This is a genomic window from Paenarthrobacter sp. PH39-S1, from assembly GCF_030063245.1.
Taxonomy (GTDB): domain Bacteria; phylum Actinomycetota; class Actinomycetes; order Actinomycetales; family Micrococcaceae; genus Arthrobacter_M.
Genome location: NZ_JASISR010000028.1, coordinates 1 through 56475 on the forward strand (window position 1 = coordinate 1; position 56475 = coordinate 56475).

General features: G+C 64.7%; 54 protein-coding genes and 1 pseudogene (1 of these 55 only partly in view). 26 read left to right on the forward strand and 29 right to left on the reverse strand.

Annotated elements, in window-relative coordinates:
- Window positions 1-104: 104 nt before the first annotated feature.
- The gene (locus QMG52_RS16280; protein ID WP_283561467.1) at window positions 105-944 is read right to left on the reverse strand and encodes an amino acid permease; all 840 of its coding nucleotides are present in this window, start codon (window positions 942-944) and stop codon (window positions 105-107) included.
- 490 nt (window positions 945-1434) lie between these two features.
- Between QMG52_RS16280 and QMG52_RS16285 the strand changes: the two genes are divergently transcribed.
- Window positions 1435-2379 (forward strand): phosphodiesterase, encoded by a 945-nt coding sequence (locus QMG52_RS16285; protein WP_283561468.1) that lies wholly within the window; start codon window positions 1435-1437, stop codon window positions 2377-2379.
- Window positions 2380-2480: 101 nt separating this feature from the next.
- On the opposite strand, the gene QMG52_RS16290 is transcribed toward QMG52_RS16285, so the two are convergent.
- Window positions 2481-3896: a stealth family protein gene (locus QMG52_RS16290; RefSeq protein ID WP_434621032.1), complete on the reverse strand. Its 1416-nt coding sequence runs from the start codon at window positions 3894-3896 to the stop codon at window positions 2481-2483.
- Window positions 3897-4207: 311 nt separating this feature from the next.
- Between QMG52_RS16290 and QMG52_RS16295 the strand changes: the two genes are divergently transcribed.
- Window positions 4208-4726 (forward strand): mycothiol transferase, encoded by a 519-nt coding sequence (locus QMG52_RS16295; protein WP_349361745.1) that lies wholly within the window; start codon window positions 4208-4210, stop codon window positions 4724-4726.
- 5 nt (window positions 4727-4731) lie between these two features.
- On the opposite strand, the gene QMG52_RS16300 is transcribed toward QMG52_RS16295, so the two are convergent.
- Both QMG52_RS16300 and QMG52_RS16305 read right to left on the reverse strand, forming a co-directional pair.
- Entirely contained in the window at window positions 4732-5172 is a 441-nt protein-coding gene (locus QMG52_RS16300) for a hypothetical protein (RefSeq protein WP_283561470.1), read from the reverse strand.
- Entirely contained in the window at window positions 5162-5938 is a 777-nt protein-coding gene (locus QMG52_RS16305) for a TetR/AcrR family transcriptional regulator (RefSeq protein ID WP_283561473.1), read from the reverse strand. The genes QMG52_RS16300 and QMG52_RS16305 overlap by 11 nt, the downstream gene beginning before the upstream one ends.
- 218 nt (window positions 5939-6156) lie before the next feature.
- Here QMG52_RS16305 and QMG52_RS16310 point away from each other — a divergent pair, with 218 nt between their 5' ends.
- The 5 genes from QMG52_RS16310 to QMG52_RS16330 are packed head-to-tail and all read left to right on the forward strand — an operon-like array spanning window position 6157 to window position 14844.
- On the forward strand, window positions 6157-7632 hold the full coding sequence (locus tag QMG52_RS16310) for a flavin monoamine oxidase family protein (RefSeq protein WP_283561527.1): 1476 nt from the start codon (window positions 6157-6159) through the stop codon (window positions 7630-7632).
- Window positions 7632-8531: a universal stress protein gene (locus QMG52_RS16315; RefSeq protein ID WP_283561475.1), complete on the forward strand. Its 900-nt coding sequence runs from the start codon at window positions 7632-7634 to the stop codon at window positions 8529-8531. Before QMG52_RS16310 ends, QMG52_RS16315 begins: the two co-directional genes overlap by 1 nt.
- Window positions 8528-10108: an APC family permease gene (locus QMG52_RS16320; protein ID WP_283561476.1), complete on the forward strand. Its 1581-nt coding sequence runs from the start codon at window positions 8528-8530 to the stop codon at window positions 10106-10108. Before QMG52_RS16315 ends, QMG52_RS16320 begins: the two co-directional genes overlap by 4 nt.
- 56 nt (window positions 10109-10164) lie before the next feature.
- Entirely contained in the window at window positions 10165-12855 is a 2691-nt protein-coding gene (locus tag QMG52_RS16325; RefSeq protein ID WP_283561477.1) for a helix-turn-helix transcriptional regulator, read from the forward strand.
- Window positions 12856-12879: 24 nt separating this feature from the next.
- Entirely contained in the window at window positions 12880-14844 is a 1965-nt protein-coding gene (locus tag QMG52_RS16330) for a matrixin family metalloprotease (RefSeq protein WP_283561478.1), read from the forward strand.
- Between the two features lie 71 nt (window positions 14845-14915).
- On the opposite strand, the gene QMG52_RS16335 is transcribed toward QMG52_RS16330, so the two are convergent.
- The 12 genes from QMG52_RS16335 to QMG52_RS16390 form a co-directional block, all read right to left on the reverse strand.
- Window positions 14916-15743: an HAD family hydrolase gene (locus QMG52_RS16335; RefSeq protein ID WP_283561479.1), complete on the reverse strand. Its 828-nt coding sequence runs from the start codon at window positions 15741-15743 to the stop codon at window positions 14916-14918.
- A gap of 26 nt (window positions 15744-15769) precedes the next feature.
- The gene (locus QMG52_RS16340; protein ID WP_283561480.1) at window positions 15770-16972 is read right to left on the reverse strand and encodes a cysteine protease StiP family protein; all 1203 of its coding nucleotides are present in this window, start codon (window positions 16970-16972) and stop codon (window positions 15770-15772) included.
- On the reverse strand, window positions 16956-18545 hold the full coding sequence (locus QMG52_RS16345) for a phosphoribosyltransferase domain-containing protein (protein ID WP_283561481.1): 1590 nt from the start codon (window positions 18543-18545) through the stop codon (window positions 16956-16958). The genes QMG52_RS16340 and QMG52_RS16345 overlap by 17 nt, the downstream gene beginning before the upstream one ends.
- Window positions 18546-18568: 23 nt before the next feature.
- Complete coding sequence (locus tag QMG52_RS16350) at window positions 18569-19813, reverse strand: HpcH/HpaI aldolase/citrate lyase family protein (RefSeq protein WP_283561482.1); 1245 nt, start codon at window positions 19811-19813, stop codon at window positions 18569-18571.
- A 6-nt stretch (window positions 19814-19819) separates the two neighbouring features.
- Window positions 19820-20572: a hypothetical protein gene (locus QMG52_RS16355; RefSeq protein ID WP_283561483.1), complete on the reverse strand. Its 753-nt coding sequence runs from the start codon at window positions 20570-20572 to the stop codon at window positions 19820-19822.
- A gap of 3 nt (window positions 20573-20575) precedes the next feature.
- Window positions 20576-21127, reverse strand: coding sequence for a TerD family protein (locus tag QMG52_RS16360; RefSeq protein WP_283561484.1), 552 nt, complete (start codon window positions 21125-21127; stop codon window positions 20576-20578).
- Window positions 21127-21654 carry a hypothetical protein gene (locus QMG52_RS16365; RefSeq protein WP_283561486.1) on the reverse strand — a complete coding sequence of 176 codons (528 nt, stop codon included), beginning with the start codon at window positions 21652-21654 and terminating at the stop codon, window positions 21127-21129. Before QMG52_RS16365 ends, QMG52_RS16360 begins: the two co-directional genes overlap by 1 nt.
- Window positions 21655-21663: 9 nt before the next feature.
- A complete protein-coding gene (locus QMG52_RS16370) occupies window positions 21664-22857 on the reverse strand; it encodes a toxic anion resistance protein (protein WP_283561487.1) in 1194 nt (397 codons plus the stop codon).
- Window positions 22858-22957: 100 nt separating this feature from the next.
- Window positions 22958-23539, reverse strand: a complete 582-nt coding sequence (locus tag QMG52_RS16375) for a TerD family protein (protein WP_283561488.1) — start codon at window positions 23537-23539, stop codon at window positions 22958-22960.
- Between the two features lie 95 nt (window positions 23540-23634).
- Window positions 23635-24216, reverse strand: a complete 582-nt coding sequence (locus QMG52_RS16380; protein ID WP_283561489.1) for a TerD family protein — start codon at window positions 24214-24216, stop codon at window positions 23635-23637.
- Between the two features lie 27 nt (window positions 24217-24243).
- The gene (locus QMG52_RS16385) at window positions 24244-24834 is read right to left on the reverse strand and encodes a TerD family protein (RefSeq protein ID WP_283561490.1); all 591 of its coding nucleotides are present in this window, start codon (window positions 24832-24834) and stop codon (window positions 24244-24246) included.
- A 15-nt stretch (window positions 24835-24849) separates the two neighbouring features.
- Window positions 24850-25971: a DUF475 domain-containing protein gene (locus QMG52_RS16390; protein ID WP_283561491.1), complete on the reverse strand. Its 1122-nt coding sequence runs from the start codon at window positions 25969-25971 to the stop codon at window positions 24850-24852.
- 387 nt (window positions 25972-26358) lie between these two features.
- Here QMG52_RS16390 and QMG52_RS16395 point away from each other — a divergent pair, with 387 nt between their 5' ends.
- On the forward strand, window positions 26359-27000 hold the full coding sequence (locus tag QMG52_RS16395; protein WP_283561492.1) for a hypothetical protein: 642 nt from the start codon (window positions 26359-26361) through the stop codon (window positions 26998-27000).
- A gap of 178 nt (window positions 27001-27178) precedes the next feature.
- Here QMG52_RS16395 and QMG52_RS16400 read toward each other — a convergent pair whose 3' ends face one another.
- Complete coding sequence (locus QMG52_RS16400; RefSeq protein ID WP_283561528.1) at window positions 27179-27541, reverse strand: DUF5997 family protein; 363 nt, start codon at window positions 27539-27541, stop codon at window positions 27179-27181.
- 191 nt (window positions 27542-27732) lie between these two features.
- The gene (locus tag QMG52_RS16405; protein ID WP_502920553.1) at window positions 27733-29526 is read right to left on the reverse strand and encodes an HNH endonuclease; all 1794 of its coding nucleotides are present in this window, start codon (window positions 29524-29526) and stop codon (window positions 27733-27735) included.
- Window positions 29527-29906: 380 nt separating this feature from the next.
- On the opposite strand from QMG52_RS16405, the gene QMG52_RS16410 reads away from it, so the two are divergent.
- A complete protein-coding gene (locus tag QMG52_RS16410) occupies window positions 29907-30734 on the forward strand; it encodes a substrate-binding domain-containing protein (protein WP_502920554.1) in 828 nt (275 codons plus the stop codon).
- A gap of 115 nt (window positions 30735-30849) precedes the next feature.
- Here QMG52_RS16410 and QMG52_RS16415 read toward each other — a convergent pair whose 3' ends face one another.
- Window positions 30850-31095 carry a winged helix DNA-binding protein gene (locus tag QMG52_RS16415; RefSeq protein WP_283561494.1) on the reverse strand — a complete coding sequence of 82 codons (246 nt, stop codon included), beginning with the start codon at window positions 31093-31095 and terminating at the stop codon, window positions 30850-30852.
- Between the two features lie 32 nt (window positions 31096-31127).
- Here QMG52_RS16415 and QMG52_RS16420 point away from each other — a divergent pair.
- A pseudogene (locus QMG52_RS16420) lies at window positions 31128-31907 on the forward strand (MMPL family transporter); the annotation flags it as partial.
- Between the two features lie 90 nt (window positions 31908-31997).
- Here the strand turns inward: QMG52_RS16420 and QMG52_RS16425 are convergent.
- Entirely contained in the window at window positions 31998-32552 is a 555-nt protein-coding gene (locus tag QMG52_RS16425; protein WP_283561495.1) for a hypothetical protein, read from the reverse strand.
- Between the two features lie 157 nt (window positions 32553-32709).
- Here QMG52_RS16425 and QMG52_RS16430 point away from each other — a divergent pair, with 157 nt between their 5' ends.
- From QMG52_RS16430 to QMG52_RS16440, 3 genes are all read left to right on the forward strand, one after another.
- Entirely contained in the window at window positions 32710-33435 is a 726-nt protein-coding gene (locus QMG52_RS16430) for a response regulator transcription factor (RefSeq protein WP_283561496.1), read from the forward strand.
- 58 nt (window positions 33436-33493) lie between these two features.
- Window positions 33494-34990 (forward strand): sensor histidine kinase, encoded by a 1497-nt coding sequence (locus tag QMG52_RS16435; RefSeq protein ID WP_283561497.1) that lies wholly within the window; start codon window positions 33494-33496, stop codon window positions 34988-34990.
- A 73-nt stretch (window positions 34991-35063) separates the two neighbouring features.
- The gene (locus QMG52_RS16440; protein WP_283561498.1) at window positions 35064-35399 is read left to right on the forward strand and encodes a hypothetical protein; all 336 of its coding nucleotides are present in this window, start codon (window positions 35064-35066) and stop codon (window positions 35397-35399) included.
- Here the strand turns inward: QMG52_RS16440 and QMG52_RS16445 are convergent.
- The 5 genes from QMG52_RS16445 to QMG52_RS16465 all read right to left on the reverse strand — a co-directional run bounded on the left by QMG52_RS16445 (window position 35396) and on the right by QMG52_RS16465 (window position 39603).
- Window positions 35396-36001, reverse strand: a complete 606-nt coding sequence (locus QMG52_RS16445) for a hypothetical protein (RefSeq protein WP_283561499.1) — start codon at window positions 35999-36001, stop codon at window positions 35396-35398. The genes QMG52_RS16440 and QMG52_RS16445 overlap by 4 nt on opposite strands.
- A 189-nt stretch (window positions 36002-36190) precedes the next feature.
- Window positions 36191-36904, reverse strand: a complete 714-nt coding sequence (locus tag QMG52_RS16450; protein WP_283561500.1) for a class F sortase — start codon at window positions 36902-36904, stop codon at window positions 36191-36193.
- Between the two features lie 16 nt (window positions 36905-36920).
- On the reverse strand, window positions 36921-37718 hold the full coding sequence (locus tag QMG52_RS16455) for a hypothetical protein (RefSeq protein ID WP_283561502.1): 798 nt from the start codon (window positions 37716-37718) through the stop codon (window positions 36921-36923).
- A 172-nt stretch (window positions 37719-37890) separates the two neighbouring features.
- Window positions 37891-38388 carry a Dps family protein gene (locus tag QMG52_RS16460; RefSeq protein ID WP_283561530.1) on the reverse strand — a complete coding sequence of 166 codons (498 nt, stop codon included), beginning with the start codon at window positions 38386-38388 and terminating at the stop codon, window positions 37891-37893.
- A gap of 81 nt (window positions 38389-38469) precedes the next feature.
- The gene (locus tag QMG52_RS16465) at window positions 38470-39603 is read right to left on the reverse strand and encodes a GTP pyrophosphokinase (RefSeq protein ID WP_283561503.1); all 1134 of its coding nucleotides are present in this window, start codon (window positions 39601-39603) and stop codon (window positions 38470-38472) included.
- A 146-nt stretch (window positions 39604-39749) separates the two neighbouring features.
- On the opposite strand from QMG52_RS16465, the gene QMG52_RS16470 reads away from it, so the two are divergent.
- The 9 genes from QMG52_RS16470 to QMG52_RS16510 all read left to right on the forward strand — a co-directional run bounded on the left by QMG52_RS16470 (window position 39750) and on the right by QMG52_RS16510 (window position 48492).
- Window positions 39750-40484, forward strand: a complete 735-nt coding sequence (locus tag QMG52_RS16470; RefSeq protein WP_283561531.1) for a glutamine amidotransferase — start codon at window positions 39750-39752, stop codon at window positions 40482-40484.
- Window positions 40485-40606: 122 nt separating this feature from the next.
- Window positions 40607-41398, forward strand: coding sequence for an alpha/beta hydrolase family protein (locus QMG52_RS16475; RefSeq protein WP_283561504.1), 792 nt, complete (start codon window positions 40607-40609; stop codon window positions 41396-41398).
- Between the two features lie 118 nt (window positions 41399-41516).
- Window positions 41517-42506 (forward strand): carbohydrate kinase family protein, encoded by a 990-nt coding sequence (locus tag QMG52_RS16480; protein ID WP_283561505.1) that lies wholly within the window; start codon window positions 41517-41519, stop codon window positions 42504-42506.
- A gap of 76 nt (window positions 42507-42582) precedes the next feature.
- Entirely contained in the window at window positions 42583-43107 is a 525-nt protein-coding gene (locus QMG52_RS16485) for a YbhB/YbcL family Raf kinase inhibitor-like protein (protein ID WP_283561506.1), read from the forward strand.
- Between the two features lie 142 nt (window positions 43108-43249).
- Complete coding sequence (locus tag QMG52_RS16490) at window positions 43250-44518, forward strand: acyl-CoA dehydrogenase family protein (RefSeq protein ID WP_283561507.1); 1269 nt, start codon at window positions 43250-43252, stop codon at window positions 44516-44518.
- Entirely contained in the window at window positions 44515-45618 is a 1104-nt protein-coding gene (locus QMG52_RS16495; RefSeq protein WP_283561508.1) for a phosphotransferase family protein, read from the forward strand. The genes QMG52_RS16490 and QMG52_RS16495 overlap by 4 nt, the downstream gene beginning before the upstream one ends.
- Window positions 45619-45626: 8 nt before the next feature.
- Window positions 45627-46454 (forward strand): HAD family hydrolase, encoded by an 828-nt coding sequence (locus tag QMG52_RS16500; RefSeq protein WP_283561509.1) that lies wholly within the window; start codon window positions 45627-45629, stop codon window positions 46452-46454.
- 70 nt (window positions 46455-46524) lie between these two features.
- Window positions 46525-47340 carry a glycerophosphodiester phosphodiesterase family protein gene (locus tag QMG52_RS16505; RefSeq protein ID WP_283561510.1) on the forward strand — a complete coding sequence of 272 codons (816 nt, stop codon included), beginning with the start codon at window positions 46525-46527 and terminating at the stop codon, window positions 47338-47340.
- Window positions 47341-47382: 42 nt separating this feature from the next.
- A complete protein-coding gene (locus QMG52_RS16510) occupies window positions 47383-48492 on the forward strand; it encodes a glycerate kinase (RefSeq protein ID WP_283561511.1) in 1110 nt (369 codons plus the stop codon).
- Window positions 48493-48580: 88 nt separating this feature from the next.
- Here the strand turns inward: QMG52_RS16510 and QMG52_RS16515 are convergent, their stop codons facing one another.
- On the reverse strand, window positions 48581-49915 hold the full coding sequence (locus QMG52_RS16515) for a uracil-xanthine permease family protein (protein WP_283561512.1): 1335 nt from the start codon (window positions 49913-49915) through the stop codon (window positions 48581-48583).
- Between the two features lie 122 nt (window positions 49916-50037).
- On the opposite strand from QMG52_RS16515, the gene QMG52_RS16520 reads away from it, so the two are divergent.
- The gene (locus QMG52_RS16520) at window positions 50038-50967 is read left to right on the forward strand and encodes a cation diffusion facilitator family transporter (protein WP_283561513.1); all 930 of its coding nucleotides are present in this window, start codon (window positions 50038-50040) and stop codon (window positions 50965-50967) included.
- Between the two features lie 44 nt (window positions 50968-51011).
- Here QMG52_RS16520 and pgm read toward each other — a convergent pair whose 3' ends face one another.
- Together pgm and QMG52_RS16530 are read right to left on the reverse strand one after the other, a co-directional pair.
- Entirely contained in the window at window positions 51012-52694 is a 1683-nt protein-coding gene (gene pgm, locus QMG52_RS16525; RefSeq protein ID WP_283561514.1) for a phosphoglucomutase (alpha-D-glucose-1,6-bisphosphate-dependent), read from the reverse strand.
- Between the two features lie 67 nt (window positions 52695-52761).
- Complete coding sequence (locus QMG52_RS16530; RefSeq protein WP_502920555.1) at window positions 52762-54240, reverse strand: peptide MFS transporter; 1479 nt, start codon at window positions 54238-54240, stop codon at window positions 52762-52764.
- 123 nt (window positions 54241-54363) lie between these two features.
- On the opposite strand from QMG52_RS16530, the gene QMG52_RS16535 reads away from it, so the two are divergent.
- Both QMG52_RS16535 and QMG52_RS16540 read left to right on the forward strand, forming a co-directional pair.
- Complete coding sequence (locus tag QMG52_RS16535) at window positions 54364-54690, forward strand: rhodanese-like domain-containing protein (protein ID WP_283561518.1); 327 nt, start codon at window positions 54364-54366, stop codon at window positions 54688-54690.
- Window positions 54691-54806: 116 nt separating this feature from the next.
- The gene (locus QMG52_RS16540; RefSeq protein ID WP_283561519.1) at window positions 54807-55019 is read left to right on the forward strand and encodes a hypothetical protein; all 213 of its coding nucleotides are present in this window, start codon (window positions 54807-54809) and stop codon (window positions 55017-55019) included.
- Here the strand turns inward: QMG52_RS16540 and QMG52_RS16545 are convergent.
- Window positions 55016-56077 carry a diacylglycerol/lipid kinase family protein gene (locus QMG52_RS16545; RefSeq protein WP_283561520.1) on the reverse strand — a complete coding sequence of 354 codons (1062 nt, stop codon included), beginning with the start codon at window positions 56075-56077 and terminating at the stop codon, window positions 55016-55018. The two genes, QMG52_RS16540 and QMG52_RS16545, sit on opposite strands and share 4 nt — an antisense overlap.
- A gap of 94 nt (window positions 56078-56171) precedes the next feature.
- Here QMG52_RS16545 and serS point away from each other — a divergent pair, with 94 nt between their 5' ends.
- Window positions 56172-56475, forward strand: partial view of a serine--tRNA ligase gene (gene serS / locus QMG52_RS16550; protein WP_283561521.1) — the 5' end (the start) only. 1010 nt of this gene lie beyond the right edge of the window; 304 of the gene's 1314 nt are visible here — the first part of the coding sequence; its start codon is at window positions 56172-56174; the stop codon falls past the right edge of the window.

Sequence of the window (56475 nt, forward strand, 5' to 3'; positions counted from 1 at the left end):
TGAACAGGTGTCCTTCTCTGTCTGGAAAATTTTGGCTTCGCAACTACTATTTTCCCAGCTCAAGGGGCACTTGTTCGGTTTAACACACCCCTGTCAAAAAGTTCTTACTCGCGGATCCGGGTCAGAACGATGAAGTTCATGATGGTGGCTACGGCCGGAATACCCATCACATCCAGCACCGCCGCGTACGGGCTGACACCAACGCTCTTCGCGTCCCAGGTCTGGATGGTCACGACCACGAAGATTGACCCAACATAGAACGTCACGACGCGGACGACGATCGAGCGCATGGCCTTTTTGACAGCCAGTTGCGGATCTTCCGATTCCGCGGCGGCAATGGTGATGATTTCCGCACCGGTATAGAAAGCCACGCAGGGGACCACGGCGGCCAGGACCGCCCCCCAGCCCAGCGGAGTGAACCCGCCGTGGTCGATAAGGTTGGCTAGTCCCGGAGTGGAATGGGGCCACAGTCCGGTGATCCACAGCACGCCGAGAGCCAGGAACGCAATGATGGCGACGACCTTGATGCCGGAGAACCAGTACTCGAACTCCCCGAAAGAGCGGGCCGAAATCATGTTAGTTGCGCTCAGCAGCAGCATCAGGCCCAGGCTGAGTATCCACAGCGGGATCATCGGGAACCACAGCTGGATGATCCGCCCGCCCGCAATAGCCTCGACGGCCACTACGATGACGAAGAAATACCAGTACATCCAGCCGGTGGTAAAGCCGGCCCGCTGGCCCAGCGCCTGCCGCGCATAGACGTAGAAGGACCCAACGACGGGGCGGGCTACGGCCATTTCGGCGAGCATCCGCATCAGGAGCAGGGTGATGAGGCCAGCGATGGAGAAGGAGATGATTGCTGCCGGACCGGTGTTGCTGATCACGACGCCACTACCGACGAACAGGCCAGCGCCAATGACCCCCCCTATGGCGATCAGGTTCATGTGTCGGCTTTTAAGCCCCTTGCTAAGGCCGGCATTCTCGGCCTGCCCAGGATCGGCGTTGTCCACGTTTCCTCCAAATGCTCAGACGGAACCCGTTGAAGTGCACTTCTGTGCCTGCGTCACGAGGCGACAGGCTAGGGTCCACCGGGAGGCATCGGTCCGCACAGCCTAACTGTGGGTGATCCAGATCACCTCGCCTGGTGTAGCCTCAAATTTACGTATCGGGGCCTAAGGTGCACAGAACCAGATCACTCGGAAAACAGGGAGCCAGTGCCCCAAGTCGTCCATTTACACCAGCTGTGCTGGCCGCGGTGTATGCCCAAGCAAATTCTGACACCAACGTCATGATTGGCTTACCGGCCCGGAATGCGAAACTGTGATGTTCATGACACGCTTCCCGCAGTTTCCCCAAAGTTGGCTTGGGTCTGGTTGGATGTTAAGTGAGAGGGAAGCTGGGGGAACATCCTCCACCCGACCAACAAAGGTAGTGATGGAACTCATCCAGGCCGAGCATTCCAGGCCGAGTCATTTCATACTTCATCTGAGCGACACCCATCTGGTGGGTGGTCCGGGCCGGCTGTATGGGGCGGTGGACAGCGAGGCCCGGCTGCGTCAGGTCTTCGCGGAGGTTCGGGCCTCCGGTGTCCGGCCCGAGGCGGTGGTATTTACCGGAGATCTTGCGGACAAGGGCGAGCCCGAGGCTTACGTCAAGCTGCGTGCAATTGTGGAACCGGCGGCCGAGGCAATGGGCGCGCTGGTGATCTGGGCGATGGGCAATCACGACGACCGCGCCCAATTCCGTTCCTCCCTGCTCGATCAGAGCCCCAACTCGGCGCCGGTGGACCGCAGCTACGACATCAACGGGCTTCGCATCATCACTTTGGACTCGACGGTTCCGGGCTTCCATCACGGCGAGATCAGCACTGCACAGCTGGAATGGCTGGCTGCCGAACTGGCCGAGCCCGCCCCGGACGGAACCATTCTGGCGCTGCACCACCCTCCGGTCCCGTGCATTCAGGATCTGTCCGTGCTGGTGGAACTGCGCCGCCAGCCCGAGCTGGCCAGCGTGCTGTGGGGATCCGACGTCCGCACCATCCTGGCCGGGCATCTGCATTATTCCTCCATGGCGATGTTTGCCGGTATCCCGGTCTCAGTGGCATCGGCGACCTGTTACACACAGGACCTGGCGGTGACTTCCGGTAGCCACCGCGGTCGGGACGCGGCGCAGGCCTTCAACCTCGTCCATGTTTATGAGCACACGGTGGTCCACTCGGTAGTGCCGCTGGGCGGCGGGGAAACGGTGGGGGAGTATGTCAGCGCCGAGGAAACGCAGCGCCGCCTTGCCGCCGCCGGAATCCGCATCCCAGAGCACGAGCCATCCCCTGGCGCGGGGACAAGGGTTGAAGCGCGGCGCGCGGCGCTGGTCCGGAGCTGAGAGCGCCACGCATTCGATTGCGCCCGGCCGTCGACTGGCGATGCCTGCCCCTTCCGCGGATGGCCTTAGGGCGGAAATACCCACTCCGCGGTCCGAGGATGCTATTTTTCCCAGGGCGCCCGAAGGGGGTAGTACTTTTCCAGGAAGTCCGTGACCAGTTCGGCGCGTTCCTCGGCGGCGACCTCGGGGAAACTTCCGTCATTGAGACAGAAGAAGTCTGCGTTCCGTTTGGCCAGCAGCCGCGGCAGATATGTCAGGCCCGAACGCATGGTCGTGTCAATGTAACGCACTCTGGCGTCGCGCTGGGTGACGGCCTGACCGGTGAGCAGCGCGTAGTAGTGGTACAGCGAGTTGGTCACGGAGATGTTGTCCGCCGCCCGGAATGTGCTGGCCGCGGTCGCCGCAAATTCCGTCGGGAATTCGCGTTCCATTTCCGCCATGACGCTGCGGCGCAAGGGAGCCGCCGCGTGCTCCAGATGCCGGGTGGTGATCCGGCCGAAGCGGTTCCAAAGAAGTTTCCGGTTCACCCGGGCAGCGTTTTCAAAGCCGCTGCGCTCGGCCGCGTTCTCGCCCAGGCCGATCCGGGTGTCCGCTTGGATGAATCTGGTGATGCCTCCCGGCGTGAAAAACATATCGGGACTGACGGGGCGGCCGAAGAACATGTCGTCATTGGAATACAGGAAGTGCTCGGCGAGGCCGTCAATGTGGTGCAGTTGGCATTCCACCGCCTGCGAGTTGTGCGTGGGCAAGACGGAAGGATCCGCAAAAAATTCCTCGCTGCGCACGATCGTTACGGTCGGGTGGTCGGCCAGCCACGCGGGAGCCGGCGAATCCGTGGCGATAAAAATCCGCCGCACCCAAGGCGCATACATATAGATGGAACGCAGGGCGTATTTGAGCTCATCGATCTGCCGGAAGCGGGCTTCGTTGTCGTCGCCCTCACCGAGGACGACGCCGACCTCTCGGGCGCGGCGCGCCGCCTGGTACTCCGGCGAGCTGCCGTCCACCCAGGAAAAGACCATATCGATGTCGAAACGGATGTCGGTGGCATGATCGGCGAACATGTTCTCGATCGTCGGCCAGACGTGACCGTAGCGTTCCACCGTGCCGCGGACGGCTTCGGCATTCGGCAGGATCCGCCGGGTCAGGGAATTCTCCATCGGCAGCACCAGGGTTTCCCCCTCGAAGCTCCACAGCTCGATCTGCACACCCATCGACGGCCCGTACACCAGTCCCCCCTCGGGCTCAACGCGTGGACGGTACAGCCGCAGGATCCGGGCCTTGCGGTTGCGGGCCAGCTCGCCGTCCGCCACCAACAGCGACGATTTCTTCTTTGCATCGACCGTGATGGCGTAGAACGGCTCGTTCAAGCAGGCCTTGGCCAGGGCCTTCCGCAGCTTCTTGCGGCCCTTCCAGTCCACCGAGATGACCGGCCGCTCATTGTTGCCGCGCACCAACAGATACGTCAGCCCGGCGTCCTCCAGCGCGGCCCGGATGAACAACAGATCCTCGACCATCGCCTGATAGGGCGTGCGGTCCACGTTGAGCAGGGCGTAGCGGCCCTGGTACTGGATGACGTCCGGCCGGTTCGTCAGACGGACGACGGCGGCGGGCGAGGTTTCCTCGACCAGGTCGCGTTCGTCGTCGGGCGCGGGACTGCCGATGTAGACATCATGCTGTGCGGACACGTCTGTAATGGCTATTCTCCAAACTGCGGTTGTAGGGCTTCAAGCGCTACTGGGGTTAGCTGGTAGGGGGTTAAATTTCAGGGGTTAACTAGCATGATATCGCGTGCTGCCTCTGGTGGTCCGTGGCCCGCCATGGAACCATGGCTGATATGGAACCCACAGACCTCCTGGCGGATGCTTTCGGCCGGATCCCCGCCCTGGTGGAGGGCGTGCTGAAGGGGCTGGGGGCGGCGGAACTGAACCGGCGTCCCGGCGGCGAGGGTAACTCGGTTGCCTGGCTGGTCTGGCACCTAAGCCGGGTCCAGGACGATCACCTTTCGGACGTGGCCGGGACAGACCAGCAGTGGATATCCGCCGGGTTCAAGGACCGCTTTGGCTTTGGGCTGCAGCCCGAGGACACCGGGTACGGGCACAGCCACGACCAGGTGTCCGCGGTGCAGGTCGAGTCGGGTTCGCTGCTGCAGGAGTACTATCAGGCGGTGCAGGCGAAGACCCTGGAATTCCTTAATGGACTCGATAAGGCGGCGCTGGACCGCATCGTCGACGATTCCTGGGACCCGTCGGTCAGCCTGGGTGTGCGGCTGGTCAGTGTGCTCCAGGACTGCCTGATGCACGTCGGGCAGGCCGCCTACGTCCGAGGCCTGCCGCCCGGGCGGTAAGCCGTCTACCCAGCCGCGCGCCTGGCGACCTTGACGACTTTGTGCTTGCGGTCCAAAAGCAGCGCTGCAGCGATGCCGAGCATCCAGGTGTCTTTGGCAAGCGCCGTACCCGCCGGGGTGGGGCGGAAGCCGTCGGGCTCCGTCATTCCCGGTGTCCTGAGATACATGGTGACCAGCGAGCCCGAGAAAACACCGAGTGCAAGGCCGGCCAGCCGGCTGGGGACAAACGGCGCCAGCAGGAGTGAGCCGACGGTGATTTCGCCGAAACTGAGCATTTTGCCGAACCTTTCCGGCGGCAGCTTCGTCAGCGCAGGAATGGCTTTTCCGGCCATCGACTGCAGGCCGGCAGCGTGTTCGTCATCCAGTTTCAGCTTTCCCACACCGGAGTTGAGGATGAAGGCCCCGGTGACAAGTCGAAGGGCGGCATGGCTGAGATTAATTCCCATGGTTCTCTCCTTTTCGGGCGGCCGCATCTGCAACCCCTCCCACCCTATTGGACCCTGCTCCATCCTGACCAGAGCCGGACACCATCGAAACGCCGATGCCGGCGATGAGCACCTCGAGACCCAGCTCAAAGGCGCTGTCACTCGAACTGCCACCTGAATTGTCGCGTGACTTGCGTGACGGCGTGCGAACGCGGGATCTCACCGCAGCGGTAAAGAGTGGTGCATCGGCGGCCAGGTCCCCGGAGTCGAAAATATCGGCCGGAGCCGTCACGTCGAATGCGGATCCGAAGATGAAGGATTCCAACGCCACAATCGCGTCTATGATCCGCTCCTCGGGCCAGCCGGCCTGCAGGAAACCAGCGGTGACCGCCTCGTACATTTTTACTGTCTGCGGCGCATTGGTCACGGGCAAAACGGCGATCACCGGGATGAGCGGTGTGTGCCGCGCAAAGACGTCCCGATAGGACCAGGCCCAGCGGCGTACGGCCTCATGCCATGGTTCGGCGCCGAAGCCGGAAATGTCGACCCCACCCATGAGATGGTCTTCGATCAGGAGCAGTACGCCCCGTTTGGAGCTCACGTGGTTATACAGCGCGGAAGGCGCCACGTTCAGCAGGTGCGCCAGCGCGGACATGGTCAGGCCCTTGTAACCGACCTTTGCAATGAGCCGCAGTGCCCCCTGAGTGATCCGGTCCGGGCCGAGAACGGCCTGCGGCGGCCGGCCGGCACGCCGCTTTGCCCCAGCCGCCGGTGTTGCGCTCTCCAATGCTGCCCCCTCTATGCCCTCCCGACCCAACTAGGTAGCAGCACGTGCACCCATTTCGTGTTTTGAGTGCGTTACCTGCTACCTAGTTGGAACTGTCCAGTTGGAATTATTCCATTGCTGCTCTTCCTAAAATGACGAGCACCGGTTAGAGTCTAATAAAAATGAACAACATTCATATAGTGCGGCCGGTCACGGATCGGCCCGATGGAGGGGAAGCGATGCGGAATCTGGAACGCGACGTCGTAATTATTGGAGCCGGACCTTCGGGTATGACGGCAGCCTATGAGCTGAAGAAGGCCGGTCTTAGCGTGGCGGTCCTGGAGGCACGGGACCGGGTGGGCGGCCGTACCTGGACGAACGTGATCGACGGCGCAACGCTGGAAATCGGCGGGCAATGGGTCTCTCCTGACCAGACGGCGTTGATAGGGCTGTTGAAGGAACTGGGACTGGAGACGTTTGACCGCTACCGCGACGGCGAGTCCGTTTACATCTCCCCGGACGGCATCCGCTCGCGCTACACCGGTGAGATGTTCCCGGTCGGTGAGCACACGGCGGCGGAGATGGCCAGGCTGATCGACCTGCTGGATTCCCTCGCCGTTGCAATCGGTGCCCACGAGCCGTGGGCCCATGCGAGGTCCCGCGAGCTGGACATCATTTCCTTCCATCATTGGCTCCGGCAGCAGTCCACCGATGAGGAGGCCTGCAACAACATCGGTCTCTTTATTGCCGGCGGCATGCTGACCAAGCCGGCCCATTCCTTTTCGGCGCTGCAGGCTGTGCTGATGGCCGCCTCCGCTGGCTCGTTCAGTAACCTCGTCGATGAGGATTACATCCTGGACAAACGTGTGATCGGCGGCATGCAGCAGGTCTCGGAACGGATGGCCGCGGAACTTGGCGCCGACGTCGTCCTTAATTCCCCGGTCCGGACCCTGCGCTGGGCGGCGGACGACGGCGGTGCAGACTGTGCCCGCGGCACGGAGGATGCTGTCGGCACCGGAAGGTTTACGGTCACGGCCCTCTCGGATGCGGCCACGGTCACTGCCCGCTATGCCATCATGGCCGTCCCGCCGAACCTGTATTCGCGCGTCTCCTTCGAACCTCCCCTGCCGCGCCGGCAGCACCAGATGCACCAGCACCAATCCCTCGGGCTCGTCATTAAGGTGCACGCGGTGTACGAAACCCCGTTTTGGCGCGAAGACGGGCTCTCCGGCACCGGCTTCAGCGCCTCGTCGCTGGTCCAGGAGGTTTACGACAATACCAACCACGAGGATCCGCGTGGCACCCTGGTTGGCTTCATCTCGGACGAAAAGGCCGACTATGCCTTCACTCTCGGCGCCGAAGAGCGCAAGCGGAAGATCACCGAGTCCCTGGCCGGCTTCCTCGGGGATAAGGCGCTGGAACCGGTGGTGTACTACGAATCCGACTGGGGCTCGGAGGAATGGACCCGCGGCGCCTATGCCACCAGCTATGACCTCGGCGGCCTGCACCGCTACGGCGCGGATCAGCTCAAGCCCGTCGGTCCGATCTACTGGTCGTCCTCCGACCTGGCGGCGGAGGGCTACCAACATGTGGACGGAGCAGTGCGGATGGGCCAGCACACCGCCGCCCGGATCCTCGCCGCGGAGGCGCAGGCACAGGCGCAGGCACAGGCACAAAATACGCCCGGGCCAGCCGCCGCAGTGAAGGTCAGCTAATGCGCTACGTCGTCGGATATTCGGCGAACGCCAGAGGGCGCGACGCGGTTAACCTGGCCATCGCCCTGGCCAGGCGCCAGAATGCCTCTCTGGAACTGGTCTTGGTGGTGCCGGATGATTCGCCGTATAACGTGGTGCATCCCCCGGCCGCCGGGTACCAGAGCATCCTCACCGATCAGGCGAAGCTTTGGCTTGCCGAAGCGCTGACCCTGATCCCTGTGGACGTTCCAGCGCAGACGCACGTCCGCAAGGGCGAATCCGAGGCCTCGGTGCTGATCGCCGCGGCGGAGGAATTTGGCGCCGGTCTGCTGGTGATCGGGGCCGGCAGCCGCGGTTTGTTCAAACGGTTCACCATTGGTCCCGTTGCCAGTGCGCTGCTGCACGCGGCTACGGTACCCGTCGCGCTGGCGCCGCAGGGGTATGGCCGAACGGATCCGATCACGCGGTTAACCTGTGGAATTGGGTTGCGTGAGGGGGCCCAGGACGTTCTCGACGTTGCGGCGGCTGCCGCCGGCCGTCGGAAGTTGCCGTTGCGCCTAGTGTCTTTGGTGGCGCTCGACGGCGGCGGGGCACCAGAGGCGGCGAAGGCCCCCCGGGAGCACGCGGACGAGCGGCTTGCCGCAGCCGTCAAGGACCGGGTCTTCCACGGCGTGCCCGTAGAGCTGGCCGTGGCCCAGGGCCGGTCCATCGAAGATGCGGTGGACCATTTGGCATGGGAGGACTCAGAAGTGCTGCTGATCGGTTCCAGCCGGCTGGCCCGGGACAACTCGCTGTTCCTTGGTTCCACCGCCAACCGGATCCTGCGAAGTCTTCCGGTGCCCATGATCGTGGTCCCGCGCAGCTACAAATCGGTGGCGCAACGCCACGGATCAATTCAGTCAGAAGAGGTGAACCAATGAGCGCCGAAGCACTGCGAAGTAAATCCAGCGAAAAACGGCCCGGCGAAAAAGGGCCCAGCGAAAAACGGTCCGGCGGCAAGGGGCTGAGTGAAAAGGGATTGAAGGCCGGTTCCGTCGGGTTGATCGGCGCCGTCGTCATCGGTGTTTCCTGCATCGCGCCCGCCTATACACTCACCGCTGCGCTGGGACCCACCGTTGCGGAGGTCGGCGTGCATCTGCCTGCGATCTTCCTGGTCGGGTTCATCCCCATGCTCCTGGTGGCGCTGGGCTACCGCGAGCTCAACAACGCGATGCCGGATGCCGGCACGTCCTTCACCTGGGCCAGCCGGGCCTTCGGTCCCTGGATCGGCTGGATGGGCGGCTGGGGCCTGATCTCCGCCACCATCATTGTGCTCTCCAATCTTGCCGCCGTCGCCGTCGATTTTTTCTACCTGATGCTCGCCCAGCTCACCGCAAACCCCGGCCTCGCTGACCTCTCGGCCAACCTTCCGCTGAATATTGCCACCACCTTGGTGTTCATCGCGCTCGCGTGCTGGATTTCGTACCGCGGTATGGAGACCACTAAGACGTTCCAGTACGTCCTGGTCGCCTTCCAGCTGCTGGTGCTGGGCTGGTTCGCCGTCGCAGCGTTCAGCCATGTGGCCAACGGCACAGCCTTTGATGCCACGGCCATCACGCCCGACTGGTTCAATCCCTTCGCCGTCGGCTCATTTACTGCCTTCGCGGCCGGAGTTTCGCTGTCCATCTTCATCTACTGGGGCTGGGACGTCACCCTGACGATGAATGAAGAGACCAAAAACCCGGAAAAGACGCCCGGACGGGCCGCTACCGTGACGGTAGTGGTGATCGTGGTCATCTACATGATTGTCGCGCTTGCCACACTGGCCTTTGCGGGTGTGGGGGACACCGGCCTCGGTGCCGGAAACCCGGACAACCAGGCCAGCATCTTTGCTGTGCTGGCGGGACCGGTCATGGGTCCATTCGCCATCCTGATGTCGCTGGCCATCCTGAGCAGTTCCGCTGCGTCGCTGCAGTCCACCTTCGTCTCCCCGGCCCGAACGCTGCTGTCCATGGGGCACTACCGGGCGCTGCCGAAGAAGTTCGGCCGGATCAGCCCGGCGCACAAGTCACCGAGCTACGCCACCATTGCCTCCGCGGTGGCCGCAGCCGCGTTTTACATCATCACGCGCACCGTGTCGGAGAATGCGCTCTGGGACACGATCACGGCGCTGGGCATGATGATTTGCTTTTACTATGGGATCACCGCGCTCGCCTGCGTCTGGTACTTCCGCGCCGAGGCTTTCCGCGGCATCAGAGCGTTCCTGTTCAAGTTCCTGGCACCGCTGGCGGGCGGTGTGATCCTGCTGGTCATGTTCGTTAAGACGGCCTATGACTCGATGGATCCGGCCTATGGCTCGGGGTCCAACGTCGGCGGGTTGGGACTGGTCTTCATCCTCGGAATGGGCGTGTTGCTGCTGGGGGTGGTCCTGATGTTCATCATGTACAAGGTGCAGCCGGCGTTCTTCAAGGGACAGGTGCTGGAGAAGTCCAGCCAGGTGTTTGACCCGGACGTATAGTGGGGGGAAATCCGGTGGCGTGACGACTGGGATCCTCCAGCGGGAGTGGCTAAGACATGGGCGACGACTTTGTAGGCCGGGAGACGGAACTGGCTGCAATCTGGCGTGCGATGGCTCCCGGTGGGGCTCGATCGGTTACTCTCATCGGAGCGGCGGGCGTTGGTAAGACCAGGATTGCCCGGGCCGTCCTGGACCAGGCAGCCGGCCTCGGACGGGCGGCGTTTTGGGTCGCTGCGACTGCCTCGGCGTCCACCATACCTTTCGGTGCCGTCTGCCACCTGGTGCCGGATGTTGCTGGGTTGGACCGCTTCCAGTTGCTGCGGCGGACCGCGGCATGGATGGCCACCCGGCCCGGAACGGTGCCGCCCGTCGTCGTCGTTGATGACGCTCAGCGGCTCGATGATGCTTCCGCGGCCTTGATCCACCATCTGGCGGTGACAGGGACGGCTTTCATCGTCAGCACTGTGCGGGCAGGAGACAAAGCGCCGGACGCGATCACTGCGATCTGGAAGGACGGACTCGGCGACCGGATGACTATTGGTCCGTTCACCCGCCTCCGCGCCGAGGAATTCGTCGGCTGCCTTCTTGGCGGTCCGCTGGATCCCGTTTCAGCGGCGGGGCTCTGGCATCTGAGTGAGGGAAACGCCCTCTATCTGCGCGAGTTGGTGCGTGGCGGGATAGAGTCCGGGGAACTTCGGCGAAGCCGTGGCACGTGGCGCTGGTCGGGCCTCGTGTCCGCAGAGCCACGGTTGATCGAATTTGTCGCTCAGCGGCTTGCCGGAGCGAGTCGCGACGTTCGCCGTCTGGTGGATCTGGTTGCCTTCGGTGAGCCGCTTGGCGTGGAAACCATAGCGCGGGCGGGCATCCGCTCACCGACCATCGGCGCCGCCGAAACGTCCGGGCTGGTGCGCTCGGAAGCAACGCCCGAGGGGATCGTGATCCGGCTGGGACACCCGTTGTACGGCGAGGTGGCCCGTGGGCTGTCCTCTTCGCTCCAGCGGGCCGCAGTCGCGCAGACCCTGCTGCGCTCCGCGGAGCCGGCCGTTCGAGGGGAACAGATCCTGCGTCGTGCCGTCTGGCACCTGATGACCGGTGTCCCTTCCGAGCCACACGTATTGGTCCAGGGTGCCATTCGGGCCCTCGCCGCCCTCGACCTGGAGATGGCCAACCGGCTGGCCGCTGCTGCAGTGAAAGCCAATGGCGGGGTGGCCGCCGAAACCGTCCTGGCCCGGACGCTGGTGCTGCGCGGCAGCGCTGCGGCGGCCGAGGCATTACTGGCCGCGATGGAGCAGCGGGAGCTGCCTGATGGGGACCGGGCCGAGCTGGCGGCCTCGCGGGCCTGGAACCTAGTCTTCGGATTGAAGCGTCCCGCCGACGCGGAATCGGTATTGGACAGTGCCGAGCGCCGGATTGTTCAAGACCGTGATCTTCTTGCCGTGCAGCGCGGGAACATCCGGACCTACGCAGGTCTCCCCGAGGAGGCCTTGGCCGCAGCCGCAGAGGTGACCGAGGAAGGAGCCGGCTCTACGGCGGCCACCGTGGTGCGGAAGTGGGTGGTTTACGCAGAAGCCAAGTCCGTGCAAGGCCGCATCAATGACGCGCTGAAGTACGGTCGGCAGGCCGTCGCTCTCAACCGGAGAACATCCCACGGCGACTGGTCGATGTCCGAGGACGAGGCGGAGTCGGCCCTCGCTGGCGCGTTGATTATGTCCGGTGGCCTGACCGAGGCCGGGGAAATAATCGAGACGGCGTATGCCAGGGCCGTAGAAGCCGGCTGGCGGATCGGAGCGGGGATGTGGAGCGTCTGGCGAGGCGAACTAAGCTTTGCCCGAGGCCGGCCGGCGACCGCCGCCGGGCACTATCAAACAGCGCTGGCGGTGGCCGGCGAGGATTTCCATCCGTATCGGGAATGGACCATGAGGTTTGCCTGGGACCATCTCGCCCGCGCCGCAGCCCAGCTCAATGATTCGTCCCTCGCTGATGCAGCGTTCGCGTCCGCTAACGGTTATGCGTGGTCGGGGCTTGGGGCCCTGGATGTGTGGGGCGGGTCAACGGCCGGCTGGGTTGCTGTAGCCAGCGGCGAGGTTGAACACGGCATATCCCTGGCCCTAGTGGCCGCGGAACGGGCACGACGGGACCGGCAGTTCGGCTGGGAACTTCTGGCGCTGCATCAGGCCGTACGGTTCGGTGCCCCGAGGAAGGCTAATGGCAGGCTCGCCGAGCTTGCTGCCGAGGTGGACGGGCCGTTGACCGGTCTCTATGTTCGCCATGCTGCTGCGCTCGCTGCCGGCGACGGCGCGGCGCTTGGTGCAGTCGCGGATCAATTCAGCAGCTGCGGCTACATGCTTCTGGCGGCTGAGGCAGCAGCGCAGTCATCCCGGGCACACGCTCACGATGGGCGCGCCGGCGCCGGCGCCGAGGCCTCTCGCCGCGCCCTTGGCTGGGCCGCACTCTGTGAGGGGGCCCGGACCCCGGCACTTGACGTGTTGCACGAACCGCCCTTGCTCACCCGCAGGGAAACGGAAATTGCGCGGCTCGTGGGCGCGGGACTGACCAACCGGCAGATCGCGGGAAAACTGGTTATCTCGATCAGAACCGTCGACAACACCGTCGCGCACATCTACGACAAGCTGGCCGTTTCCCGCCGGCGGGAGTTAGCGGGAATATTCTGCAGTGAAAATGAGCAACGTCCTGCTCATGACGGCAGCCTCCTTCATCCCTACGGTGGGAGCACCCGGGCTAACTAGGCCAAACACCATAAGGACGATGAGATGCCGAAGAATTCAGTGCAGCAGGGGACGGAATCCGAATCCTCAAGGTCATATCTGCCCCTGGGGCTGGTCCAGGCGGGGGACGCAGGGCCGGATGTCCAACGGACCTATAACTATCTTGAAAAGTTTGGTTACCTGCCGAATGCACAACTGGCGCAACGATATCCATCGTGGCAGCCGGGCGTGGCTCAGGCGCCAACGGACCCTACCCGCTTCGATTCCCGTCTGGAGGAAGCCATTCGGTTGTTTCAGCGCACCTACGGTCTTGCCGAAACCGGACAGGTGGACCAGCCAACACGGGAGCTGATGAAGCAACCGCGGTGCGGCGTGCCGGACAACGTCAGTGTACTGGGCCAATTCGTGGTGGGCGGCACCAGATGGCCGGGACTGAACGTCACCTACTCGCACACGAATTTTTCCCCCGATCTGCCGGTCGCCGACGTACGTTCAACAATCCGCGGAGCCTTTGACCGCTGGTCAGCGGCCGCGCCGTTGCACATCACCGAAAAGGCCGGCGGAAGCGGCGACGGAGACATCCGGGTCGGCTTTTACGCCGGCGACCACGGTGACGGGTACCCCTTCGACGGCTCGGGAACCGCCGCCGGCAATATTTTGGCTCACTGCTTCTATCCTCCGGGCCCCGGAGACAACGGGATCGGCGGCGACTGCCACTTCGACGAAGCGGAGACCTGGAGCACTAACCTGCCACCGGCGGGAACGGACTTGCCGACCGTTGCTCTGCATGAGTTGGGCCACGGGCTGGGACTGAACCATTCGGAGGTCAAGGATTCCGTCATGTATGCCTACTACGGCGGCGCTCGGCGGGAACTGACGGCCGATGACATTGCCGGCATCCGATCGATTTACGGTGGGTATGACTGGTCCGGGATCAATGACAACTGGGCATCCCTTGGCGGATTCTTCCCCGTCGGTGCGCCGGTGAGCGCCGTGTCCCGGCTTCCCGGACAGCTGGACCTCTTCGTCGTGGGCAATGACGGCCGGGTTTACACCTCATGGTGGACCAGCGGGCAAAATTGGTCCGGTGTGCAGGACAACTGGCGGCCGATTGGCGGGTTCTTCCCTCCGGGGGCTCCGGTTGCCGCCGTTTCCCGGACGCCGAATAACCTGGATCTGTTTGTCTGCGGCAATGACGGCCGGGTGTACACCTCGTGGTGGTATGCGGGGGTGGATTGGTCCGGTGTGAACGATAATTGGCGTTCGATTGGCGGGTTCTTCCCGAACGGCGCTCACCTCTCGGCGGTGGCCAGGACCGGCAACAACCTGGATGTTTTTGTCTGCGGGAATGACGGCAGGGTGTACACCTCGTGGTGGTATGCGGGGGTGGATTGGTCCGGCGTGAACGATAATTGGCGTTCGATTGGCGGGTTCTTCCCCAATGGTGCGCCGGTTGCGGCAGTGGCCCGCACGGGCAATAATCTGGATCTGTTTGTCTGCGGGAATGACGGCAGGGTGTACACCTCGTGGTGGTACGCGGGTGCGGATTGGTCCGGTGTGAACGATAATTGGCGCTCGATTGGCGGGTTCTTCCCGAATGGGGCTCACCTGTCGGCGGTGGCCAGGACCGGGAATAACCTGGATGTTTTTGTCTGCGGGAATGACGGCAGGGTGTACACCTCGTGGTGGTATGCGGGGGTGGATTGGTCCGGCGTGAACGATAACTGGCGCTCTATTGGCGGGTTCTTCCCCAATGGTGCGCCGGTTGCAGCGGTTTCCCGGACGCCGAATAACCTGGATCTGTTTGTCTGCGGCAATGACGGCAGGGTGTACACCTCGTGGTGGTATGCGGGGGTGGATTGGTCCGGCGTGAACGACAATTGGCGCTCTATCGGCGGATTCTTCCCCAACGGCGCTCCGCTGTCGGCGGTGGCCAGGACCGGCAACAACCTGGATGTGTTTGTCTGCGGGAATGACGGACGTGTCTATACCTCGTGGTGGAGCGGGTAATCCGGCGCGGCAGCCGCTTTCTACCACCGGTGCCCGGACGGCTTACCTGAGGCGGTTGGCGCCGGATACCGTCAGCCCTGCCGGACCAGCTGGCACTGCTCGACCAGGCGGCCCATCCGCAGCAGCAGCTCCTCGCCGGCCATGATGCCCCGCGCATTGGTAACCGTGAGGTTGGCACTGCGGTAGCCGCCGTCGTCCAGCTCGCCGTGGGCTGGCCGGAAGGCGATGCTGGCCTCCGCCAGCATCTGCCGGTCCAGCAACGAGTCACCGGCGGCTATCACGGTGCCGGCGCCGGTGCGCCGCTGCACCTCCGCCACGGCGCTGCTCTTCGTCACCGGCTGTGGCACGCAGTAGAGCTTGCGGCCCTGCAGCGACACCGTCCAGCCCAACGCTAGGCACTGCTGCTCCAGCCCGGCGACGAAGTCCTCGGGCATGGCCTCGCGGTCAACAATTGCGTAGATGAAAAGGTCCTCGGCATGGCGGAGTTTGAGGATCCAAGGGGAAAACGCGGGATCGGCCAGCAGAGCCTGAACCGTCTGCAGCGGCGCGCAATGGGCTGCGGTGCGGCGGGCGATCGAGGCGTGCCAGTGCGTATCCGGTTCGCCGTGGTGAAGCAAAACGCCGCCGTTGGTGGTCACGGCATACTCCGGCTCCGGCCCAGGCAACCGGACACGCCGGTACTGGGCAACGGTCCGCGTGGTCACCGGCACCACTGTCGCCGCCGCTTTGAGCGCCAGCAGCAGCGTTTCGGCGGTGCGGGTCATGAAGGAGATCGGGATGCCCTGGTACAGCTCGACGACGACGATCGGCGGGGCCTGCTCGTCCGGCACGTCCAGCCAAAAGGCCTTGGGCGAGTAAATCAGCGTGCGGTCAAGGTCGCAGGCCAGGAGCAGTGGCACGGGGTGGCCGTCCGCGGGTCCGCCGGTCACAGCGCGGCCGCGACTGCGCGGCCGTCGGCACCGGTGGCGCCCTTGGTGAACAGCGGGTGGATCAGTCCCACGCAGCTGTAGGCAAGGTCCGGGACTTCCACCACCTGCACGCCGCGCTGTTCGGCCAGCAGCAGCACGTGGGCCACCTCGGCTCTGGCCTCGGGGCGGATCAGTATTTTCCACGGCACCCGGCGCAGCAGCACGCGCGTGGTCTCGCCGACACCCGGCTTCACCAGGTTGACGTTATGGATGCCGTAGTCCCGGCTGATGCTCTCGACGGCTTTCCACCCGGCCCAGCTGGGCGCCCGATCCCGCGATGGTTGGGCAGCGGCGAGCTTCCTACCACGGTCCACGGCGGCCAGGACGTCGCCGAAGTGGCCGCACACGGTGTCCAGGAATTGCCCGGAGACGTCGCTGCCGCGCAGGCCGGTGTAGAACTTTGCGCCATGGAAATCTCCCGGTCCGATCAGCTGGCGGTTGAACACCGTGCGGGAGACGAGGCCGGAGACGGTTGAATTCAGGCAGGCCGAGGGAATGAGGTAGTCCTCGCGCGTGCCGTACAGGCCGACGCAGTGGCCCGGGTCCGCCAGCACGGCAAGGTCGTCCTTGAAGGTGACCCCGTCCGTCTGCTCAAAGCGCTGGAGCGCAGCGGAGAGCTCGCGGGCAATCGCGCCCTTCCCGGTCCAGCCATCCACGAAAATAATCCGGACCGGGTCGTAGTGCGCGGCCAGATAGCGCAGGGCGTTTTCGTCCGCGCCCACGCCGCGCACGATGCTCATCGTGTAGTGCGGCACGTCGATGCCGCGGATTTCCCGGGCCCAGCGCCGCATCAGGATTCCCACCGGTGTACCGGCGCGGGCCAGCGACACCAGGACCGGCTGCTGTTCCCGGGCGGCCAGCAGCAGGTCCGTCACTGTGCCCACTGCCTCCGCGATCCGCCGGCCCGAGCGCTGCAGGGCGTCGCGGTAGAGCTGCTGATATTCGGCGCTCGGGGTGTATTCAACCGGCAGGGATTCGGCATAATTGGCTGCCCCGCTCTGGATGGCCTGCTCCCGTTCGCCGGTGGGCGCTTCCAGCCTGGCGTCCCCCAGGTCCGTCAGCAGCCAGCGGACGTCCTCGGCCGGGTAGGAGCCAAAGTCCGGTCCGGAAAGCGGGACGGGCAGTTCCTGCTGGCCGGTCGGATCAGTTGTGCGGGGCATGGGGTCCTTGTCTGAAATTGCTGGCCGCGGTGGCGGGGGATGCTGCAGGAAGGAGTACGACGACGACGTCACGGCAAAGAGCGCTCAGCGCCTCGGTGATGCTTCCGGTTCCGGAAAGCACAGCCGGATCGGTCCCGGGCTCGGGCATCAGGATGATGGTACCGAAGCGGAGTCCATCCCGGGACAGGTTGTAGGCAAAACGGGGGCCGGGGCCATCTTCGGTCTGGTCATGGCTGCCGAAGCCAATGGAGCTGGCGATGGCGTAGTCCGGCCGGTCCAGCGCCACGATCGGGGAGCGGGTGGTGGTGGAAAACTTCACCGGGAAGTGCTCGTCAAGCGCGTCGGCCACCGCGAGGGGCAGCGAAATGAACTCCTCGGTGCCCAAGACCAAAATCCCCTCCTGCAGCCACGTCTGAAGATCCCGCTGCGCTGTGGTTTCCATCTGGGCCATTTTCGCTACGCCGGTGCGCTGCGCGACGTCGGCACGGATATGCGCCGTAATCGCCGCCACGGCCGGCAGGGCAATGCTGGCCGTGGCGGGCGGCTCATTGCCGAACCTGTCGCTGCGGATGGGAGCGATTTCGGTCGTGCCGATGCTTAAGAACGAGATGGAGCCCTGGCGTTCGGCCACTTCCTTCCCGGTAGTCATGGCAGCCACCGGGGCCGGCAGGGCGGCGATGAATTCCCGGGAGCGGGCCAGAATGTCCGCACTCAGGCTGATCCGCCCGCTGCTCAATGCGGCCACCCGAATCGTCGCACCAAGCGCAGCGGACAGCTCGTCGAAGCGCTCGCGGTCCCCGTCTGTGCGCAGATCCACCAGCGCTGCAACAATATATTCCCTTTGTGGCATAAGCCCGTGCAGTTCGCGGATGGTGTTGATGATCGTCGAGCCAGTGCTGAGCTCGTCGTCGACCAGGACAACGATGCCGCCAGGGCGCAGCCACCGGTCATCGGTGGGCAGCAGCCGGTGCGAGGTCGCGTGCGAATGGCCTTCCTCGAAGGCTGCAACCGAGTGGGATCCGGCGGCCAAGTGACGGGTGGAGTGGATATAGTAGGAACCGATGCCCTCCGCGACCAGCCGGCCCAGGCCGGTCGCCGTCTCGGCGTAACCAATCGTGACCACGTCCGGATGGTTCGCCGCCAGCGCGGCGAGGGATTCCCGCAGTTGCCGCAGCGCTGGCTTTTCCCGCGGCGCTGACTTTTCCCGCCACGGTGGCTTTTCCCGCGACGGACCGGCTGCGCCGTCGTCGGTTCTCCTGCCGGTCAAGGTGTCGCCTGTGGCAGGTATTTCGCCGTCAGCGGACCGCAGTGAGGCCGCTAAAGCTTCCGCCGCGCTGCGTAGCGCCGGGCCGTGCTCCGCAAGGCCCGCGAGCCGCTCCGCCACCATCGCCCCGAGCAGCATGCCGGCCGCGATGGCCAGGGAAGGAACGGTGGGCACATGCTTGGCCAGGACCCGGGACACCAGCAGATGGGCACGCTTCGGATTCCGGCGCAGGGCAAGCCCCACCAGATCCTTCACTTCCATCAGGCTCCCCCCGGCGGACTCAATCCGGACGCCAAGCTCCTGCTGCACGCAATCGCCCGTCCAAACCGGCGTCAATTCATCCCCGCTTCCAGGAAGTCGACAAAGGTGACGTCCGGTGCGGCGACGCCGAAGGCCGCTGCGCGGAGCAGGGTCCGCTGGGCCCAGGCCTGATGTGGCTTCATCTCATTCATCTTGTTTCCGTAGGGCGAGGCTGCCGCGCCACCGCCGCTGTTGCCCACGATCTCGCCGGCATCGAGAAACTCCTCATGACTAATCACGGAGAGCGCGTGCACCAGCGGCACGTGGCTTGGATGGATGACCGTTTTCCCGAGCAGACCGTTGGCCTGATCCAAGGCGATCTCGCGCATCAGCCCGTCCAGGTTTGCCAGCAGAATGCGCTGCCGCAGCTCCACATCGTCGGACTCCGCGAACGGCGTGGCCCGCAGCAGTGGCCGGAGCAGCCTTTCGGTGTTGGCATAGTGTTCCCAAACAGGGCCGGAGATGACAAAACCGTCCTCCCGACGGCCCAGCACATTGACAATATCGGCGATCATCGAGGCCACGACCTTGACATCGTAAATGGTCAGGTCTCTCGATCTGCGCAGTCCGAATGCGCTGGACATGTCTGTCGCGCCAAGCCGGACCGCCAGGATATCCTCGCGGTGCGCCTGCAGGACGGAGTGGATGTTCGCCAGCGCCGCGGAGCGGGTCTCGCGGTGGATCATCACAGGAGATTCCAATATGGGCATGATCCGCAGCCGCCGCGCCGTCCCCGGTGCCCCCGTGTGTGTCGCCGGCAGTACTATTGCCTGCGCTTGGGCATGGACGGCGTGAACCCGGTGCAGCGCGTCCAGGAAATGCTGTGCCCGGCCCGTCTCGTTTTCAAATTTCGGGATGACGAAGCCAGCCAAAACGTCCAGGGACGGGCCGCAGCGCTGCGCCAGCCGCACCATCTGCTCCGGCGTGCGCACCCTAATGAAGAGCATCGGCCGCTCCGCCCCGGGGCCCGAATGCTCCGGCGCACCAGCAGTGGAGTCCTGACGGAGGAGCTCCAGGGTGCGGACCACGTTGTCTTCGGCCGCGTCCACCACATTGTCCGCGATGGAGTCTTCGAGGCAAAAAACCATGCTTAGGCAGCCTCGGGCTGCCTGCTTCGCAACATCCTCGGCTAACTGCGGCCGGTCCGCCGGCGCGTAAAGGGTGGCGCCCAGCGCGACGGCCAGAAGGTTCGGGTCGGAATCCAGCGTCAGCGTCTGCGGTCGGGTAAAAAAGAGACGCGAAGCCTGACGTTCGCTGAGGAAATTAAAATGGTGCATGAAGGGTTATCTGCCCCTGTTCCCTTGAAGGGTGACTCGGCGGGTCATGCTGAAGCCGAATTCCTGCCAGATGTCCTGGTCAGTTATTCCGGCTGGTACCGGTTCGGCTCGCATTTCGAGCAGGTTATCCACCCGAAGCAAGGAGAGGATGAACATCCGGTTACCGTCGCGCGGTGGCAAGGTGAAACTGGCGCCGTCGAAAATCTGCGCGCCCAGGGTCGCGGGTCCGCGGCCGATGAAGAGCGCGCGCCGCAGTTCCCGGACGTGCCGCAGGGTTACCACGGCGTCCCGGCCCGCATAGCCGACCAGCGACCGGTTGCCGGAGGTTTCAACGGGGGTGCCGGCGAAGTGGCCATCGGCCGTAAGGGCACCCGTAATATGCGTGGAGCTTTCCCATGTTACGGCCGACGCCCCAGTGACGATGAGTGTTCCGATGGCGGACTGCCGGCCGTTGAGCCGGAGCATGGGCACTTGGAGGTTCAGTTCCGTGACCTCTCCGATGCCAGGGGCGGGAAAGGGCTGGGTTTGAACGGAGGTAGGCCGGCCGCCGGCAGGACGCGCGGGTACCGCGCGGCTGAGACTGAGGCCAGCGCCGCCGGAGGCGGCTGCCGGCAGGCTCTGGCCGGCAGCCGCCGTGCTCTGGTCAGCCGCCGTCGTGCTCTGGTCAGCCGGACTAAGCTGCACCGCAGCGGGCACGGCTTTGATCCGGCGCCGCAGGTACCCGATGTCCGTGCGGACGGGTGAAGATTTCGCTGGCATCGGCTAGACGTCCACCCGGAAGTCTTTGGCCACGCCTGCCAGTCCGGTGGTGTAACCCTGGCCCAGCGCACGGAACTTCCAGTCTTCGCGGTGTCGGTAAAGTTCACCGAACATCATCGCGTTGATGTTGTCGTTGCTGCTGAGCGGGACCTCGAACCGGACCAGTTCGCGGTTCTCCACGGTGGCAACCCGGATATAGGCAGAGCGGACGGCGGAGAAGGTGCCGGGGCCCCGGACGTCGGGGTCCACATAAACGATGAAGGCGATCTTCGCGACCTCGGCCGGTACCAGGGCCAGATCGACGTCGATCTGTTCCTGATCGTCTTCGCCGGCGAAGCTGACCGATCCGTCCGCACTGACCAGTTGATTGAAAAACACGAGGTACTCCCCGGAAAGTGCACTGCCGGCATCATTGCACATGACCGCCATCGGTACGAGCTCCGCAACCGGCCCGCGGCTGGGGACGGTATCCCACCCGAGTCCGACCAGCACCTTGCTCAGCCCACGGTTTTCCGCTGTGAGGGCCGCGTTGGCCCCGGGAACCAGGTTTGCCACTATTGACCGTCCAACCGCAGGGACGGCTCGGCGAACTTGTCGGCGAGGAACCGGCCGTGCGTGGACAGCTCGGCGAAGGCACCGGTGCGGATCTGGTTGAGCAGGTCCTTTATCGTCGCCTCCAGCGTGGTCAGCTGCTCAACAAAGAGTCCGGTGGCCCGGGAATGCTCCGCCCGGTCCGTGTCCGTCATGGCCAGATAGGCCCGGAGCGGGGTGGGGATGTAGTCGGAGATCATGGCGTCCAGCAGAACCCGCTGCTCGGTGGACGCGTTCTGCGCGGCGACCACTTCTATCACGGTGCGAAGCAGATCATCAATCTGCCGCAGTTGGGAGGACAACAATGGCGGCAGGACGGCCCCGGCGCGGCGGATATCCGTGCGCAACTGATCCAGTGAACGCGCCGTGCGAGCGTCGTCGGCCTCCACCTCGCTCTGCCGGCTCTCCGGAACAACCCCCGCCGCCGCGGGAGGATTCTTGAAAAGAGAACCAACGAATTTCCCTATCACCGTTCCACCACCTGTTGTCATCCCCGCGGTTTAGCCCCTCTGGTTTTGCTGCGAACGTTCCAGATAGGGTTTGGCCTTCTCTAGCCCGGTCTCGAGAGCGGATACCGTGCCTTCCATGTTTTTGGCGGCTGTGGCCCGGAAGGTATCGATCGCGTCCATGGTGGCAAAGACGTTGTCGAATGCCTTTTGCAGTGTTTCCACGCTGACGCCGGAGCTGGAAGCCTGCTCATGGATCCGGACCGTCTGATCCTTGAGCATCTCGCTGGTCTTGAGGATCATGTTGTTGGTGGTGGTGTTGATCGCGTCGATCTGGTCCAGCACCATCTTCTGATTGGCCAAGGCCTGTGCGACGATGACGGCCGTGCGTAGCGCCGCAATGGTCGTGGTGCGGGCGCGGTCCACTCCCTTGATAAGTTCCAAGTTGTTCTTGCGGATCAGATCCATCGCCAGATAACCCTGTACGGACACAGCGAGCTGAGTCAGGATGTCCTGGTGGCGTTGCCGGATCGGGAACAGCACGTCCGCCTCGAGCTTCTGAGCCTCCTCGATCTGACCCTTTGCGCGGGTGGCATCGATCTTTTCCACGCAGGCAGCATCGAGGGCCTTGGCAAACACCGCGTACTCGCTCAGCGACTGCATGGTTTCCCAGAGCTGGATCTTCTCGCCGGCCAACGCCGCATTGTCCTTGAGCAGCTCATCCTGGCCGGACATCAGGGCCTTGATGATATGGTCCAGCTGTGTCTGGGCTGACTCGTACTTCTGGAAGTACTTGGCCATTTTGTTTCCACCGGGGATGAAGCCGAGAATCTTTCGCCCCACGCTCAGATCGGCCTGATTAGGGGTCAGGTCCTCCACCGTGGAGCGCAGCTCACCAAGGGTGCCGGCGACTGCCACCTGCGCGTTGTTGCCGCTGCGCTTTGCCCCGGCGACTGAGGTGGAGGAGCGTTCCAGCATGCGGGTGGAGTACCCGCTGGACTGCGTCATCTCCGAACCGGCGAGCTTGGAGATGCCCTCCACTTTCGTGGTGAACTCGGGGCTGCGCGGGTCAAGTTCGGCAAGCTCGGAGACAAACTCCTTGGCCTGCCGATGGATTTCAACCTGGCGTTCCTGCGGCACTGGAACCATGCCCGGAGCGTCGTCGGGCTCAACAATGGCCGGCGCGTCCGGGGCGCGCAACACCAGTGCCGTGTCCATAGTGTCGGGGGGAGTCAACGGAGAAGTCATATGTCTGGCCAGCCTGTTCTTCTGGTAGCTGCGGGGCCGTGCTCTGCCTTACCGGCAGCGGACAGCCCCGCGTGATTACAGCATGGGGTTAGGGCAAAATCTAGCCCAGAACCACGCCAAAGTCATTGGCAATCCCGGCAAGGCCTGTGGCGTAGCCCTGCCCGACTGCCTTGAACTTCCAGTCCGATCCGTTGCGGTAAATCTCGGCAAAGACCATGGAGGTCTCCGGAGCGGCGTCCTCGCTCAGATCGAAGCGGACGATTTCCTGATCGTTGCTCTGGTTCACAACGCGGCAGTAAGCACTTCGGACCTGGCCGAAGTTCTGCCGACGTTCCTCGGCCTTGTCGATCGAGACCACGATAACCACGCGCTCGACGTCGGCAGCCACCAGCGTCAGATCAATGGCTATCTGTTCGTCGTCGCCCGCTCCCTCGCCGGACCGGTTGTCTCCCTTGTGGATGACCGACCCGTCTTTGGCCTGCGGCTGATTGTAGAAGACGAAGTCATCGGAGGACCTGACCTTCCCGTCCGCACCTACCAGCAACGCTGAGGCGTCCAGGTCAAAGGCCTCACCGCTGGTGGTGCGCGGGTCCCAGCCGAGCCCGACCACTGCCTGCGCTAGTCCGGGATCGGCTTTGGTCAGGGAAAGGTTGTTTCCTTTTTCAAGCGTCAGTCCTGCCATGAGAACACTCCTATGGATAGATATTGCAGATTGCGGGGACTACAAGGTGCATGAATTATCGGTGGATGGGGGAGACCAGCGGATTGCCGGTCTCCCTAGTCCAGTGAAATCCCAAAATCGGTGGCTATGCCGCGAAGGCCGGTGGCATAGCCCTGGCCCACGGCCCGGAACTTCCACTCCGCGCCATTGCGATAGATCTCCGCAAAGATCATGGAGGTTTCGGCAGCAGCATCTTCACTGAGGTCGTAGCGGACGACCTCCTGATCCGAATCCTGGTTTACCACGCGGCAGAATGCGTCGCGCACCTGGCCGAAATTCTGCCGGCGCGCTTCGGCCTCGTCGATGGAGACGACAATGACAACCCGCTCCACATCCGCGGCGAGGATGCTCAGATCGATCAGGATCTGCTCGTCATCGCCTTCTCCCGCACCGGTGCGGTTGTCGCCCTGATGCACCACCGAGCCGTCCTTGGCCTGCAGCTGGTTGTAAAAGATGAAATCATCCTGCGAGCGGACCTTGCCGTTGGAACCGATCAGCAGCGCGGAGGCGTCCAGATCGAAGGCCTCACCGGCCGTGGTGCGGGGATCCCAACCCAGACCGACCATTGCCCGTTTCAGCCCGGGATCGGTCTTCGTCAGCGAGAGGTTACTGCCCTTGGAAAGAGTCAGGCCTGCCATGATGAAAATTCCTTCCTGTTCAGACGTTTAGAGATAACGCGCCGCGGGGGCGACGAGGTCCTGGACCGTGCGGCCCTGGGCGCGCTCGCCGACCGCCTTGAACTGCCAGCCCGTGCCCTCCCGGGAAACCTTGGACATGATCATGGCGGTATGGGTGCCGGAATCGGTCAACTGGTACCGGGCTACCTCCGGAGAGCCGGCGGTGGAATCATCAACGAGACGACAGAACGCATTTTCCACCAGGTCGAAGGTCTGCTGGCTATAGCTGCTGATGACAAAGACGATTTGACTCACCGATGGTGAGACTTTAGACAGGTCCACCAGGATCGTCTCATCGTCCCCTTCGCCGGCGCCGGTGAGATTATCACCGGTGTGCTGGGTGGAACCGTCCTTGCTGGCCAGCTGGTTGAACCAGACCACGTCAATGGCCTTGCCGGAGGCGTCAAAGAAGATGGCGGAGGCATCCAGATCGATTTCGGTTGCCTTAGCACGTCCAAAAATGCCGCGTTTAACCGGGGCCGCGGAGTCCCAGCCCAGTCCCATGCGGACCCTTGTCAGCGCGCCGCCGTCTTTTTTGGTCAGTGATAGCGACTGACCCTTCTGCAGGCTCAAACCCATGATTTAGTCTCCTCATTAATTGCTTACGTGGACTTCTTTCAAGTTTTCCCGACCGGTCAGCCGCTTGTTCCGCCGGATGGAAGAAAGGAATGCGGCGAGGATGAAGACGACGCCGATCAACCCGGTGACGACTTCATTGATCTCCGTGCCGATCGTGATCAGTAAAATCACGGAGAGGGCGCCGATGGCCCAATGCGCTCCGTGGTCAAGGTAGACAAATTCATCCAGCGTGCCCTGCCGGACCAAATATACGGTCAAGGAGCGCACGAAGATCGCGCCGATCAGGCCAAGGCCCAGTGCGATGATAATCGGGTCTGAGGTGATCGCGAACGCACCGATGACGCCGTCGAAGGAAAACGAAGCGTCGATCACTTCGAGGTATAGGAAGAGCAGGAACGCAGCCCGGCCTATGGCCTTGCCGGCGCCGCCCTTGGGATGCGCGATCTTCTCCGCTTTCGTGGCCACCTCTTCGGGATCGATCTCGCCGTCGTCGTCCTCGTCGTCGACCTCAAAAAGGGCGCCGAGCCCGGTGACCAGGAAGTACGTGACCATGCCGAGGATGCCCGAGATCAGTACCTGACCCTGTTTGTCGCCGGCGAACTGGGCAGCGATGACCAGGCCAACGAGACCGACGACGAGGGAGGCTCCGTTGAGCTTGCCGATCAAGGCCAGCGGCTTCTCCAGGAACGTCAGCCAGCGGATGTCACGATCCTCGAACATGAAATCAAGGAAGAGCATGAGCAGGAAGATCCCACCGAAGGCGGCGATCTGCGGGTGCGCGTCATGCAGCAGGTAGGCGTAGTTGCCGGGAGTACGGATGTCGCCCTTCTGCAGCGCCAGATCGATCGCTTCGATTGGGTTCAGCTTGGCCGTGACGCCGACGATCAGCAGTGGGAAGAGGATGCGCATACCGAGGACGGCGATCAGGATGCCGACGGTGAGGAAGATTTTCTGCCAGAAGTCGCTCATTTTCTCGAGGATGCGGGCATTGACCACCGCATTGTCGAAGCTGAGACTAATTTCCAGCACGCCGAGGATCGCGCACAAAACGACGGCGCTGGGGCCGCCGTATATGAAGGCGAGGATCAGTGCGGCGACCGTGATCACCATCGACCAGCCGAATGTCTTGACGAACACGCTTTGTCGGGGCTCCTTAGAGTGCTGAGTCTGTACCAGCGTGCCAGGCAGCTGGGATGCTACTGTCCTAGGGCTAAACTCCCCCGGAATCCACCTACAACAGTAGCAATGCCGGAGCTTACAAGTACTGTTCGGGAGCCAGTTATTCCGCGGGCGGAATTCGTCTGGTCAGCCCTTCGGTGGCGGAATGCCGAACTCGGCAATCTGGGAGGAAGCGTTGCGGGCCAGTGCATGCTGAGTTGAATTGAAAATTGGTGCGCGGCTCAGGGTTCGATCCGACCTTTGTGAACTGGGATGGAAACGGTGTGGGGAATTTACGTGGATTAGCACAACAATCTGGATTCCAAAGCGCAAGCCAGGTTCGAAGCGCTGGAGGCTTGGACGGAAGTGGCAGCCAGCCGGGGGACGTACAGTCGCGAAGCTCGCCGATCTTCAGGCTATGTCAATTGCGAAAGCGCCGACGTCACCGGAGCGGACCGGCTGATGCTGGAGCCATGGCTTCCTACAATTCAATGGCTACTGAAACAGGCAGCTTTTGGTGTATTGGGGCCGCACCTTGAGCTTCCAGATGAGTTGGCCGTTGCATTGATATTGTCAACTCAAAGTGTTCAGCTGCCCGTTGCCGCCTCCCTACAGTTGAAGCCAGTCGTGGAAGTCACTCCGGCGGATGTCGTTGCGACCCATGCGGATCCGTCGATCGGTGCGGCCGCCGCGAAAGAAGCGTCGGTGACGCTTGTGGCCAAGATTAAGTCACCAGCTGGCGCTAAGGAGCCAAAATGGGAACCTGATGCTCGGGCGCAGGTGCGATTGGCCGTCCGCCGCTTTGCGAAGCCTCTTCAAGATCTGGTGACCAGAGATGCGAATGAAGGCGACACGCGCCTCCTGATCACGGACATGCTCTGCGAGAGACTTAGCTACGACAAATTCCGGGACCTAACGACGGAATACATTGTTAAGCAGGACTACTCGCCGGTTACGGTGTCCGAATCGACAAGCAACTTGTCGCCTTCATCGAGGTCAAACGCGTAAGCCAAAAACTAAATGAGAGTCATCTTCACCAAGTTCAAATGTATGCAGTCAACGAGGGCATCGGGTGCATACGATTTGCAAAGAGGTGAAACGAAACACCGGAATTACGACGACGGTTTAGACGTTGGCGTCTGAAATCGTCGATCCCAAGCTTGTGATCAGAACCTGATTTCAGCGGTCAGCTCTTGGGCCGACGCTTGGCCTCTCGGTCCTTCGCCAGTTTGGCTTCCGCGCGTGCCTTCGCGTGCACCGTGCGCTCGGTGACCAGCCACTTCGGCGGGGCCTGCAGCAGCGCGGTGATCTCCGCCGTCGTCAGCGGCTCGGTGATCTCCGATCGGTTGAGCCCGCCGACAGAGATATTGAGCTTTTGCGCCACGACGGGTCGCGGGTGCGGCCCCGTACGTCGCAGTTCCTCAAGCCATACCGGCGGATTCTCCTGTAACGCCTTGAAATCTCCACGGGAGATAGCGTTGTCCCGGAACTCGGCAGGCGCGGCCGGCAGATAGATGCCCAGTTTCTTGGCAGCTGTTTCGGGCTTCATGGACTGGGCGGAAGGTTCAGAACTCATGCCTTAAGAGTACGGGGGGTATTCAGCAGCGGTAGCACTCGGCCTGGTGCGCCTCGGGGGAGCAGACCAAGGGCGATGTTCGTGGGGTGCTCATCGGCTCGCACAGCCGTCTCGGGTTGGTTGAAATCCGTGCCTGAGGTGTGTTCCGGCGGTGGGACGCGGGATTAGGGCGACGAGAATCGGCCGGGTACGACTTGGCGGAAGTATTTCTTTCTCTTGGCGGTGGTTCTCGTTCCCGGCCGGCCGGCTCCCGTTCGTGCGGTGCCGGGTAGGGCGGGTGCGGTGGATTGGTAGGTGTGTCCGGTGGGGGTGGTGATTTGGACGGTATGGCGGGGTCCGGGTCGTGGGATGGAGGACCAGCCGGGCGCTTCCTTGGCGAGGTTGCAGCGTTCGCATGTTCCCTCCCCGTTGATTTCGCTGGTGGCGCCTTTGCGGTTGTGTGGCATGATGTGGTCCGCGTGCCGGATCGGCGCGTCGCAGTAGGGGGTGCGGCAGGTCTGGTCCCTGGTCCGGATGAGGCGCTGCAGTCCCGGCGGGAAGAACCTGGACCTCGCGTCCATGCCGACGAGCTGCCCGGTCCCCGGGGCGGTGAACAGTCTGCGCAGCGACACCCGGATCCCCGGCTCATCCGGCATCGCCGCGTCCGGCATCTCCCCGCCGGGCATCTCCCCGCCGGGCATCTCCCCGCCGGGCATCTCCCCGCCGGGCATCTCCCCGCCGGGCATCTCCCCGCCGGGCATCTCCCCGTCCGGCATCTCCCCGCCGGGCATCTCCCCGCCGGAGCTGCCGGCGGAGCCACCGGGTTTGGCGGGTCCGTTGGTGGGTCCGTTGGTGGGTCTGTTGGTGGGTCTGTGGCGGGTGAGGTTCCGGGCCCATTGCGCGGGGACGATGCCGTAGCCGGGGAGGTAGGCTGGTTCGCTGTCGCCCTGGAGGAGGGTCCGGTCTGTCATGACGAGTTGGATCTCAATGCCGGTGATCCCGCAGGGGGTACCGGTGACGCGGTGGACGAGGGTGTCGGCCATGATCTGCCCGCGTCCGCGTCCGTCTCCGGACGCGCGCAGGGAATCCGCTTCCCTCGCCAGTGCCGCGTACACGGCCACGCCCTGAGCGACGGGGAGCAGCCCGGTCAGGTACGTCATGGTGTCCGGGGCGGGCCGGCAGCTGACGTGCCGGCCGTTTTCGGCCTTCGCGTTCCGCGCGGTGACGGACTGCGGGTCAAGGCCGTACGCGACCCGTTTGGCCTCGTTGACGAGCTTGTTGTTCCCCATCCCCGCCAGCGCCCCGGTGTCGGCGGCGAGCCCGGCATCAACGGTGCGCCGGTCATCGGCGCTCAGGCACGCGGTCTCCCGGGCCAGCAGTACCGCCCGCCACTCATTGAGCAGCCCGCTGCTCAGGGCCGTGAGGGTGTGCGGCATCTCGGTCACGAGGATCCGGGCCAGGCCCAGCAGCCGGTTTCCCTGCTGCGGGGATTCCCGCCGCGCCAACGCGATCTGCCCCCCGATGCCCTTGCCCAGCTCCGCGGCCGGGATACCCGCCCCGGCCTGCGCGCGGCGCTGGGACGCGTCGAACGCGGCAGCGGTGCGTGCCTGCCCCGCGCAGGCAGCGGATTTGAGGTCCTCCATCACCCGCAGCAACCCGATCCGCTCCCCGTCATCCCCGTCCTCGGGATCCATCCCCGCCAAAACAGTGATCCACCCCGCAATCATCCCAACCCGACCAGCAACAACAGGACCGGCGGTGACAGGACCGGCAGTGACAGGACCGGCAGTGACAGGACCGGCAGTGACAGGACCGACGGTGACAGGACCGGCAGTGACAGGGCCGGCAGTGACGGGGCCGGTGGCCGGACCGGCGGCAGTTCGGGCGCCCGAGTGGGCAGCACCGAGGGTCGAAGCCGGGGGTGTGCCGGCCGCGTTGTGTGCGGACCCTGCGGAACCGGAACTCGATGTATCGAACATGTGTACTATAATACGCGCTGATGGAGGAGAATAATAGTACTTATTTTGAGTTGGGGATAATGATGTGCGGTCTTGGTAATCCAACGTCCGCCCGCGATGTCCACCCTGAACCATGTAACGACAAATGCACCATGCCGTATGCGCCGCCCGTATGCGCCGCCCGTATGCGCCGCCCGTATGCGCCGCCCCATGCACCGCGGCTAGGCACCGCGCCACCACGCCAATGCGCAGTGCCCACCGCGCCAAGCCAAAGGCATTGGGTACCATGCGCCATAGCCAACGCACCGTCATCACCGACCGAGGGCCCTTGATTGGGCATGTGCACGCAGCATGGCGCATTTACTGGCCCGGCCTCGGGTCGGGTGCGCTACTGTGTTCAGGTGCCTGAATCCCGAGTTCTGACCGTAGCCTTTGTGCCGGGAGTGACTCCAGGCAAGTGGATCCGCCGCTGGGAGGACCGCATGCCACAATGCCCGCTGCTGGCCTCGCCTGTGTCCGAGGCGGACCAGGTGGCGGTGCTGCACCGCGGTGAAGCGGAAATCGGCTTCGTTCGGCTTCCCGTGGACCGCACGGGGCTGAATGTTATTCCCCTTTATGCCGAGATTCCCGTGGTGGTGGCGCCAAAGGATCACGAGATCGCCGTTTTCGACGAGGTGCCGGTGACTGAGCTGGCGGCGGAATACCTGCTGCAGGACCCGGATCTCTTTCCCGAGTGGCGGGATATTTCGGACCAGATTCGGGACGGAGCCCGGAAACCGCTGCCGACGATGGATTCCTTGGAGGCCGCACTGGATCTGGTGGAGGCCGGGCTGGGAATTCTGATTCTGCCGATGTCCGTGGCACGCCAGTTCAGCCGCAGGTCACTGCGTTCGCGCCCGGTGACGGGAGTCGTAGAGCCGCAGATCGGCCTCGCCTGGCTGGAGGGGAATATGGATCCTGTGATCGAGGAATTCATCGGCGTGGTACGGGGGCGGACGGCGCAAAGCTCGCGCCAGCCATCCGTTCAGGCCGCCCAGGATGCCGCGCCGAAGAAGGTCAGGGGCGGAGTCAGCGGCAAAGGTGCCGCAGACCGCTCGGGAAAAGGTTCGAAAAAGACTACGACGGCGGCCGGCGGCTCAGCAGTCCGCGGTGCCAAGGGTGCAGGCAGGGGCGCCAAGACGTCGGGAGGGAAGACGAAAGGTCATGCCTCCAAGCGCGGACGCCGCTGAACCTTGACGACGTGTGGGAGACAGCGGTGCAGGCGACGTCCGACATTTCGGGCAGGGGACTTCGGAATCATACCGACTCCGGGGTCTGGACGGGCTCGACGGCGGAATCCCGCGGTCAGGCCGGGGGAATGTCCTCCCGGGCGGCAGTTGTTGCTTCGATCATGTCCCGCAGGAACCGCTGCGCCAGTTCCCGCTCCTGCGCACTGTAGTTCTCCAGCGCATCGCCCAGATGCCGGGCCAGCGGACTAAAGAGCGTGCTGCCCACTTGGCATGCGTGGTCTGTCATGGCGAGCTGGACCTGGCGGCGGTCCTTGTCACTGCGCTGGCGGGTCACGTGACCGGCGCGGTCCAGCTTGGCCACCAGCGCCGTCGTCGCCGGTGAGCTCAGGTTCAGATGCGGGCGTGCTGGTAGGTGGCGTGACAGCGATCGCGCTGGATACCAATGTCACGGCGCAAAGCGACCTGACTAAAATCATCCCGTTGGTGCTCGCCGTCATTCTCGTGATTCTGATGCTGCTGCTTCGCTCGATCGTGGCGCTGCTGCTGCTGATCGGCAGCGTCGTGCTCTCCTACGCGGCAGCGCTGGGCGTCTCGGCGCTGGCCTTTAAGCACCTTTTCCACTTCCCGGGGGCCGACGCGGCCGTGCCGCTGTTCGGGTTTGTTTCCTGGTGGCGCTGGGCGTGGACTACAACATCTTCCTGATGACACGGGTCCGCGAGGCGTCCCTGGAGCTGGGCACGCGCCCGGGCATTCTGCGCGGGCAGGGGGTGACCGGCGGCGTGATTACATCCGCTGGCGTGGTGTTGGAAGCGACGTTCGCAGCGTTGGGTGTTATTCCCATCCTCTTCCTGGTGCAGATCGCGTTCCATCGTGGCCTTCGGAGTGCTGCTGGACACTGTCGTTGTGCGCTCGCTGCTCGTCCCGGCGTTCTCCTATGACCTGGGCAGGGTCATCTGGTGGCCCTCGAAATTGAGTCGGACCGATCAGATCGGACGACCGAGCAGTTTTAGGCCCAGCCGTGCTCACGACGACGGCGCCCCCGACGAAGCCGACGCCGCCGCCCCCAACGACGACGGCGCCGTAAGGCCGACCCGTGGGCAGGGGACCGACCCGTCGCCCGGTCAACACGCGGCGTCGGTGACCTTGGACGAGGCGTCCACTCCAAGGACGTGAACACTGCCACGGCGGGGTGACCACATGGCCCGGTGGTCGACCAAGGCCGGCAGCGGCCGCGCGGAGACCCGGCGGCCCTTTTATAGACCGTTACTTCGCCGGTGCCGAGGCCAGCTTGGCCTGGATCGCTTGTGCGTGTGTTTGGATGGACGTGCCGTAGCCGCCGTTCAGGGCCGTGGTCTTGATGTTGCCGGCGTCCGCGTCCCGCTCCGCCGCCGGGGCCGCTTCCAGCGTCTTCAGGTCGGACTGTAGGTTGGCGGGCAGCTTCGCGAACGCTTTGGGGCGCTGGATCAGCGCATAGGCCAGCACATGGTCCTTGTCGCCGAAGCCCGGCTTTGCCTGCAGGCTGATCCGCAGTTCCTCGCGCAGTGTGGCGCCACGGTGGTGCGCTGTGTGGGCTGCGGCATCCGCCGTTGGCCCGGCCGTACCCGAGGCGGAGGACGATGCGGTGCCGGCTGCGGCGGCCTGCGGCGGGGTATCCGCGGCGGAGGCCGCCGTCACGCCGAAGAACGCGGCGGCGAGCAGGGCCGTCCCCGCCACGGACCCGACGATCCGGTTGCGTCGCCGTCGTCCGTTTGTGTTTACGGGCGCCCCTGCTGATCCAGTTGTCCCGGCTTCGGGGTGCAATTCAGAATTGACGTTCATGATGGCTCCTTCGCATTCGCGTCCGGGGGTTCCCTGACTGCCGTTGAGTCCACTATGACGGCCCAGTATGGGAGGAGTGTCAGAGGAATGTAAGGGGAAAGTAAAGAAAGCAGCGCGTGGGCCCACAGGTGCCGCCGGCAAGGGGTTGAATGGAGTCATGGACAATGCCGGGGCACCCGACGATCCGCGGGCTTGCGGGCTGGTGCTGATCATCGAGGATGAGCGCGCGATCGCCGATGTTCAGCGGCTTTACCTCAGCCGTGCCGGTTTCGGGGTCCACGTGGAAACGACCGGCGAGGCGGGACTGCGGCAAGTCAGGCGACTGCGGCCGGTGGCCGTGATTCTCGACGTCGGTCTGCCCGGCACCGATGGTGCCGGCATGGACGGAATCGAGGTCTGCCGCCGGCTGCGGGCGGCGGGGGATTGGACACCGGTGATCTTTGTCACCGCCCGCGACGAGGAGGTGGACAAAATCCTGGGCCTTGAGCTTGGCGCCGATGACTACATGACCAAGCCGTTTTCCCCTCGCGAATTGGTCACCCGGCTAAAGGGCGTGCTGCGCCGGACGGCAGGGCTGCCCCGGCGGGAACTCATCCGCGTCGGTGCCGTGATCATGGATCCGGACCGGCGCAGCGTGAGTGCCGCGGGAACTGCGGTGGAGCTGACCGCAAAGGAGTTCGATGTGCTGGCCTACCTGCTGGTGAGCCCGGGCCGCGTCTTCAGTCGTGAACAATTGCTCTCCGCTGTCTGGGGACAGGCGAGCTACAGCGCCGGCCGCACAGTGGACGTCCACATTGCCCAGGTCCGCGCAAAACTCGGAACAGCCAGCCCGATCCGTACCTTGCGCGGCGTCGGCTACACCGCCGGCGGCGAAACGACATGATGGACGACGACGGCGGTGTTGCCCACCATGACGTGGCCGGCAAGGTCCCGAGAGCCCGGTGAAAACGTGGCTGCGCTCGCTGGCGGGCCGGGTCACGATGGTGACCGCCGCCGTCGCCGTTCTGGCCGTTCTCGTGACCGGGACGGTGGGCTTTCCGCTGATCCGCGCCGCCGCCGTCGAGCAGGCCAGATCGGAACTTTCCCGGCAGGCCGATGCATTTGCGGTCACCCCCGTTGCCTCGCAGGCCTTGGATCTGCGTGAACGGCACCTGCTGGGTCCGGCCGACTACGAGCTCTCCGCGGTCAGCACCGACGGCACCGTCAGCGGAGCCGCCCGGCCGTATCTCAGCGCGGACGAGATACAACGGGTTCTCTCCGGCGGAAAGACATCACAGACCGTCAACCGGGAAGGTTCGACATTGCTGCTGGAGGCCCGCGGACTTAAGCGCGGCGGGGCGATCGTGTTGACCCGCTCGCTGGCGGACGTCTATGCCGCATCTGCGCTGGTGCTGCAGCGGACCCTGCTGGCGCTCGCCGCCGGTCTGCTGATCGCCGTCCTGGCCGGAACCCTGCTGGCGCGCAGGATGTCCCGCCCGCTGGTGAGGACGGCGGCCGCAGCCCGGCGGATGGCCGGCGGCGAACGCGGCGTGCAGTTGGTACCTGCCGGTGTCACGGAGGTTCGTGCTGTGGGCGAGGCGGTCAACACTTTGGACCATGCGCTGCTGGCGAGCGAGGGACGTCAGCGTGAATTTTTGCTGTCGGTTTCGCATGAGATCCGCACGCCGTTGACGGCTATGCGCGGGTACGCCGAAGCACTGGAGGACGGGCTGGTTCTGGCGGCGGCGGACGTGGCTGCGGTGGGTCGTACGCTGGCCGCGGAGACGGACCGGCTGGACGTATTTGTCAATGATCTGCTGGAGCTGGCCCGGCTGGAAGCAGACGATTTTGCCGTGGAGACCCGGCCAGTGGAGATAACCGCACTCCTGCATCAGGTGGAGGAGACCTGGCGAGCTCGTGCGGCACAAAGCGGTGTCAGGCTGCAGCTGATCGTGCCGGTGCCGGAGCAGGCTCTTATGGTATTGACGGACGCCCAGCGGCTGCGGCAGATTCTCGACGGCCTGGTGGAAAATGCGCTGCGGGTGACACCGCAGGGAAAGCCGTTACGGCTGAGCGCGCGGCTGGAGTCTGGAGGAGGTCAGGATGTTGTGGCAATAGACGTGCGGGACAACGGTCCCGGGCTGACAGCGGAGGACGCCGCCGTCGCCTTTGACCGCGGCGTGCTGTACCGCAGATATGCCGGTCAGCGGCCGGTAGGCAGCGGACTCGGGCTCTCCATCGCCGCCAGGCTCGCCGAGCGGCTGGGTGCAACGCTCACGGTTGAACTGGGGGAACCGCCGGAACTGCCGGACAGCGGTACGCAAGTGGTGGACGCCATCGACGGTGACTGCGCCCCCCGGGTGAGCGACGGCGTGAGCGCAGGCGCCTGCTTCTGCATTCGATTACCGGGCGTAGGGGGGTCCGGCGGTTCCATCTTTCCGCGGGCACTGGTACGTTGACGGAATCAGCCCGGATTCCAGCCGCCTGCGGCTCGGAGAGCAGCCGGGCACTTGTCGGAAGGAGAGGACAGCGATGGGCGATCATGCTGATTCCCGGGACCGGGACCGGGACCGGGTCCAGGAGCAGGTCCAGGAGCAGCGGGCGGGTAAGGACCGCCCGGAGAACGACGATGACGAACCGGACGCGGCCCCGGAAACGGACAATCCGTTGGCCCATGTTGACCCGGACAGCGATGCCGTAACCACCGCGGGAGCGGCGAAGGGATCGGTCAACGATCCCGCCGACGACCCGTTGTGGAACCCTGCGATGGAACCGCACACGCCGGACAATTCCCGGGCGGCGCACCCTGCAGCCTCGGATGGGCAGTCAGGCAATGGCAGTGGCGGAAGCGAAGGTACGGACGGCTAGTGCTCCCGCCAACAGCCCAGGATGGCGGTGGCGACTTCAAAGGACAGCTCGGTTCGCGAAACGGCGTGCGGCCCGACGGTGCCGGTCAGCCCGGTCCCGTTCACCTGCAGTGTCATATTGTCTTTGACGAACACCACGTTGCCGTCGGCGGTTTTATAGGCGGGCAGTCCCAGATTGGCAAGTCCCTCGATTGCTTCGGCGGAGCCGAGCGTTTTCTGCAGGGCATCAAAATACGCGCGCGCCGACGCGGGGCTCTCGGATTCCTTGACGGACAACACAAGCTGGCCCGCCGGTAGGGCATAGGTGCAGGTGTACAGCTGATCGGACCAGCTGTCCGCACTTTGCGGCGGCCCCGGCAGTGCCAGACTCGACGCGAGATTGGTTTTGGTCTCGTCGCCGCAGATCATCTGTGCGGCCGCGGACGGTGTGCTGCCGTCTGCCGTGCCGGACGTCGATGGGGCGGAACTGGCTGCGCCGGGTCCGGGCTGTACCGACGTTGCCTGCGCCGCAGCCGCGCCCAGTTGGGCGGCAGGGGCCCCGCAGCCGGCCAGCACAATCAAGGCGGCCCCGGCCAGAGCCAGTACGGCGCTTTTGCGCATCATCTCAAACTCCAAATTCTTGGTCGAATCTTTGTCGATCCCTCGCCGCGGTTCCGTGCCCTTCCCCGGTCCGAGGCTCCTTAGCCACTGTTGACGACTATTGATCCGGTCCGAAAGATTGCGTGGATCCCGTGCGACCACCGGGTAGCCGCGACAGCTTTGATCGGCCCTGAGTACGGGTTGCTGGTGGCGTCAGGCCGGATGGCTGGACACCAGATGACCGTAAACCACTGTGTTGTCGTCATACAGATTCGTCGACGGGTTGTAGCCGCCGCAGGTGATGAGCCGGATCTCGGCGCGCTTTGTGTTGCCGTAGACCTCGAGCGTGGGGAATTGGTCTTTCTTGAAAACCGCGGAACGGTCCATTGCGAAGACGGCGACCGTTCCATCGGCCCGGCTTACCGAGAACTGCTGGCCCTGGGTCATTTCATGCAGCCGGTAAAAGACACCGATATTGCTGAGCGTCGAATTGACATGGCCAAGGATCACAGACGGGCCGATTTCGCCTGGCGTCGGAGAGTACTTGTACCAACCGGCGGGAGAGCCGGGTTCACCGGGAGGAACCTCCGCCGTTCCATCCGCCGCTTTCCCGAGTTGCAGCAACTGGGAGCTCACTGTGATGTCCGGAATGTCCAGTGCGACGGGCTGGGATGCGGGCAGCGCTGGACCGACCGTCTCCGGCACGGCAGCAGCAGGCTCGACGGGCGCCGCCGCCTGAGTTGGTGTCTGAGCTGGTGCCCCAGCCGACGTCGGCGGCGCCGCAACGGAACTGCTGGAAACCGCCGCGGATTCCGGCGGGACTGACTGCGGCGCGGGACCGGACGTCGATCCGCAGCCGGCCAAAAAGATGAGGGCGGCCGCCGCGGACGCGATGAAACGTCCGCGACGGCTGATGTCATTGTTCATCGGAGAAGGATTTTCCCTAGTCCTTGACGCTCTTAGTGGACATCCGGCGGCCCACCAGAAGGGCACCTCCGGCTGCCAGTACCAGGGCACTGCCACCGGCGATCATGCCTGCGTCAGGACCAGCCGTGGTGCTGCTGTGCGCTACGGCCGTGGTCACGCCGGTGCCGGGGGCACCTCCGGGCATGCTGCTCATCTGTGACACGGCCAGCGTGCCGCACAGTGCCGGCGAGGTTGCCGCCAGCGGCAGGGAGGGAACCAGATCGCTGGGCTCGGCCTGAGCCTTCGCGGAAAGGGTTGCCGGGTCAAGCCCATGAACGACGACGACGGCCTTACCTGCCTTGAGCGAGGCAGCGGTGTCGGCATTCAGCGTGAACGTGCGCTGGTAGGTGAAATCGGAGCCCATTCCCGCCAACGTCAGGTCGGTACCGGCCGCGGGGCTGGTATCGCCGCTGGTGGAAAGGGTGGTTCCGATCATGCCGTACGCCGGACCGCCCTCGGTGGTGCTGATGACACCATCCCCATTGGTATCTGCAGACGGCGCCGGGCACGTACCCTGTGCACCGATATGGATGTGCTGGACGTGCGGGTACGGCTGCCCGTTGAAGGATGCGGCCAGGCCGCTGACCTTCTCCGTGACCGTAGCCTGGTCCCCGGTCACGCTGATCATGACGGTGCCGCTGGCCGAGCTGCCGTTCAAAGCGCCCAAGGTTGTCTGGTAGGAGGCCGTGTCGGCGGCGAGTGCGGGGCTGCCGGAAAGGGCCAACGCGCCCAGCGCCAGGGCCGGAGCAATCAGGAATGCAGATTTCTTATTCATTTCAGGATCCTCTTCATTCGCGGTGGCGGCCCGGTTCCGAGCGCGTCCATTGGTTATTCGGTGTGTCCGGAGTCACGGATGGGTTGATCGCCGAAATAAAAAAGACCACGGCAAAAATCGCCGGGATCTTGTCTGCTGTGGATGCCCATCGCCTGGTGGACTCAGTCGCGGGCTAGCCCTTGACCTGGCTCTTGGAATGCGCAGACACGGTTTTGGTGCTGCCGGCCTTCATGTTCTCGGTCCCGACCATCCAGGCATACTGCTCCAGGGCGGCAATGAAGCCGTGCAGAAGATCCGCCGTCGTCGGATCTTCCTCATCCACCTGATCATGGACCCTGCGCATGGTCGCCACCGTCGAGTCCAGACGCTCAACCACCAGATCCACGGCCTCGGCTGTATCAACCAGGTCCTCGGGGAACTGCGGCAGCGAAGTCGTGCTGCTGACGGTCCCGGTGCGGCCGTCCGGTGACGCCTGCAGGGCCCGCATCCGTTCCGCCGTGACATCGGCAAATTCCCGCGCCGAATCGACGATCTCGTCCAACTGAAGATGCAGGTCCCGGAAGTTGGTGCCCACGATGTTCCAGTGCGCCTGCTTGCCCTGCACGTGCAGCTCAATAAGATCCACCAGGACGGACTGCAGGTTCTTGGTCAGTGTCTTCGATGCTTTCATCATGACTCCTCAAGGGTTGACATTACTGATGCACAGTAACCTTATGGCCCGCCCCGGCGGCGGGCAAACCGGGGCGCCAGCTCAGGCAGAAGACGCAGCCCGGCCGGCCTCCCGGTACCGCATCATTTGCTGATAGCGCCGCTGCAGGCTTTCCCGGCGCGGCTTGCTCTCAGGATGCTTGGCATCCGGGGTTGCCGGCTCGGTGGTGAGGTCAATATGGACGGTGCCGTAGCGCCAGAGCAGCAGGTCATCCAGCAGCCGGTCCGGCCCGGGCGAATATCTGTGATCCAGGGCCTGGCGGACGTCGCTGATTGCCTGAGATTGCAGGACATCGACCAATTCGATGGTCCGGACCAGTCCGTGGGCCGCGAGCAGCTCCGCTGCCCAGCCCCAATCGTCGTCGGACTTCCGGTCAACGTGCGGCAGCAGGGTCTGCCAGACTTCCTTGACGCGGTTCGGCGTCAGCGGAACCGCGCCCTCCCCATTTTCATCCCAGAAATTGGTCACCGCCTCATAGCGTTCGTGCAGTTCCGAAAAAGCGGTCTCCACCGTTTCCAGCATGGCCGCCGTTGCCGTGAACTGACGGTCAAAGTACGGACTCCAGGCACGCCGGTCCTGGGCCTTGAAGCGGATGTCGTGTTCGATTTCGCTCCACGCATGCGCGAAAACCGTGCGGATCTGGCATTCAAAAAAGTAGCTGCCGTTGGGCTTGGCCGATGCGTCAAGGACCTGCTGGTAGTGCTTGACGACGTCATTTTGGATGGTGCGCAGGATCAGGTGCCGGCTGGAGTACCCGTAGGTTCCGGACTCGATGGAGCCGATGTCCTTTTCGCGGTCACCGCGGCAGTCGAAGGTGCTGCGCTGGCGCTTGATCAGGTTGGCAGCCTGGGCATTCTCCGCCGGCAAGGTGGTGATCACCCGCACTCCGACGATGTCGGTCAGATTCCGCAGCGGGTCCGGGAACTGCAGTGCAGGTTCGGCACCCGCCACCGGGGATACCATCCGGGAGGCCTTCTCGCGGAAGGATTCCAGCGACTTGGTGCGGCTGGTGAAAAACAGCGGCGTTGTTTCGGAGTCCTCGAAAATCTCCCGGATACTCGCCTCAACGTCCCAGGTGACAAATTCAAGCTGGGAGCGGATCCGTTCATACTCGGCTACGCTGGCAGCCACTGCGGGGCGAAGGCGCTCGTCGAGTCTGTCCCAGTGGCTGCTCATGTGGGCCTTTCGCTGTCAGGCTTTTACGGGTACCACCACGCTAGCACTAGCGACCGACACTACTTCCGGCGACAGTAGTGCCGGCGACAGTAGTACCGGCGGGCGGAATGGGTAGGCTCAAGCGCATGAGTGAAGTCCATGCCGGCATCAAGCCGTTTCTGCTGCTGGCCACGCGCGCCGATGAGGCGGCGGCGGATGGCGAGTATGAGGCGTTCCTGCGCTTCGGTTCCCTTCCGGCCGACTCTCTGGTTCGGGTGCGGCTGGAGTCGGGGCCGCTGCCGGCACTCGATCTGAGTGATTATTCCGGCGTGCTGGTGGGTGGCAGCCCGTTCAATGCCAGTGATCCGGTGGAGCAGAAAAGCACCGTTCAGCTGCGCGTCGAGGCGGAGCTTTCGGCCCTGTTGGACCGGATCGTGGCGGCCGATATCCCCTTTCTGGGCGCCTGTTACGGCGTCGGAACTCTTGGCCGGCATCAGGGAGCGGTGATCGGGAGGCGTTTCGGCGAACCGATCGGCCCCGTGCAGGTGACGTTGACCGATGAGGGCCTGCACGATCCGCTCCTGGCTGGTCTGCCGTCGAAGTTCCAAGCGTTTGTCGGACATAAGGAGGCGTGCACCGAGCTCCCCGCCCACGCGACCTTGCTGGCTTCTTCGGCAGGCTGCCCGGTGCAGATGTTCCGGATCAAATCCAACCTGTACGCCACGCAGTTCCACCCTGAATTGGATGTGGCGGGGTTGCTGACCAGAATTGATGTATACCGGGATGCCGGTTACTTCCATCCCGACCAGCTGGAGCAGGTGCGGAGCGCCGCGCGGGCGGAAAATGTGGATCAGCCCGCGCAGATCATAGCGAATTTTGTCCGGCGCTATGCCCGGTCCTGAGCCGGCTGAACCGCCCCATGGCCCGGATCCGTGCCGAACAGCGGGTGCAGGCATGGATTCACGCCAATGGAAATATCCCGCACGGACAAGTGGAAATGCCCAGCCCATGACAGGAGGCCGACGTGCCCGCACGGTACAGCTACGGCGCCGACCCGAACCAGTATGCGGAGCTCTATCTGCCCAGACAGCGGAAGTACGCAGGGGTCGCCGTGGTCATCCACGGCGGGTACTGGCGTTCGCGGTACACCGCGCAGCTGGGTGCCCCGCTCTCCGAAGACCTCGCCGCCCACGGTGTCGCGGCGTGGAATCTGGAATACCGCCGGGCCGGTGACGGCGGCGGGTGGCCGGAGACGTTTGAGGACGTGAGCGCGGGAATCGACGCGCTGGCGGCGGCCGCGGCGGAGCACTCCCTGGACTTGTCCGCAGTGGTGGCGCTGGGGCATTCCGCCGGAGGCCAGCTGGCGGTGTGGGCGGCAGGCAGGGACGCAATGCCACCGGGTGCGCCGGGCTCTTATGGGCGCCGCGGGGCAGGAGGGCCAGCAGCGGTGCCGCTGACCGCCGTCGTCAGTCAGGCCGGAGTGCTGGATCTGCGTCAAGCCATGGCACTGGGTCTCAGCGACGGCGCGGTCCAAAACTTCATCAGGCGTTCACCCGAATCGGATCCGGAACGCTACCGGTTGGCCGATCCGCTCCAGCAGGTTCCGCTCCGCGTGCCGGTGTACGCGGTCTACGGCGCGGCCGACACCGAGGTTCCGGCGGCCCAGTCCAGGGCCTATGTGGCAGCGGCACGGGCAGCCGGAGCGGTCGCCGAACTCATTCGGGTGTCGGGGGATCACTTCGACCTGATCGATATCCACCGCGAAGCGTATGCCGCCTGCCGCGCACTGGTGCTGGACGCCCTGCCGGTCATCTGACCCCGCCACCTCGGCGGCTCTCGGCCCCTCGGGGGCAGCACCGGCGACGAAGCCGGGACCGATGGCGCACGTCGTAAGGCAGCACGCGTATCCCCGCGGATGGACCTAGGCTAAGAGCATGCTGACTGTCATTGGTGAGGCCCTGATCGACGAGGTGGTGCGCGGGACGCAGGAGCCGGTCGCGCATGTGGGCGGGAGCCCGATGAACGTCGCGGTCGGGCTCGCCCGGTTGGGGCATCCGGTGCAGTTCCTCGGGCGGTTCGGACGGGACCCGTACGGCACGCTGATTTCCGCGCATTTGCACGATAACTCGGTGCTGCTGCCCATTCCGCCGGATGAAGGCGCCACCAGTATTGCGCGTGCCGTTGTGGACGACGACGGCGCCGCCTCCTACGTCTTCGAGCTCGCCTGGGATCTTCCCGGACTTGAGGACCGGCTGGATTTCCTGCTCGAGGCGACGACGGTGCTGCATACCGGCTCGATAGCAGCCATGCTCCAGCCCGGCGCCAGCCAGGTGCTCCGCGCCGTCCGGCAGGCGCGCCCGCGGGCCACCATCTCGTACGACCCGAACTGCCGGCCGAGCATTATTCCCGACGTGGAATATGCCCGGCGGGAGGCGGAGAACTTTGTCCGGCTGGCGGACGTGGTGAAGGCCTCTGATGAGGATCTGCAATGGTTGTATCCGGATCTTGATCCGCTCACAGCCGCACGGAACTGGTTGGCCATTGCTGCCGGCCATGCAGGCCGCGGTCCCGCCGTCGTCGTGGTGACCCGCGGCGTGGACGGACCATGGGCGGTCTGCGCGGGCGGCGAAACGCAGGCCCGGGTCCCTGCGACGGAGGTGGCGGACACGGTGGGGGCCGGGGATTCCTTTATGGCTGCGCTGCTTTCCGCGTTGGTGGACCGGGAACTGGATGGCGCCCAGCGCCGGGACAGCCTGCATTCGCTCAGCGCCGAGGAATTGGCCCGGATTCTGCACTACGCCGCCGAGGCCGCAGCGGTGACGGTTTCCAGGCCGGGAGCCAACCCGCCGACCCGCGAGGAACTCCGCACCCGGATCGCGGCCCAGGAACCCGCCCCTTCCTCCACCTCCGCCGCAGCGGAGTAGCAGCGCCCGGCCGCTGCTCTGTGGTCCGTGCCCGGGCGCAACCCCATTAGGCAGCAAACGAAAGGAATATTCCGTTATGAATTCATATGATCCGTACGATGCCTTGCCCGAGGTCGGCACTTTCACGCTGACCAGCGACTCGATCCGGGACGGCCAGACGCTGTCCGGGCGGCAGATCAGCGCCGACGCCGGCGGCCAGGACATTTCCCCGCAGCTTTCCTGGAGTGGTTTTCCTGCCGGGACGCAGAGCTTCGCCGTGACCATGTACGATCCGGACGCTCCCACGGCCAGCGGCTACTGGCATTGGGCTGTCTGTAATATTCCGGTGGAAGTGAGGTCGTTGTCCGAAGGTGCCGGCAGAAAAGGGGACGCGGGGCTGCCGTCCCGTGCCCTCACATTGAAGAACGACGGCGGTTTTGCCGGCTTCGCGGGGGCCGCCCCGCCGCCCGGGCACGGCACGCACCGTTACATGGTAGTGGTGCATGCGGTGGACGTGCCGGATCTGGGACTGCCGGAAACCGCCTCGCCGGCGTTCCTGGGTTTCAACCTGTTCTCGCACACGCTGGGCCGGGCCCGGATCACCGGGACCTTCGGACGCTGATCACTGGCCGATCGAATCTGCCCATGGCCGGGACCTGATGGCGCGAAGGAACGAGTATGCGCCGGCGAAGCGGCCAAATCTGCGCAGAAGTGTCCGGTAAGCCGGTGGCGGCCAGGCGCGGGCAAGCGCTAGGGTCAGCGACATGGACTTTTCCCTCTCGCCGCTGGCCGCCGAACTGAGCGAACGCGTCGGCCAGTTCATCAGCACCGAGATTGTTCCGGCGGAGGAGGAGTACGAGCGCGCTCTTTCCGCGGCGCGGACCGAGGGTCGGCAGTGGAAACCGCTTCCGGTGCTCGCGGATCTGCGCGCGAAGGCCCGCGGACAGGGCTTGTGGAACCTTTTCCTGCCGGCGGGCCATGAAAAAGCCTTTGATCCCCGCTACCTGCCGCCGGGCGGTACCGGCCTGAGCAATGTGGACTATGCGCCGATCGCCGAGCTCACCGGGCATTCCTTTCTGGCCCCGTTGGTCTTCAACTGCAATGCCCCGGACAGCGGCAACATGGAGGTGCTGATCAAATACGGCTCCGTCGAGCAGCGTAAAAAATGGCTGGAACCGCTGCTGGACGGCCGTATCCGCAGCGCCTTTGCCATGACTGAGCCCGCCGTGGCATCCTCGGACGCGACAACGATGGAAACGACGGCCATCGTCTCCGCTGACGTGGTCACCGTGAACGGGCGCAAATGGTGGTCCACCGGCATCGGCCATCCGGACTGCCGCATACTCCTGGTGATGGCGTTGACCGATCCCGCGGCGCCCCGCCATGCCAGGCACTCAATGGTGCTGGTTCCGCGGGACGCTGCTGGCGTCCACGTTGAACGGATGCTGCCTACGATGGGGACCTACGATGAACCGGGTGGCCATGGCGAAGTCTCCTTCACCGATGTCCGCGTGCCGCTGACCAATGTGATCGGCGCCCCGGGGCACGCATTCAAGATCGCGCAGGGCCGTCTTGGCCCCGGCCGGGTGCACCATTGCATGCGCCTGATTGGACTAACCGAGCGGGCATTGGAACTGGCCTGCCGCAGGGCCTTGGGCCGCACGGCGTTCGGTCGGCCGCTGGCCGATCTGGGTGGAAACCGGGAAAGGATTGCCGAGGCGCGGATCGCCATCGACCAGGCCCGGCTCCTGGTGCTGCATGCGGCCTGGCTGCTGGACACCAAAGGCCCTGATGACGCCGTCGCAGCGGTCAGCCAGATTAAGGCAGCGGTGCCGACCATGGCGCAGCAAGTCATCGACATGGCGATCCAGCTGCATGGGGGCGCCGGACTGTCCGACGACTTCCCGCTCGCCGCCGCCTGGACCCAGGCCCGGGCGCTACGGCTGGCCGACGGCCCCGACGAGGTGCACCGCGGCGTAGTCGCGGGCCTGGAACTGCGCAAATACCGGACCAGCAGGGAGCCCAGCACATGACCGATCCCGCCGGCCTCCGACCCGTACGCACCGAAGACGCCTTCGACCTCGCCGCCGTGGCTCGATGGCTGCGCCATCACGGTGCCGAACAGGAAGGATTCGACCCGGCAGATTTCGACGGCGTCCCGGAGGTCCGTCAGTTTTCCGGCGGCGCCTCGAACCTGACCTATCTGCTCAGCTATCCGCAACGGCAGGTGGTCCTGCGCCGCCCGCCCGCCGGCAGCAAGGCCAGAAGCGCGCACGATATGCACCGCGAGTTCTACCTCCAGCGACAGCTCAAGCCGTTGTTCGGCTACGTGCCCGCGATGATTGCGTTTTGTGCTGACCGGTCCGTCCTTGGCTCGGAGTTTTACGTCATGGAGCGGCTGAACGGGACCATTTTGCGCGCGGACCCGCCCGCGGGGTTTGAGCTTGGCCCCGATCGGGCGCGGGCGTTGTGTATGGAGTTGCTGGACCGGCTGGTGGAGCTGCACAGCGTTGACCCGGACGCCGCCGGATTAAGCGGAATCGGCAAGGGCGCTGGTTACGTCGGCCGCCAAGTGGTGGGCTGGTCCCAGCGGTACGTCAGGGCGCGGACGGAGAACGTCGGCGGCTTTGAAACAGTGATGGCATGGCTGGCGGTGAATCAACCCGCCGACGTCCGCAGCTGCGTGATCCACAACGACTTCAGGCTGGACAATGTTGTCCTCGCGCAGGAAGCCGTGGCGCCGCTTCGGGTGGCCGGCGTCCTGGACTGGGAAATGGCGACCATCGGCGACCCGCTGATGGACCTCGGCGGTGCGCTCGCGTATTGGGTCCAGGCCGATGATGATGCGGTGTTTCGCAGCTTCCGCCGGCAGCCGACCCAGCTGCCGGGGATGCTGACCCGGGCCGAGGTCGTGAACTACTACACGTCCCGCACCGGGCTCGCCCTGAGTCCGGCCGGCTGGACCTTTTATGAGGTGTTTGGCCTGTTCCGCCTCGCAGTCATCGCCCAGCAGATCTACTTCAGATATTTTCACCGCCAGAGTGCGAACGAGGCCTTTTCCAAGCTGCATCTGGCGGTGCGGTATCTCGAGGAGCGCTGCGGCCTGCTGATCGGCTCCCACGGCGTCGGATAGCCTAGAGTATGCGTTTAATTGCCAGCGACATTGACGGAACCATCCTCGGTCACGATGGAAAAATCAGTGCCAGAACGGTGGACGCCTTCCGGGCCGCAGAGGACGCGGGGCTGGAAATTGTCTTCGTGACCGGGCGGCCGCCGCGTTGGCTGGGGCCGCTGCGCGAGCAGATCGGCCACACCGGCACCGTAATCTGCTCCAACGGGGCCGTGGTCTATGACCTGGTCCGCGAACGGGTCATGTCCTCACACCTTTTGCCGCTGGCGTCGGTGCTCGAGGCCCGGCGGGTTATAAAGGGGCTGGTGCCGGATGCGGAGTTTGCCGTGGAAACGCTGGACGGCTTCCACCTGGAGCCGGGCTTCCTGGAACCCGGCTCGGTGGACCTGCTGGCAGAGGTCACGCCCGCTCCGCTGCCCGAAACGATCACCGCGGAATCCGCCGTGGTCAAGTTTTTGGCCGTCACCCGCAAGAGCACGGCCGACGCGTTCCTGGCCCGGGTGCGCCCTCAGATCGACCGGCTGCTCGCCGTGACGCATTCGGCTGCCACGGCGGCCATGCTGGAGATGGGACCGCACGGCATTAACAAGGCGGTGACGCTGGCCGAATACGCGGCGTCCCGGGGGATCGCGGCCCAGGACGTGGTGGCCTTCGGGGACATGCCCAACGACATTGAAATGCTGCGCTGGGCCGGTGCCGGGTACGCGATGGCCAGCGGCCATGAACGGGCCAGGGCGGCCACCGCGCTGCGGGCCCCGAATTTCGCCGACGACGGCGTTGCCCAGGTTCTGGAGGAACGGTTGGCGGCGCTGAAAACGGGAGGCCGCGGCGTGCGGTAGCAGCCCGCATGATTCCAGCGTTCCGCAGGCATCCCAACCATGCACGACCGGACTCCAGTAGCGTGGAAGCGTGAGCAGACAGTTGCCGTTCCTGGCGTCAACGGCCCCGGTGGCCTTCGCCCACCGCGGCTTTTCCAAGGATGGTCTGGAAAACTCGCTCGCGGCATTCCGCGCCGCCGTCGCGCTTGGTTTTGACTATCTGGAGACGGACGTGCACACAACGGCCGACGGGGTATTGCTGGTCTTCCACGACGCCAGGCTGGAGCAGATCACTGACGGTACCGGGCGGATCTCCGCATTGACCGCGGAGCGGGTGGCACAGGCCCGGATCAGCGGCAGGGAGACCATTCCCACATTTGCCGAGCTGGTGTCGGCGCTGCCCGGGGTGCGGCTGAATCTGGATGTCAAGGACCGGGGATCGGTGCAGACGCTGGCCGCTGCGATCGAGGAATCCGGTCTGCATGACCGGGTCTGCGTGGCCTCGTTCTCCGACCGTCGTCGGCGCGCGGTGCTTAAGCGACTCTCCAGGCCCACGGCCAGCTCCGCCGGGGTGGTGTCGCTGGCGGCCTTCATCTGTCTGGGACCGTGGCTGCCTAAGCCACTGCTGCGGCGGATCCTGCACGACGTGGACTGCCTCCAGGTGCCCGTCCGTTACCGGTCCATCCACCTGGTCACGCCGAAATCCGTTACCCGTGCCCATGAGCTGGGGCTGAAGGTCCATGTCTGGACAATCGACGATCCGCGGCGGATGCACGCGCTTTTTGACCTGGGGGTGGACGGTCTCATGACGGACCGCGCCGATCTGCTGGCCGAAGTCATGAGGGAACGCGGGTATTGGCCCCGGCCCGGGCCCGGGGCGCCGGGCAGTGGGGACCGGGCCGGCTAGTGACCGTTCGTGCGGGTTGCGGGCAGCTGGCAGGATGGAGCCATGCGGATTCTCATTGCACCGGACAAATTTAAAGGAACCCTGACGGCCCTCGAGGCGGCCGCGGCGATGGCCGAGGGCGTCCTGCGCGTGTATCCGGAGGCAGTTGTCACCACCCTGCCGATGGCCGACGGCGGCGAGGGGACCTTGGAAGCAGCCCTGGCCTCCGGCTTTGAGGAGAAGCTCAACGCCGTTGTCGGGCCCATCCTCAAGCCCGTGGGTGCCGCCTGGGCCATTAAGGGGCCGATGGCGGTGATCGAAACCGCGCAGGCCAGCGGTTATTTGCTCTCCGAGCCGACCCGGGAGAACGCCCTGCGAGCCCATTCCTACGGCTGCGGGCAGTTGATCGCCGCCGCTCTGGACGCCGGTGCCACCGAAATCGTCATCGGACTTGGTGGGTCCGCCATGACGGATGCCGGGACCGGTGCGCTGCGGGCGCTCGGGCTGAAACTGCTGGATACGCAGGGAAATCTGGTGCCGCTTGGCGGCGGGTCGCTGGTGGATGTCTCCGCCGTCGATGCCAGCGGACTGGACCCCCGGCTGTCCACGGCCCGGATCCGGCTGGCCGTCGACGTGGACAATAAGCTCTACGGCCCCGACGGAGCGGCACACGTGTTTGCCCCGCAGAAGGGTGCGGATCCCGAGGCGGTGGAGCTGCTGGACGCGGGTCTGCGGAACCTGGCCTCGGTCGTCCGGTCCTCCACCGGAAACGACATTGATGTGCCCGGCGCGGGCGCGGCCGGTGGTTTCCCGTCGTTGTTCCTCGCCTATACCCGCGCGGACATCGAGGGCGGCTTCGCGCTGGTGGCCGAGCTGACCGGCCTGCACGCCGCGCTGCAGGACGCGGACCTGGTCATCACCGGAGAGGGGTCGCTGGACGTTCAGTCGCTGTCCGGCAAGGCCCCCATTGGCGTGGCCGACGCCGCCAACGCGCTCGGACTGCCCGTCGTCGTCGTCGCCGGTCGGATTGAAGTGACGCCGGCGCAACTGGCCGAACACGGTGTGGTGGCAGCGGCGAGTGCCGCCGAGGTGGCACGGTCGGGCGACGAGGCGCAGCGCCATGCCGCGCGGTATGTCGCGCTTGCCGCCGCCGAGGCGCTGAACGGGATCTGAATGGGATCTGATCGGAGTCTGAACGGCATCGACGGGCGTATGTCAGCCTCAAGGACGCGGTTGTAGCGGCGCCCGTCCACACCGCCAGTTAGATTTCGGCGCCGCGGGAATCCGGGCCCAGTGCGTCCGGTGCATCGGTTTCGGGATCGCGGGGGTCCGTGGCCGTCCCGCGCCACCGGGCGAGTGCGTTCATGCCGTGGTAGATCACCAGGGCTGCGGCCGTGCCCAGCGCAATGCCGGCAAACTGCAGCTCGCCGATGTTCCAGGTGTAGTCTGCAACACCGATGATGAGGGCGACGGCGGCGGTGGTCAGGTTCACCGGGTTGGAAAAATTGACTTTGTTCTGCACCCAGATCCGCACGCCCAACACGCCGATCATGCCGTAGAGCATGGTGGCGGCACCGCCGAGTACACCGGCAGGAACCGTGGCGATCAGTTCGCCGAATTTGGGGGAGAAGCTCAGCAGCAGGGCGGCGACGGCGGCCACCCAGTAGGCGGCGGTCGAATAAACCCGGGTGGCGGCCATCACCCCGATATTCTCCGCATAGGTGGTGGTGCCCGAGCCGCCGCCCAACCCAGCCAGCGTGGTGGCCAGGCCGTCGGCCATGAGTGCCCGGCCGGCCAGCGGATCCAGATTCCTGCCCGTCATCAGTGCCACGGATTTCACATGACCGATGTTTTCGGCCACCAGCACCAGCACCACCGGAACGAACAGGCCAACCACCGCCAGATGGAATTCGGGCGTCTGGAAATGCGGCAGGCCGATCCACGCCGCGGCGTCAACGGTGCCGAAGTTGACCTCGCCGCGCAGGATGGCGACCAGGTAACCCACCACCACCCCGGCCAGGATCGAGAGCCGGCCCAATATGCCGCGGAACAACACGCTGACCAAGATGATGACCAGCAGGGTGATAAAGGCGGTGACAGGGGCGGCGGTGAAATTGTTTTTGGCCGACGGCGCGAGGTTCAGACCGATCAGCGCCACGATAGTCCCGGTCACCGCCGGCGGCATGATCCTGTTAATCCACGCCGCGCCGAAGCGTTGGACGACGGCGCCGATGATCGCCAATACGACGCCGGCCAGCACCACCCCGCCCAGCGCGCCGCCGACGCCGAACTGCGACTGCGAGGCGGTGATCGGGGCAATGAACGCGAAGCTGGAACCCAGATAGCTGGGCACCCTGCCGGCGGTGATGAGCAGGAATAAGATGGTGCCGACGCCGGAAAAGAAGAGCGTCGTGGCGGGCGGCATGTGCGTCAGAATGGGCACCAGGAACGTGGCGCCGAACATGGCGACCACGTGCTGGAGGCCGATTCCGATAGTACGCGGCCAGCTCAGCCGCTCGTCCGGGGAGACGACGGCGCCGGGCCTGACGTTTTTGCCGTCACCGTGCACGGTCCATCTGGTGCTGCGCAAGCTCATTGCTGTGCCTCCATCGTTTTGACCGAAGCTAAGACTACCCGCCCGCAGGATCGGTGCGGTGCGGGCCCGGCGTGGGGCAGCGGTCGTGGGGCAGTTGGGATCGCAGCCCATACGATTGAGTCATGTCAGGACACGACCACTCTCACGGCCACGCGCACGGCGCCGCCGCTTCGCATCAGGGCCGGCTGTCCGTGGCGCTCGGGATCACCTTGCTGGTCTTCGTGTTCCAGCTGGTGGGCGCCTGGTTGACCGGGTCGCTGGCGCTGCTCTTCGACTCCGCGCATGTACTCACCGATGCATCCGGGCTGGCCATGGCGCTGCTGGCCGCCCGGCTGACCTCCAGGCCTGCCTCCGACCGGAGGACCTGGGGCTTTGCCCGGGCCGAGGTGCTGGCGGCAACGGCACAGGCGGCCGTGCTGCTCGCCGTCGGGCTGGTGGTACTGGTGGAGGGAATCCAGCGGCTGATCAGCCCGTCGCCGATTGCGTCGACGGAGATGGCGGTTTTCGGGGGGATCGGGCTGGCCGGTAACGTCATCTCACTGCTGGTGCTCGCCGGTGGCCGCGGCCGGAATTTCAATATGCGTGCCGCGTTCCTTGAGGTGGTCAATGACGCGCTCGGCTCGGTCGCTGTCATCATCGCGGCCGTGGTGATCGGAGTGACCGGCTGGCTGCAGGCCGATGCCGTCGTCGCGATGCTGATCGGCGTGCTGATTCTGCCACGCACGTTCAAGCTGCTGCTGGAAACGATCGGCGTGCTGCTGGAATCCACGCCGGCGGGGCTGGATCTGGCGAGCGTGCGGCAACACATTCTCGAGGTGCCGCATGTGCTGGCCGTGCACGATCTGCACGCCACCCAGATCGCCAGCGGATTGCCCGTCCTCACGGCGCACGTGGTGGTGGACGACGGCTGCTTCCACGACGGGCATTCCCCACAGCTGCTGGATCAGCTGCAGCAATGCGTCGCCGGGCATTTTGACGTCAGCATCGAGCATTCCACCTTCCAACTGGAGCCCGCCGGCCACACCGCGCACGAACACGGAGTCCACTCCTGACCCCTCATCGCGCGGCGGACGTGCTGAGGGGACGGCGGATGTGCTTATGAGATGATGCCGTCGACCAGTGCCTTGGCCTCGGCCTGCACCAGCCGCAGATGGTCGTCGCCCTTAAACGACTCCGCGTAGATCTTGTAGACGTCTTCGGTGCCGGAGGGTCGGGCGGCAAACCAGGCGCTGTCGGTGGTGACCTTGAGTCCTCCGATGGATGCGCCGTTGCCCGGCGCCTCGGTGAGCTTGGCGGTGATGGGCTCCCCGGCCAGGGTGCGGGCGGTGACGTCCGAGGCGGAGAGCTTGCTCAGCGCCGCCTTCTGCTCCCGGCTTGCCGCCGCGTCGATGCGGGCGTACGACGGCGATCCGAAGCGGGCGGTCAGGTCACCATAGTGCTGGGAAGGGGATTTGCCGGTCACCGCGATGATCTCGGAGGCCAGCAGGGCCAGCAGGATGCCGTCCTTGTCCGTGGTCCAGACGGAGCCGTCCTTCTTCACGAAGGAGGCGCCGGCGGATTCTTCCCCCCCGAAGACGCCCTCGCCGGAGAGCAGCCCGGGAACGAACCATTTAAAGCCCACGGGAACCTCCATTAGCTGCCGGCCCAGATCGGCCGCCACCTTGTCGATGATGGAGGACGAGACGAGCGTCTTGCCCACGCTCGCGGTGGTGGGCCACTGCTGACGGTGCGTGTACAGATACTGGATGGCCACGGCGAGATAGTGATTCGGATTCATCAGGCCCGCGTCCGGGGTGACGATCCCGTGCCGGTCGGCATCGGCGTCGTTGCCGGTGGCGACGTCGTACCGGGCCCGGCCGGTGGCCCCACGCCCGGCACCGCCGCCGTCGGTCTGCAGCGCCTTGATCAGTGACGCCATGGCGAACGGGGACGAGCAGTCCATCCGGATCTTTTCATCCCAGTCGAGCGTCATAAACGCCCATTGCGGGTCAATGGTTGGGTTCACCACTGTCAGATCGAGGTTGTGGCGCTCGCCGATCTCGCCCCAATAATCCACCGAGGCACCCCCCATCGGGTCGGCGCCGATCCGCACGCCGGCACCGCGGATGGCGTCCAGGTCCAGCACGGAGGGCAGATCGTCGACGTAGCTGCTGAGGAAATCAAACTTTCCGGTGGTTTCGGCGATCAGCGCGTCCGCCAACGGAATGCGCTTAACGTCCCGCAGACCGCCTTCCAGCAGTTCATTGGCGCGGTTCGCGATCCAGCCGGTGGCGTCCGAGTCCGCGGGGCCGCCGTGCGGGGGGTTGTATTTGAAGCCACCGTCTCCGGGCGGGTTGTGCGAGGGGGTCACGACGATTCCATCCGCCTGGCCATCCCCCGGCCCCCGGCCGCGGTTGTAGGTCAAGATGGCATGCGAGACCGCCGGTGTGGGCGTGTATGCGTGCCGGGCGTCGATCAGTACCTGCACGCCATAGCCGGCCAGCACTTCCAGGGCGGTGTTCTGCGCCGGCTCGCTCAGGGCATGCGTGTCCTTACCCAGAAACAGCGGTCCGGTGATGCCCTGACCCGCCCGATACTCCACGATCGCCTGCGTGATGGCGGCGATGTGGCCCTCGTTGAAGGAAGCCTTCAGGCTGGACCCGCGATGGCCGGACGTACCGAAAGCGACCCGTTGGGCGGGATCGGCCAGATCGGGTTTCACATCGTAGTAGGCATCGAGGAGGGCGGTCAGGTCGACAAGGTCCGAGGGAAGGGCAACAGTGCCCGCGCGGCTAGACATGGTTCCAGCATGCCAGAGTGAAACGCCGATTGGCGCAATTGTGCCGAATCCGGCACAACTGCTTTGGCTAGTGCACCCCGGCCATCAACCGCTTGATCGGCTTGGACGCCAGAGCCAGCACCACGCCCAGCACGATCGCCGCAATGCCGATCACGGCAAAGTAGGGGGTCTCATTGTCTTCCCGGTAGTAGCCGGCAAAGACACCGGAGAGAGCCGTGCCCAAGGCGACGGAAAGGAAAAACAGCGCGACCATCTGCGTGTGAAATGCCCGCGGCGCCAGCTTGGTGGCCAGCGACAAACCCACCGGGGAGAGCAGCAGTTCCGCGAAGGTGAACAGCAGCAGAATCCACACCAGGGCCAGCAGCGGCACGGAAGCTATCCCCGCGACCGGGATGAAGCTCAGGTAGGCCAGTCCCATGATCACCAGTGCCGCCGCAAACTTGATCGGCGTGGTCCACTGCCTGGAGCCGAGTTTCGTCCAGAGCGCGGCAAAGACACCGGCAAAGATGATGATGAACACCGGGTTGATCGACGTCGCCCAGCTGGCGGGCATTTCCCAGCTGAACAGGTTACGGTCCAGGCGCTTGTCGGCGTAAAGTGCCACCACGGTGAACTGCTGCTGGAACAAAGACCAGAACGCGGCGCTTGCGATGAACAACGGGATAAACGAGTACACCCTGCTGCGCTCCACCGCATCGACCATCCGGCTGGAAAGGATAACGATGAAATAGGCGACCGTCGCCAGGACGACGACGCCGACAACAACCCACTTCAGGTTTGCCGCGGTCACGACGCCGATCAGCACGGCCAGCACCATCAGCACGATGGCTGCCGCGGCGATAACGATCATCATCGGGTAGCGGCTGCGCGGCAGCGGATTGGCAACGAGGTGTGCCTCTTCCGGAAGGTTTTTACGCGTCAGTCCGTACTGGGTCAGGCCGATCGCCATGCCGACGGCGGCGGCACCGAAGCCATAGTGGAAACCGAGCGTGGTCTGCAGCAGCCCGGTGAGCAGCGGACCGATCAGGCCGCCGATGTTGATACCCATGTAGAAGATCGAGAATCCGGCGTCCCGGCGGTCATCCTTTTCGCCGTACAGTGAGCCGACCAGCGAGGTGGCGTTGGCTTTCAGCCCACCGGAGCCGACGGCGATCATGATCAGGCCCGCTGCCAGGCCCGCGGCGCCGGGCAGCAGTGCCAGCGAGATGTGGCCGGCCATGATCATCATGGCGCTGTAGAACAGCACGCGTTCCGAGCCCATGAGCCGGTCAGCCACCCAGGCTCCCAGGATCGTGGACAGATACACGCCGCCGCCATAGGCCCCCACGATCCCGAGCGCGACGGTGTCTTTAATGCCTAGACCGCCCTGCGTGGCAGTGTAATACATGTAGTACGCGAGAATGCCCTGCATGCCGTAGAACGAGAACCGTTCCCAGAGTTCAACGCTGAACAGATTCAGCAGCATCCTGGGTTGGCCGAAGAAAGACTTGTCCGTGGACGGCAGTGGCGCGTCGGCGGAGGTATGTGTTTTACTCACCTGCCCTATTTTCGCATTCCTTTTTGCACTCTGCAGCCCGGGGCACCTTTTTCCTTCTCCTGCCGGCGTCGGGTTGTCGGGAGGGAGCTATAGGCTGAATGGATAAGGCCCGCATACCGGCAGGAGAACACGATGGCTGACATTCCCACTACAGAGGCGACCGCACTTGGTGAAGAGTCCCGGGTACTAGACGTCCGGGAGGACTATGAGTGGGAGGCCGGACACATTGCGGGCGCGCTGCACATACCGCTGGACGAGCTCCCGGCCCGGCTGGACGAGCTGGACCCGGATGAGGACCTGAACGTCATCTGCCGCACCGGTGGACGCTCCTTCCGGGCCACTACCTGGCTCACGGAAAACGGCTACAGCGCCGTGAACGTAACAGGAGGTATGGGGGCCTGGATGGAGGCCGGACGTGCCATGGTTTCGGAGAATTCGCAGCCTCCCCGGGTGCTCTAGCGCCCGAGCGGAACGGGTACCGGCCACTTCGAGGGTGCACCTGTTCCGGCGGAGGCAATGAAAGTAAGCTGGGCCTACCCCATCTCGGGGTGTGCATTGAAAGAAGGGCGAATCCAATGAGCGAAAGTCACACGTCGAAGGACAGCGGAAACGACGGCACCATCATCAACCCCGGTGCCCAATACGAGCGGGACGACTCGGTGGGCGACGCGGCGGATGACGCCAACGAACTGCGCTTCAACGAGGAAGAAGAGCTGATCACCGAGCAGGGCCACCCCGATGCCCCCACCGGCGGGACCGGTACGGAGGCCGCCCCGGTAGTGCACTAAACTGGCTGGGCTTTAACCCTTACCAGCAGAGCCTTAGGCTCGACGGCGACGGTCACCTTTGTCGCTTTGCCAAAAGTGTCGCCGTCGAGCTGGGTTTCCTCCGGAACCGCGGTGCGGATGGTGATTTTCTCCGCACGGTAATAATCGATCACGGGCAGCCGCCCCTTATGCTGCAGGACAATCTTCACGGCCATGGCCGCCCAGCCGAGCGCGCTGCGGGGACTGGCCACCACGACGTCCAGGACGCCGTCGTCGATCAGGGCGTTGGGCACGAAGTCGATGCCACCGGGCAGCAGCCCGCAGTTGGCAAAAAGTACGGTGCGAACCTTGCGCTGCTGCGGATCCTGATCATCCATGGCGATGCTGATTTTTTTACGCCGACCCGGCAGATGCCTCATGCCTGCCTCGCTGTAGGCCAGCCAGCCCACCGTCCTCTTCAGCCGCTTCCGGGTGTCACCGACGACCTCGGCGTCCATGCCGAGCCCGGCAATGACCAGGAAAGCGTGCTTGGAGCTGGCTCCCGTGACGGAATTCTCGATGGCCATGGTGGCGGTATCAATGTGGCGCTGGTGGCCGAACAGGGCGGTCTGAACGTCGCTGTGGATGTCGTTGACCCGCAGACCAAGATTTCTGGCCAGCAGATTGCCGGTACCCAGCGGAATCACGCCCATCGGGACCTGAGTATGCCGCAGCACCTCGGCCACCACGCGCACGGTGCCGTCCCCGCCGCCCACTACAACGACGTCGGCACCGTATTCCAGCGCCTGGCGGGCCTGCGAGTATCCCGGATCCTCCATCGTGGTTTCGAAAAAGAGCGGTTCCTTCCAACCTGCCAGGGCAGCGGAACGAAGAATGAAAGTCCTGGCGTCGGCTGCGCCGGCCTTCACCGGGTTGAGGATGACGGCGACCTTCTGATTGCCGGTCTGGCCCTTGTGCGGGATCTCCCCGGCGGCGCTGCGGGTGTGCTTTTGTGCCAGCTTGCGCACGCCCCACCAACTGGCGATCAGGAAGGCAAGGGACGCGGAAACGATGATGAGGACCAGAACCCAGGTTGGCATAATCCTCTAACAATAGCGGTTGGAAGGGGGGCTTCCGGGCCCGCTGCGCGGAGGTGTGCATCGCGGCGCGTGTGCGATTGGATACCCTTAGACGGTGATCGATGTCAGAGACCTCAGCGAAAACCCCGACGCCTACCGAGGCAGCCAGCGCGCGCGCGGTGCCGATGCATCCGTCGTCGACGCGATTATCGCCGCTGATGCCGCCCGCAGGAACGCCATCACCACCTATGAGGCGCTGCGTGCCGAGCAGAATGTCTACGGCAGGAAGGTGGCGCAGGCCAAGGGCGCGGAAAAGCAGGCCCTGCTGGCGGAGGTCAAGGAGCTGTCCGGGCGGGTCAAGTCAACATCCGCCCAGGCCGAAGCCGCCGCGGCTGCCCAGGACGCGCTGGTCCGGGGGA

What these genes read in the sequence shown, in the direction of transcription:
- QMG52_RS16280 (WP_283561467.1), bottom strand. Translation starts at nt 944, where the DNA reads ATGAACCTGATCGCCATAGGGGGGGTCATTGGCGCTGGCCTGTTCGTC.
- QMG52_RS16285 (WP_283561468.1), top strand. Translation starts at nt 1,435, where the DNA reads ATGGAACTCATCCAGGCCGAGCATTCCAGGCCGAGTCATTTCATACTT.
- QMG52_RS16290 (WP_434621032.1), bottom strand. Translation starts at nt 3,896, where the DNA reads ATGGTCGAGGATCTGTTGTTCATCCGGGCCGCGCTGGAGGACGCCGGG.
- QMG52_RS16295 (WP_349361745.1), top strand. Translation starts at nt 4,208, where the DNA reads ATGGCTGATATGGAACCCACAGACCTCCTGGCGGATGCTTTCGGCCGG.
- QMG52_RS16300 (WP_283561470.1), bottom strand. Translation starts at nt 5,172, where the DNA reads ATGGGAATTAATCTCAGCCATGCCGCCCTTCGACTTGTCACCGGGGCC.
- QMG52_RS16310 (WP_283561527.1), top strand. Translation starts at nt 6,157, where the DNA reads ATGCGGAATCTGGAACGCGACGTCGTAATTATTGGAGCCGGACCTTCG.
- QMG52_RS16315 (WP_283561475.1), top strand. Translation starts at nt 7,632, where the DNA reads ATGCGCTACGTCGTCGGATATTCGGCGAACGCCAGAGGGCGCGACGCG.
- QMG52_RS16320 (WP_283561476.1), top strand. Translation starts at nt 8,528, where the DNA reads ATGAGCGCCGAAGCACTGCGAAGTAAATCCAGCGAAAAACGGCCCGGC.
- QMG52_RS16325 (WP_283561477.1), top strand. Translation starts at nt 10,165, where the DNA reads ATGGGCGACGACTTTGTAGGCCGGGAGACGGAACTGGCTGCAATCTGG.
- QMG52_RS16330 (WP_283561478.1), top strand. Translation starts at nt 12,880, where the DNA reads ATGCCGAAGAATTCAGTGCAGCAGGGGACGGAATCCGAATCCTCAAGG.
- QMG52_RS16340 (WP_283561480.1), bottom strand. Translation starts at nt 16,972, where the DNA reads ATGCCCCGCACAACTGATCCGACCGGCCAGCAGGAACTGCCCGTCCCG.
- QMG52_RS16350 (WP_283561482.1), bottom strand. Translation starts at nt 19,813, where the DNA reads ATGCACCATTTTAATTTCCTCAGCGAACGTCAGGCTTCGCGTCTCTTT.
- QMG52_RS16355 (WP_283561483.1), bottom strand. Translation starts at nt 20,572, where the DNA reads ATGCCAGCGAAATCTTCACCCGTCCGCACGGACATCGGGTACCTGCGG.
- QMG52_RS16365 (WP_283561486.1), bottom strand. Translation starts at nt 21,654, where the DNA reads ATGACAACAGGTGGTGGAACGGTGATAGGGAAATTCGTTGGTTCTCTT.
- QMG52_RS16370 (WP_283561487.1), bottom strand. Translation starts at nt 22,857, where the DNA reads ATGACTTCTCCGTTGACTCCCCCCGACACTATGGACACGGCACTGGTG.
- QMG52_RS16375 (WP_283561488.1), bottom strand. Translation starts at nt 23,539, where the DNA reads ATGGCAGGACTGACGCTTGAAAAAGGAAACAACCTTTCCCTGACCAAA.
- QMG52_RS16380 (WP_283561489.1), bottom strand. Translation starts at nt 24,216, where the DNA reads ATGGCAGGCCTGACTCTTTCCAAGGGCAGTAACCTCTCGCTGACGAAG.
- QMG52_RS16385 (WP_283561490.1), bottom strand. Translation starts at nt 24,834, where the DNA reads ATGGGTTTGAGCCTGCAGAAGGGTCAGTCGCTATCACTGACCAAAAAA.
- QMG52_RS16400 (WP_283561528.1), bottom strand. Translation starts at nt 27,541, where the DNA reads ATGAAGCCCGAAACAGCTGCCAAGAAACTGGGCATCTATCTGCCGGCC.
- QMG52_RS16405 (WP_502920553.1), bottom strand. Translation starts at nt 29,526, where the DNA reads ATGTTCGATACATCGAGTTCCGGTTCCGCAGGGTCCGCACACAACGCG.
- QMG52_RS16425 (WP_283561495.1), bottom strand. Translation starts at nt 32,552, where the DNA reads ATGAACGTCAATTCTGAATTGCACCCCGAAGCCGGGACAACTGGATCA.
- QMG52_RS16430 (WP_283561496.1), top strand. Translation starts at nt 32,710, where the DNA reads ATGGACAATGCCGGGGCACCCGACGATCCGCGGGCTTGCGGGCTGGTG.
- QMG52_RS16440 (WP_283561498.1), top strand. Translation starts at nt 35,064, where the DNA reads ATGGGCGATCATGCTGATTCCCGGGACCGGGACCGGGACCGGGTCCAG.
- QMG52_RS16445 (WP_283561499.1), bottom strand. Translation starts at nt 36,001, where the DNA reads ATGATGCGCAAAAGCGCCGTACTGGCTCTGGCCGGGGCCGCCTTGATT.
- QMG52_RS16450 (WP_283561500.1), bottom strand. Translation starts at nt 36,904, where the DNA reads ATGAACAATGACATCAGCCGTCGCGGACGTTTCATCGCGTCCGCGGCG.
- QMG52_RS16455 (WP_283561502.1), bottom strand. Translation starts at nt 37,718, where the DNA reads ATGAATAAGAAATCTGCATTCCTGATTGCTCCGGCCCTGGCGCTGGGC.
- QMG52_RS16460 (WP_283561530.1), bottom strand. Translation starts at nt 38,388, where the DNA reads ATGAAAGCATCGAAGACACTGACCAAGAACCTGCAGTCCGTCCTGGTG.
- QMG52_RS16465 (WP_283561503.1), bottom strand. Translation starts at nt 39,603, where the DNA reads ATGAGCAGCCACTGGGACAGACTCGACGAGCGCCTTCGCCCCGCAGTG.
- QMG52_RS16480 (WP_283561505.1), top strand. Translation starts at nt 41,517, where the DNA reads ATGCTGACTGTCATTGGTGAGGCCCTGATCGACGAGGTGGTGCGCGGG.
- QMG52_RS16485 (WP_283561506.1), top strand. Translation starts at nt 42,583, where the DNA reads ATGAATTCATATGATCCGTACGATGCCTTGCCCGAGGTCGGCACTTTC.
- QMG52_RS16490 (WP_283561507.1), top strand. Translation starts at nt 43,250, where the DNA reads ATGGACTTTTCCCTCTCGCCGCTGGCCGCCGAACTGAGCGAACGCGTC.
- QMG52_RS16495 (WP_283561508.1), top strand. Translation starts at nt 44,515, where the DNA reads ATGACCGATCCCGCCGGCCTCCGACCCGTACGCACCGAAGACGCCTTC.
- QMG52_RS16500 (WP_283561509.1), top strand. Translation starts at nt 45,627, where the DNA reads ATGCGTTTAATTGCCAGCGACATTGACGGAACCATCCTCGGTCACGAT.
- QMG52_RS16510 (WP_283561511.1), top strand. Translation starts at nt 47,383, where the DNA reads ATGCGGATTCTCATTGCACCGGACAAATTTAAAGGAACCCTGACGGCC.
- QMG52_RS16515 (WP_283561512.1), bottom strand. Translation starts at nt 49,915, where the DNA reads ATGAGCTTGCGCAGCACCAGATGGACCGTGCACGGTGACGGCAAAAAC.
- QMG52_RS16520 (WP_283561513.1), top strand. Translation starts at nt 50,038, where the DNA reads ATGTCAGGACACGACCACTCTCACGGCCACGCGCACGGCGCCGCCGCT.
- pgm (WP_283561514.1), bottom strand. Translation starts at nt 52,694, where the DNA reads ATGTCTAGCCGCGCGGGCACTGTTGCCCTTCCCTCGGACCTTGTCGAC.
- QMG52_RS16535 (WP_283561518.1), top strand. Translation starts at nt 54,364, where the DNA reads ATGGCTGACATTCCCACTACAGAGGCGACCGCACTTGGTGAAGAGTCC.
- QMG52_RS16540 (WP_283561519.1), top strand. Translation starts at nt 54,807, where the DNA reads ATGAGCGAAAGTCACACGTCGAAGGACAGCGGAAACGACGGCACCATC.
- QMG52_RS16545 (WP_283561520.1), bottom strand. Translation starts at nt 56,077, where the DNA reads ATGCCAACCTGGGTTCTGGTCCTCATCATCGTTTCCGCGTCCCTTGCC.